At 63.8% G+C, this 56730-nt stretch carries 53 protein-coding genes and 1 other RNA gene (2 of these 54 running past the window's edge); 31 read left to right on the top strand and 23 right to left on the bottom strand.

Annotation, left to right across the window (positions count from 1 at the left end; translation table 11 throughout):
• The 7 genes from AC1D1F_RS10095 to AC1D1F_RS10065 form a co-directional block, all read left to right on the top strand.
• Window positions 1-1496: the 3' end of a UvrD-helicase domain-containing protein gene (locus AC1D1F_RS10095; protein ID WP_477678956.1), read on the top strand. 1807 nt of this gene lie to the left of the window's left edge; 1496 of the gene's 3303 nt are visible here — the last part of the coding sequence; its start codon lies beyond the left edge, outside the window; the stop codon is at window positions 1494-1496.
• Window positions 1497-1539: 43 nt separating this feature from the next.
• Complete coding sequence (locus AC1D1F_RS10090) at window positions 1540-2172, top strand: hypothetical protein (RefSeq protein WP_477675015.1); 633 nt, start codon at window positions 1540-1542, stop codon at window positions 2170-2172.
• 229 nt (window positions 2173-2401) lie between these two features.
• On the top strand, window positions 2402-3793 hold the full coding sequence (locus tag AC1D1F_RS10085) for a TIGR03862 family flavoprotein (RefSeq protein ID WP_477675016.1): 1392 nt from the start codon (window positions 2402-2404) through the stop codon (window positions 3791-3793).
• A 27-nt stretch (window positions 3794-3820) separates the two neighbouring features.
• Window positions 3821-4102, top strand: a complete 282-nt coding sequence (locus AC1D1F_RS10080) for a hypothetical protein (RefSeq protein WP_477675017.1) — start codon at window positions 3821-3823, stop codon at window positions 4100-4102.
• Window positions 4103-4118: 16 nt separating this feature from the next.
• On the top strand, window positions 4119-4595 hold the full coding sequence (locus AC1D1F_RS10075; RefSeq protein ID WP_477675018.1) for a low molecular weight protein-tyrosine-phosphatase: 477 nt from the start codon (window positions 4119-4121) through the stop codon (window positions 4593-4595).
• A gap of 117 nt (window positions 4596-4712) precedes the next feature.
• Entirely contained in the window at window positions 4713-5006 is a 294-nt protein-coding gene (locus AC1D1F_RS10070) for a hypothetical protein (RefSeq protein ID WP_477675019.1), read from the top strand.
• 440 nt (window positions 5007-5446) lie between these two features.
• Window positions 5447-5800, top strand: a complete 354-nt coding sequence (locus tag AC1D1F_RS10065) for a GNAT family N-acetyltransferase (protein WP_477675020.1) — start codon at window positions 5447-5449, stop codon at window positions 5798-5800.
• 117 nt (window positions 5801-5917) lie between these two features.
• Here AC1D1F_RS10065 and ffs read toward each other — a convergent pair.
• An RNA gene (ffs, locus tag AC1D1F_RS10060) (signal recognition particle sRNA small type) lies at window positions 5918-6014 on the bottom strand.
• A 212-nt stretch (window positions 6015-6226) separates the two neighbouring features.
• On the opposite strand from ffs, the gene dnaX reads away from it, so the two are divergent.
• The 8 genes from dnaX to AC1D1F_RS10020 all read left to right on the top strand — a co-directional run bounded on the left by dnaX (window position 6227) and on the right by AC1D1F_RS10020 (window position 12956).
• Window positions 6227-8062, top strand: a complete 1836-nt coding sequence (dnaX, locus tag AC1D1F_RS10055; protein WP_477696158.1) for a DNA polymerase III subunit gamma/tau — start codon at window positions 6227-6229, stop codon at window positions 8060-8062.
• A gap of 72 nt (window positions 8063-8134) precedes the next feature.
• On the top strand, window positions 8135-8458 hold the full coding sequence (locus tag AC1D1F_RS10050) for a YbaB/EbfC family nucleoid-associated protein (protein ID WP_411882079.1): 324 nt from the start codon (window positions 8135-8137) through the stop codon (window positions 8456-8458).
• Window positions 8459-8598: 140 nt separating this feature from the next.
• The gene (gene recR / locus AC1D1F_RS10045) at window positions 8599-9225 is read left to right on the top strand and encodes a recombination mediator RecR (RefSeq protein ID WP_477675022.1); all 627 of its coding nucleotides are present in this window, start codon (window positions 8599-8601) and stop codon (window positions 9223-9225) included.
• An 83-nt stretch (window positions 9226-9308) separates the two neighbouring features.
• Window positions 9309-9722 (top strand): MAPEG family protein, encoded by a 414-nt coding sequence (locus AC1D1F_RS10040; RefSeq protein ID WP_477675023.1) that lies wholly within the window; start codon window positions 9309-9311, stop codon window positions 9720-9722.
• A 132-nt stretch (window positions 9723-9854) separates the two neighbouring features.
• The gene (locus AC1D1F_RS10035; protein WP_477675024.1) at window positions 9855-10904 is read left to right on the top strand and encodes an ABC transporter substrate-binding protein; all 1050 of its coding nucleotides are present in this window, start codon (window positions 9855-9857) and stop codon (window positions 10902-10904) included.
• A 64-nt stretch (window positions 10905-10968) separates the two neighbouring features.
• Window positions 10969-11796 (top strand): ABC transporter ATP-binding protein, encoded by an 828-nt coding sequence (locus AC1D1F_RS10030; RefSeq protein WP_477675025.1) that lies wholly within the window; start codon window positions 10969-10971, stop codon window positions 11794-11796.
• 2 nt (window positions 11797-11798) lie between these two features.
• Window positions 11799-12638, top strand: coding sequence for an ABC transporter permease (locus tag AC1D1F_RS10025; protein ID WP_477675026.1), 840 nt, complete (start codon window positions 11799-11801; stop codon window positions 12636-12638).
• Between the two features lie 165 nt (window positions 12639-12803).
• Complete coding sequence (locus tag AC1D1F_RS10020) at window positions 12804-12956, top strand: DUF3096 domain-containing protein (protein ID WP_477651576.1); 153 nt, start codon at window positions 12804-12806, stop codon at window positions 12954-12956.
• 18 nt (window positions 12957-12974) lie between these two features.
• Here AC1D1F_RS10020 and AC1D1F_RS10015 read toward each other — a convergent pair whose 3' ends face one another.
• Window positions 12975-14531 carry a transglycosylase SLT domain-containing protein gene (locus AC1D1F_RS10015; RefSeq protein ID WP_477696157.1) on the bottom strand — a complete coding sequence of 519 codons (1557 nt, stop codon included), beginning with the start codon at window positions 14529-14531 and terminating at the stop codon, window positions 12975-12977.
• Complete coding sequence (gene gloB, locus AC1D1F_RS10010) at window positions 14528-15298, bottom strand: hydroxyacylglutathione hydrolase (RefSeq protein WP_477675028.1); 771 nt, start codon at window positions 15296-15298, stop codon at window positions 14528-14530. Before gloB ends, AC1D1F_RS10015 begins: the two co-directional genes overlap by 4 nt.
• Window positions 15299-15309: 11 nt before the next feature.
• Here gloB and AC1D1F_RS10005 point away from each other — a divergent pair, with 11 nt between their 5' ends.
• The 5 genes from AC1D1F_RS10005 to AC1D1F_RS09985 all read left to right on the top strand — a co-directional run bounded on the left by AC1D1F_RS10005 (window position 15310) and on the right by AC1D1F_RS09985 (window position 22848).
• Complete coding sequence (locus AC1D1F_RS10005) at window positions 15310-16134, top strand: class I SAM-dependent methyltransferase (protein WP_477675029.1); 825 nt, start codon at window positions 15310-15312, stop codon at window positions 16132-16134.
• A 68-nt stretch (window positions 16135-16202) separates the two neighbouring features.
• Window positions 16203-16685, top strand: coding sequence for a ribonuclease HI (gene rnhA / locus AC1D1F_RS10000; RefSeq protein WP_477651584.1), 483 nt, complete (start codon window positions 16203-16205; stop codon window positions 16683-16685).
• 268 nt (window positions 16686-16953) lie between these two features.
• On the top strand, window positions 16954-18354 hold the full coding sequence (locus tag AC1D1F_RS09995; RefSeq protein WP_477675030.1) for an efflux RND transporter periplasmic adaptor subunit: 1401 nt from the start codon (window positions 16954-16956) through the stop codon (window positions 18352-18354).
• A 33-nt stretch (window positions 18355-18387) separates the two neighbouring features.
• Window positions 18388-21552 carry an efflux RND transporter permease subunit gene (locus AC1D1F_RS09990; protein WP_477675031.1) on the top strand — a complete coding sequence of 1055 codons (3165 nt, stop codon included), beginning with the start codon at window positions 18388-18390 and terminating at the stop codon, window positions 21550-21552.
• A 57-nt stretch (window positions 21553-21609) separates the two neighbouring features.
• Window positions 21610-22848: a hypothetical protein gene (locus AC1D1F_RS09985; protein ID WP_477696156.1), complete on the top strand. Its 1239-nt coding sequence runs from the start codon at window positions 21610-21612 to the stop codon at window positions 22846-22848.
• Between the two features lie 30 nt (window positions 22849-22878).
• Here AC1D1F_RS09985 and moeA read toward each other — a convergent pair whose 3' ends face one another.
• The 6 genes from moeA to AC1D1F_RS09955 form a co-directional block, all read right to left on the bottom strand.
• A complete protein-coding gene (moeA, locus tag AC1D1F_RS09980; protein WP_477696155.1) occupies window positions 22879-24189 on the bottom strand; it encodes a molybdopterin molybdotransferase MoeA in 1311 nt (436 codons plus the stop codon).
• Entirely contained in the window at window positions 24186-24833 is a 648-nt protein-coding gene (gene mobA, locus AC1D1F_RS09975; RefSeq protein WP_477696154.1) for a molybdenum cofactor guanylyltransferase MobA, read from the bottom strand. Before mobA ends, moeA begins: the two co-directional genes overlap by 4 nt.
• 1 nt (window position 24834) lies before the next feature.
• Window positions 24835-25962 (bottom strand): GTP 3',8-cyclase MoaA, encoded by a 1128-nt coding sequence (gene moaA, locus AC1D1F_RS09970; RefSeq protein ID WP_477675035.1) that lies wholly within the window; start codon window positions 25960-25962, stop codon window positions 24835-24837.
• Between the two features lie 101 nt (window positions 25963-26063).
• On the bottom strand, window positions 26064-26825 hold the full coding sequence (locus AC1D1F_RS09965) for an SDR family oxidoreductase (RefSeq protein WP_477675036.1): 762 nt from the start codon (window positions 26823-26825) through the stop codon (window positions 26064-26066).
• A gap of 104 nt (window positions 26826-26929) precedes the next feature.
• Window positions 26930-27976 (bottom strand): DUF4424 family protein, encoded by a 1047-nt coding sequence (locus tag AC1D1F_RS09960; RefSeq protein WP_477675037.1) that lies wholly within the window; start codon window positions 27974-27976, stop codon window positions 26930-26932.
• Window positions 27969-29402, bottom strand: coding sequence for an aldehyde dehydrogenase family protein (locus tag AC1D1F_RS09955; protein ID WP_477675038.1), 1434 nt, complete (start codon window positions 29400-29402; stop codon window positions 27969-27971). The genes AC1D1F_RS09960 and AC1D1F_RS09955 overlap by 8 nt, the downstream gene beginning before the upstream one ends.
• Before the next feature lie 285 nt (window positions 29403-29687).
• Here AC1D1F_RS09955 and AC1D1F_RS09950 point away from each other — a divergent pair, with 285 nt between their 5' ends.
• Entirely contained in the window at window positions 29688-31835 is a 2148-nt protein-coding gene (locus AC1D1F_RS09950; RefSeq protein ID WP_477696153.1) for an AAA family ATPase, read from the top strand.
• Window positions 31836-31935: 100 nt separating this feature from the next.
• On the opposite strand, the gene AC1D1F_RS09945 is transcribed toward AC1D1F_RS09950, so the two are convergent.
• Window positions 31936-34158 carry a sodium-translocating pyrophosphatase gene (locus tag AC1D1F_RS09945; protein ID WP_477696175.1) on the bottom strand — a complete coding sequence of 741 codons (2223 nt, stop codon included), beginning with the start codon at window positions 34156-34158 and terminating at the stop codon, window positions 31936-31938.
• A 308-nt stretch (window positions 34159-34466) separates the two neighbouring features.
• On the opposite strand from AC1D1F_RS09945, the gene ppa reads away from it, so the two are divergent.
• Window positions 34467-34997, top strand: a complete 531-nt coding sequence (gene ppa / locus AC1D1F_RS09940; protein ID WP_477696152.1) for an inorganic diphosphatase — start codon at window positions 34467-34469, stop codon at window positions 34995-34997.
• Between the two features lie 74 nt (window positions 34998-35071).
• Here the strand turns inward: ppa and AC1D1F_RS09935 are convergent, their stop codons facing one another.
• The 5 genes from AC1D1F_RS09935 to AC1D1F_RS09915 all read right to left on the bottom strand — a co-directional run bounded on the left by AC1D1F_RS09935 (window position 35072) and on the right by AC1D1F_RS09915 (window position 40193).
• Window positions 35072-35905 (bottom strand): alpha/beta hydrolase, encoded by an 834-nt coding sequence (locus tag AC1D1F_RS09935; protein ID WP_477675041.1) that lies wholly within the window; start codon window positions 35903-35905, stop codon window positions 35072-35074.
• A gap of 35 nt (window positions 35906-35940) precedes the next feature.
• Entirely contained in the window at window positions 35941-37593 is a 1653-nt protein-coding gene (locus AC1D1F_RS09930) for a wax ester/triacylglycerol synthase family O-acyltransferase (RefSeq protein ID WP_477696151.1), read from the bottom strand.
• 109 nt (window positions 37594-37702) lie between these two features.
• Complete coding sequence (locus AC1D1F_RS09925) at window positions 37703-38509, bottom strand: hypothetical protein (protein WP_477696150.1); 807 nt, start codon at window positions 38507-38509, stop codon at window positions 37703-37705.
• A 26-nt stretch (window positions 38510-38535) separates the two neighbouring features.
• Window positions 38536-38868, bottom strand: coding sequence for a hypothetical protein (locus AC1D1F_RS09920; RefSeq protein WP_477679164.1), 333 nt, complete (start codon window positions 38866-38868; stop codon window positions 38536-38538).
• A 95-nt stretch (window positions 38869-38963) separates the two neighbouring features.
• Window positions 38964-40193, bottom strand: a complete 1230-nt coding sequence (locus tag AC1D1F_RS09915; RefSeq protein ID WP_477679163.1) for a GNAT family N-acetyltransferase — start codon at window positions 40191-40193, stop codon at window positions 38964-38966.
• Window positions 40194-40218: 25 nt separating this feature from the next.
• Here AC1D1F_RS09915 and AC1D1F_RS09910 point away from each other — a divergent pair, with 25 nt between their 5' ends.
• Entirely contained in the window at window positions 40219-41907 is a 1689-nt protein-coding gene (locus AC1D1F_RS09910; protein WP_477696149.1) for an NAD+ synthase, read from the top strand.
• 157 nt (window positions 41908-42064) lie between these two features.
• Window positions 42065-42403 (top strand): P-II family nitrogen regulator, encoded by a 339-nt coding sequence (locus AC1D1F_RS09905; protein ID WP_007869659.1) that lies wholly within the window; start codon window positions 42065-42067, stop codon window positions 42401-42403.
• A 15-nt stretch (window positions 42404-42418) separates the two neighbouring features.
• Here the strand turns inward: AC1D1F_RS09905 and AC1D1F_RS09900 are convergent, their stop codons facing one another.
• The 6 genes from AC1D1F_RS09900 to AC1D1F_RS09875 all read right to left on the bottom strand — a co-directional run bounded on the left by AC1D1F_RS09900 (window position 42419) and on the right by AC1D1F_RS09875 (window position 45898).
• The gene (locus AC1D1F_RS09900) at window positions 42419-43039 is read right to left on the bottom strand and encodes an LOG family protein (RefSeq protein WP_477696148.1); all 621 of its coding nucleotides are present in this window, start codon (window positions 43037-43039) and stop codon (window positions 42419-42421) included.
• A complete protein-coding gene (locus AC1D1F_RS09895; RefSeq protein ID WP_477678960.1) occupies window positions 43036-43488 on the bottom strand; it encodes a diacylglycerol kinase in 453 nt (150 codons plus the stop codon). The genes AC1D1F_RS09900 and AC1D1F_RS09895 overlap by 4 nt, the downstream gene beginning before the upstream one ends.
• 36 nt (window positions 43489-43524) lie before the next feature.
• On the bottom strand, window positions 43525-44082 hold the full coding sequence (locus AC1D1F_RS09890) for an RDD family protein (RefSeq protein ID WP_477678959.1): 558 nt from the start codon (window positions 44080-44082) through the stop codon (window positions 43525-43527).
• A gap of 81 nt (window positions 44083-44163) precedes the next feature.
• A complete protein-coding gene (locus AC1D1F_RS09885; RefSeq protein WP_477678958.1) occupies window positions 44164-44805 on the bottom strand; it encodes a DUF3106 domain-containing protein in 642 nt (213 codons plus the stop codon).
• 83 nt (window positions 44806-44888) lie between these two features.
• A complete protein-coding gene (locus tag AC1D1F_RS09880) occupies window positions 44889-45335 on the bottom strand; it encodes a DUF3619 family protein (RefSeq protein ID WP_477678957.1) in 447 nt (148 codons plus the stop codon).
• Window positions 45332-45898: an RNA polymerase sigma factor gene (locus AC1D1F_RS09875; RefSeq protein WP_477652237.1), complete on the bottom strand. Its 567-nt coding sequence runs from the start codon at window positions 45896-45898 to the stop codon at window positions 45332-45334. The genes AC1D1F_RS09880 and AC1D1F_RS09875 overlap by 4 nt, the downstream gene beginning before the upstream one ends.
• Window positions 45899-46218: 320 nt before the next feature.
• Between AC1D1F_RS09875 and AC1D1F_RS09870 the strand changes: the two genes are divergently transcribed.
• From AC1D1F_RS09870 to pbpG, 7 genes are all read left to right on the top strand, one after another.
• On the top strand, window positions 46219-47997 hold the full coding sequence (locus AC1D1F_RS09870; protein WP_477678697.1) for an acetolactate synthase 3 catalytic subunit: 1779 nt from the start codon (window positions 46219-46221) through the stop codon (window positions 47995-47997).
• Window positions 47998-48108: 111 nt separating this feature from the next.
• Window positions 48109-48600, top strand: coding sequence for an acetolactate synthase small subunit (gene ilvN, locus AC1D1F_RS09865; protein ID WP_007869681.1), 492 nt, complete (start codon window positions 48109-48111; stop codon window positions 48598-48600).
• Between the two features lie 127 nt (window positions 48601-48727).
• The gene (gene ilvC, locus AC1D1F_RS09860; RefSeq protein WP_477651608.1) at window positions 48728-49744 is read left to right on the top strand and encodes a ketol-acid reductoisomerase; all 1017 of its coding nucleotides are present in this window, start codon (window positions 48728-48730) and stop codon (window positions 49742-49744) included.
• 254 nt (window positions 49745-49998) lie between these two features.
• The gene (gene pssA / locus AC1D1F_RS09855; protein WP_477683970.1) at window positions 49999-50811 is read left to right on the top strand and encodes a CDP-diacylglycerol--serine O-phosphatidyltransferase; all 813 of its coding nucleotides are present in this window, start codon (window positions 49999-50001) and stop codon (window positions 50809-50811) included.
• Between the two features lie 163 nt (window positions 50812-50974).
• Window positions 50975-52675, top strand: coding sequence for a 2-isopropylmalate synthase (gene leuA / locus AC1D1F_RS09850; RefSeq protein WP_477696147.1), 1701 nt, complete (start codon window positions 50975-50977; stop codon window positions 52673-52675).
• Window positions 52676-52695: 20 nt separating this feature from the next.
• Window positions 52696-54234 carry a 2-isopropylmalate synthase gene (locus AC1D1F_RS09845; RefSeq protein ID WP_477696146.1) on the top strand — a complete coding sequence of 513 codons (1539 nt, stop codon included), beginning with the start codon at window positions 52696-52698 and terminating at the stop codon, window positions 54232-54234.
• Between the two features lie 205 nt (window positions 54235-54439).
• Window positions 54440-55507, top strand: coding sequence for a D-alanyl-D-alanine endopeptidase (gene pbpG / locus AC1D1F_RS09840; RefSeq protein WP_477678949.1), 1068 nt, complete (start codon window positions 54440-54442; stop codon window positions 55505-55507).
• Window positions 55508-55548: 41 nt separating this feature from the next.
• Here pbpG and AC1D1F_RS09835 read toward each other — a convergent pair whose 3' ends face one another.
• Together AC1D1F_RS09835 and AC1D1F_RS09830 are read right to left on the bottom strand one after the other, a co-directional pair.
• A complete protein-coding gene (locus tag AC1D1F_RS09835; protein WP_477678948.1) occupies window positions 55549-56328 on the bottom strand; it encodes an IclR family transcriptional regulator in 780 nt (259 codons plus the stop codon).
• 67 nt (window positions 56329-56395) lie between these two features.
• Window positions 56396-56730: the end of an arginyltransferase gene (locus AC1D1F_RS09830; RefSeq protein WP_477696145.1), read on the bottom strand. The gene runs 451 nt beyond the window's last position; 335 of the gene's 786 nt are visible here — the last part of the coding sequence; its start codon lies beyond the right edge, outside the window; its stop codon occupies window positions 56396-56398.

Here is a 56730-nt window from a genome sequence, read left to right as displayed (position 1 = left end):
GCGCAGGCCTCTTGCCGCTGCAGGACGAACTGCGGGCCCTGCACATTCCCGCCCAGGTCGGCGAAAAAACAGAACTCATTGACTGCTGCGAAGTGCTCGACATGGTGGCGCTGCTCGACGTGCTGGTTTCGACGCAACATGATTTGTCCCTGGCGCGCGCGCTGCGCTCGCCGCTCTTCGGCCTGGCCGACAACGAGCTGGTGCAACTCGCGCTGCTGCAGCGCGAACACGGCGCGCCCTGGTACGCGCTGCTGCAGAAGGAAGAACTGCTGACGCCCGAACTGCAGGGCCTGGGCGAGATACTCGCGCGCTGGAAGAGCTGGCTCGACAGCCTGCCGCCGCACGACGCATTGCAAGGCATTTATGACGACGGCGACGTGTTGGCCCGCTTTGGCGCCGCCGCGCCTGCCGCGCAGCGCGGCGCGGTGCTGGCCAATTTGCGCGCGCTGCTCGGTGTGTCGCTCGAATTGGACGGCGGCCGCTACGCCACGCCCTATGGTTTTGTGCGCGCCCTCAAGGCCGGCGGCACGCAGGCGCCGGCCACCGTCAGCAGCGAGGCGGTGCGCCTCTTGACCATCCACGGCGCCAAGGGCCTGGAGGCCGATGCAGTGCTGCTGCTGGACACCGACACCGTCGAGCGCAATGCCGACAGCATGGGCGTGCTGGTCGACTGGCCCGGCGAGGCCACCGAGCCACGCAAGTTTGTGTTCCTGGTCAGCGAAAGCCGGCCGCCGGCCTGTGCCGCCGAGGCCTTGGCCGCCGAGCAGGCCGCGCGCAAGCGCGAAGAGCTCAATGCGTTGTACGTGGCCCTCACGCGTGCCCGCCACACCCTGGTCATCTCGTCCATAGAACCCTACCGCGCCACCACCGAAAGCTGGTGGCAGCGCCTGCAGGGCTTGCTGGGCGAACTGCCCGCGCCCGTGGCCGACGAAAGCGCCGGCCTGCGCCCTGAGGCGGCGGATGCCGGCGTGTTCTACCTGCCCGAACTGCGGGAGCTGCCCGAAAGCCTGATGCCCGAGCCGCCTGCTTCCGGGCATGTGGATGAGGATTCCCTGAAAGCACGCATAGGCAAGGGCATGCACCGATTGCTCGAATGGGGCGGCGCGCTGTCGCCCGAGCAGGTGGCGGCCGTGGCCCGCGAATTCAGGTTGAGCCCGGCCCAGGCCGCGCAGTCGGCCGCGCTGGCCGGCCGCATCCTGGCAGGTGAGGGCGCCTGGGCCTGGCGGCCCGAGGTGCTGGCCTGGCAGGGCAACGAGGTCGACCTGGTCTACGCCGGCCAGGCGCTGCGGCTGGACCGCCTGGTGCAGCGCAAGGACGCCGGCCATGAAGGCCACTGGTGGGTGCTCGACTACAAATCGGCCGTCGCGCCACAGCGGCAGCCCGCCCTGGTCGCACAGCTGCAGGCTTACCGCGCGGCGGTCCAGCGCATTTACCCGGGCGCGGCGGTCAAGGCGGCTTTTCTCACGGGGCAGGGAACTGTGGTCGTGGTGGAGTGATCTCACCGGCTTGCCCGGCACCCCCGCCGATTGAAAGGCACCCATGTTCAAGTTCAAGCATCTGACGGTTTCACTGGCCTTGCTGGCCGCCATTCCCCTCGCGATGGCGCAGGCGCCCGCCAACCCCACACTGCGCCTGCGCGCCACGATTGAAAAAGTCGACGCCACCAGCCTCACCGTCAGGGAACGCAGCGGCGAAGTCATCACCCTGGTGAGGCCCGCCACGATGGACGTCTCCGAGGTCTACCCGCTGGCGCTGGCCGACATCAAGCCCGGCAGCTACATAGGCACGGCCGCCATGCCGCAGGCCGACGGCAGCCAGCTGGCGCTTGAAGTGGTGGTGTTTCCCGAGGCCGCGCGTGGCACCGGCGAAGGCCACCGGCCCTGGGACTTGCGGCCCGAAAGCACCATGACCAATGCCACCGTGGCCGACCTCGCTGCCGCGCCCTCCACGGTACCCGGCGGGCAAAAACTCACGCTGCGCTACAAGGACGGTGAAAAAACCGTCATCGTTCCGCCCAACGCGCCCGTGGTCTCCTTCAAGCCTGGCAAGGCCGATGAGAACGTGTTGCTGGTGCCCGGCGCCAAAGTCATGATCACCGCGCAGGAGCAAGCCGGCAAGCCGACTGCGCTGCGCGTGATCGTCGGGCGCAACGGTTTTGCGCCGCCTATGTAACTAAAGAGGGCTTCAGGAAGCGCTTGCCAGGCGTTTTTGGGGCCGCTCGGCTGCGCGAAATTTGTGGGCGCCATGCCGCCCCCTGGCAAGCCTTCGCCGCACCCCTGTAATAATCGGCTCATCCTGTTCGCCGAAGCGCGTCTGCCCTTGACGCTTTGCCCTTCGCCACCGCGAACGTTTCGGCTTTTTCTTCTCTGCTTAACCTGTGACCGCTGCACGCGGAATCCCCTTGACACCTGGCGCATCTCCTCTTGAATCAACATCCGCCGCCGTACTGCGCGTGGCCGTCATCGGCGGCGGCCCCGCCGGCCTGATGGCCGCCGAAGCGCTGGCCGGCGCGGGGGCTGCCGTGTCCGTGCAGGTGTACGACGCCATGCCCTCGGTGGGCCGCAAGTTTTTGCTGGCCGGCATAGGCGGGCTCAACCTCACGCATTCCGAGCCGCCGCAGATATTCCTCAGCCGCTACGGCGAGCGCGCCGCGCAACTGCAGCCCCTGCTGGCCGCCTTCGGCGCGGCCGAACTGCGCGCCTGGGCCGAGGCCCTGGGCGTGGAAACCTTTATCGGCAGCTCCGGCCGCGTGTTTCCCAAGGACATGAAGGCCGCGCCGCTGCTGCGTGCCTGGCTGCAGCGCCTGCGCAGTGCCGGCGTGAAGTTTTCCATGCGGCACCGCTGGCTGGGCTGGGCCGACGACGGCGCGCTGAAGTTTTCAACGCCCACCGGCGAAGTGCTGGCGCAGGCCGATGCCGTGGTGCTGGCCCTGGGTGGTGGCAGCTGGGCGCGGCTGGGCTCCGACGGCGCCTGGGTGCCGCTGCTGGCCGCGCGCGGCGTGGCGGTTGCGCCGCTGCTGCCTGCGAACTGCGGCTTTGATGTCGCGGCACGCCCCGACAGCCCCGCGCAATTGCAAGAGGCGATCGCCGACGCCGGCGAAACCCGCCGCGAATTTTTGCAGGAGCTCATAGGCAAAAGCCCGCAGCCGCACACCGGCTGGACCGAACACTTCGCCAGCCGCTTCGCCGGCCAGCCCTTCAAGTCCGTCGCCATCCATTTCACCGACTCGCGCGGCCGCAGCTTCAGCCGCAAAGGCGAGTTCATCGCCACCACCACCGGCGTCGAAGGCAGCCTGGTCTATGCCGCGTCCCATTTGCTGCGCGACGAGATCGCCGCCCACGGCAGCGCCACCTTCATGCTGGATCTGCTGCCCGACAAATCCGCCGAACAGGTGCTGGTCGAAGTGCGCCACCCGCGCGGCTCACGTTCGCTGTCCAGCCACCTCAAGAGCCGTTTGAACCTGGACGGCATCAAGGCCGCCATGCTGTATGAACTGCTGGGCAAGGACGCGATCGCCGACCCGGCGCGCCTGGCCGCCGGCATCAAGGCCTTGCCGGTGCGCGTTACGGCTGTTCGCCCCCTAGACGAAGCCATCAGCACGGCGGGCGGCGTGATGTTCGAAGCCATGGATGCGACATTGCAATTGCAAAAGCTCCAGGGCCCGGGCCAGCCCGTGTTCTGCGCCGGCGAGATGCTGGACTGGGAAGCGCCTACGGGCGGCTACCTGCTGACCGCCTGCTTCGCCAGCGGCCGCGCCGCGGGGCAGGGCGTCATCGCGCACTTTGGCCTGTAATCCAATATTCCGGAGAAGGGGAAAGCCATGATTGTCCGTTTCAACATCGAACCCATGATGCAGGAAGAGTTCGAATACCGCGTGAGCTACGAAGGCGAAGAGCTCTTTGGTGATGCCGGCCTGGACAGCGTCGAGGCCTGCATCATCGCTGCCACCGAAGGACTGGGCCAGGATGCCATTGCGGCTGAAGTGGCCTACAAAGGCATCATCAGCGGCACGTACGCGCTCGCCTCGCTGGCACTGGCCTCGGCGCAGATCGCGCAGCATGCGCTGCAGACGACCGAGGCGATTGAAGAGGCGGCCCAATAGCTGCGCCGTTCATCTGGTGAAGCCGTACTCCATCCTCTTTGTCTGCATGGGCAATATCTGCCGCAGCCCCACGGCGCATGGCGTGTTTCAGCAGAAAGTTTTGGACCGCGGCCTCGGCGGCCAGGTGCAGGTCGATTCAGCCGGCACCCACAACTACCATCCCGGCAACCCGCCCGACGAGCGCTCACAGGCGCATGCCTCCAAACGGGGCTATGACCTCTCAGGCCTGAGGGCCCGGCAGATTTCGGACGCGGACTTCGAGCGCCACGATTTGATCCTTGCGATGGACTGGGACAACCTGGCTTTGGTGCAGGAGGAATGTCCGGCTGAGCATCTTCACAAAGTGCGCAGGCTCACGGAGTTTTGTTTAAAGCATGACAGCCCGATGGTGCCTGATCCCTACTATGGCGGCAAGGATGGCTTTGAGCATGTGCTGGACCTGGTGGAGGATGCTTGCGAGGGGTTGATGCGCCATGTTGAGTCGAGGCTGTAGTCGCATAAGGTCCTCTTCCAAGCCTCCCTTTCCCCGCCATCTACTCTATGTAGATGATGCCGTTTTTGGATCTAAAGCGCAGACTCAAGGCGCCCGTTCCGGGCCACGGGGATGCACATGAAAACAATATTGATTCTTTTGGTGCTCTGCACCATTTCGATGGGGACTTACGCAAGAGGTGGCGGCGGAGGTGGGCACCGCAGCTCGGGAAGCCACTCCAGCGGCACATCTCACCACAGCTCCTCCGGGCATGTGAACAGCCAGAACCACTCGGTACACGGCTACACCAAAAAGGACGGCACCCATGTCGCCCCAAGCCACGCAACCAATCCCAACTCGACCAGGCGCGACAACTACACGCACAAGGGAAACACCAATCCCTATACCGGCAAAGAAGGGACAAAGAAATGAAGCGGCGATTGTTTGCCGCGTGGATCGTGGCCGCGTTGGTGGGTAACGATGCGGCGGCGCGGGGCAGAAGCGGCGGGAAGCGTAGCAGTTCTGGGGGCCATAGCGGCGGTGTCAGCAGAAGCCGTGGTTGCGGGTCCAGAGGGGGGCCGGGATATCGCAAGTCGAATGGGCAATGTGCTAGCTGGAAAGATTAGGGGGAGGTCGATACGGTACTTGAGTGAACCTCAGGGCGCGCACAGACAGATATTTTGCTTCGCTGGCGTGCATGTGCGTTGTCGCTGCCACCCGCTGGAGATGCTCGCATGTTGAAGTATGTTCGGATAATTTGAATCACTTATCTCCAACATAAAATTCCACTGCTTTACTCGAGGAACAACGTAGTGATATCAAGCCTTCCGACATACGCCATTGAAGCAACGGTTTCCGTTGAAGAGTTTCGCTTGCTGCTGACAGAATCGGGTCTGGGAGTGCGCAGGCCCGTGGATGAGCCCGAGCGACTTCAGGCGATGCTCAGGAACGCCAACCTGGTGGTGACGGCCAGAACAGACGGCGTTTTGGTGGGCATTGCCAGGTCGGTCACCGACTTTGCGTTTTGTTGTTACCTCTCTGATTTGGCTGTAAGCCGCCAGGCGCAGGGTAAGGGTGTAGGTGCCGGGTTGATTCAGGCAACACGCAAGCATATCGGGCCGAATGTCAGCCTTATCCTGAGTTCTGTTCCGGAGTCGGTTGGATTTTATGAAAGCATTGGCATGGCGCCTTTGCCCAACGGTTTCTGGCAACGGCGCGAGCGGTAGATAGACGCCAATATCGAGGAGCCTGCGAGGTCACGATTCGGATGTATCAACGGGAGCTCCGAAGGAGCGCCGCTATGGATCGGAAGCCCGCAAGAGCTGCGGATTTGAAATGAATAAGGTGACGAGCCTTGACCCCGGCACTGGCTCCACAGTTAGGGCTGCTTGGTTCCCCACCTGACCCGGTTGGCCGCTTTACCATGCGGGAAGGCCCGTCACCTCCGATTGTAAGGGACTTGGGAATGACCCTTGCTTCGTGAGCATCATTTAAAGAAAGCGCACTCCGCGGGGCGATTTGCGCCAGCGGGGCCGCGGAACCGGCTTTGCCGGGCCGCAGGCGCAGCGCCCCCTCGGGGGGCAGCGCATTACACGGAGCCGAAGGCGAAGTGAAAAGCGTGGGGGCCATCTCCAGCAAATTAGAATGCCTGGATGTCCTATCTCGTCCTAGCCCGCAAATACCGCCCCAAAAATTTCTCGGAAATGGTGGGGCAGTCGCATGTGGTGCAGGCCCTGGGCAATGCGCTGGCTACCAAGCGTTTGCACCATGCTTACCTGTTCACCGGCACGCGGGGTGTGGGCAAGACGACGATTTCGCGGATCCTGGCCAAGTCGCTGAACTGCCTGGGCCCGGACGGACAGGGCGGTATCACGGCCACGCCTTGCGGCGTGTGCCAGGCCTGTACCGACATCGACAGCGGGCGTTTTGTGGATTACACGGAACTGGATGCCGCGTCCAACCGTGGTGTCGATGAAATTGCCCAGTTGCTGGAGCAAGCCGTTTACAAACCCGTCGTGGGCCGCTTCAAGGTCTTCATGATCGACGAAGTTCACATGCTCACGAACACGGCTTTCAACGCCATGCTCAAGACGCTGGAAGAGCCCCCCGAATACCTGAAGTTCGTGCTGGCCACGACGGACCCGCAAAAGGTGCCGGCCACGGTGCTGTCGCGCTGCCTGCAGTTCAACCTGCGGCCCATGGCGCCCGAGACGGTGCTGGAGCATTTGACGCAGGTGCTAGGCGTCGAGAATGTTCCGGCCGAGCCGCAGGCGCTGCGCCTCTTGGCGCGCGCGGCGCGCGGCTCCATGCGCGATGCGCTGTCTTTGACCGACCAGGCGATCGCTTTTGGCTCGGGCTCGCTCGATGAAACCAGCGTGCGCACCATGCTGGGCAGCGTGGACCGCAGCTATGTGTACCGCCTGCTCGATGCGCTGGCGCGCGGCGACGGCAAGACCGTGGTGGAAACCTCGGAGGCCTTGCGGCTCAACGGCCTGAGCGCGGCCTCCACGCTCGAAGAAATGACCACGGTGCTGCAGCGCATGGCGGTGCTGCAGGCGGTGCCGGAGATGGGCGAGGGCGGGGACGATGCCGACCCGGACATCGCCGAGACGGCGCGGCTGGCGCGCGCGCTGCCGGCCGACGAGACCCAGCTGCTGTACAGCCTGTGCCTGCACGGCCGTGGCGAGCTAGGCCTGGCGCCTGATGAATACGCTGGCCTGACCATGGTGCTGCTGCGCCTGCTGGCCTTCAAGCCCTCGGCTTCTTCGGCCAGCACCCACGCAGGGGGTGCCGCCGAGCCCGGAAAAAAGCCCCAGCCTGAGGTTGCGCGGGCTGCTGCGCTCGCGCCGGTCGCCGCACCTGCGACGGCAGCGCCGGCCCCGGCTCCTGCATTTGAAAGAAGGCCGCCTGTGGCGCCGCCGGCAGCCCAGCCGCCGGTTGCCCAGGCCGAGCGCGCGCAGGCCGCCCCCCATGTCACCACCAGCGCCCCGGCCATGCCGGAGCCGCCGCCTGTGCAGGCAGCGCCCCTGCAACAGCGCCCGCCGGCCAGCACGCCGTCCACCACACCCCCGCCGCTGGTGCCCGTGCCCCTGGGCGAAGCCTGGGGCCAGACGGTCAACCAGCTGGTCGCGGCCGAGGCCGTGGCGGCGCTGACGCGCGAGCTGGGCCTGCAGTCGGAGCTGCGCAGCCAGGACGGCGCGCTGTGGACGCTGCGGGTTGAGCGCGAGTCGCTGAACCAGGCGGCCGCGCGCGAAAAGCTGCAGACCGCTTTGCAAACCCATGTGGGCGACCCGGCCCTCAAGCTGGTGGTGGAGGTCGGCCCGGTCACCGACACCCCGGCGCGCCGCAACGGCGCCGCCGCGGCCGAGCGCCAGCGCGCGGCCGAGGAACTGATACAAAACGACCCACTCGTACAAGACATGATGCGCGACTGGGGGGCGAAAATTGTCCCCGGCAGCATACGGCCGCTGGCCGCCAAATCGATATGATCAAAGACAGTTTCCGGACACGGTTTTAACACCCCAACACTCCCCGATTTCACGATTCAAAAGGAACACGCCATGTTTAACAAAGGACAACTCGCCGGCCTCATGAAGCAGGCCCAGGCCATGCAGGACAACCTCAAGAAAGCCCAGGACGAACTGGCTTTTGTCGAAGTGACGGCCGAGGCCGGCGCCGGCCTGGTGAAGGTCACCATGACCTGCAAGCACGACGTCAAGCGCATCGAGATCGACCCCAGCCTGCTGGCCGACGACAAGGACATGCTCGAAGACCTGGTGGCCGCGGCCTTTAACGCCGCCGTGCGCAAGGCCGAGGAAGTCAGCCAGGAAAAGATGGGCAAGCTCACCGCAGGCCTCCCACCCGGCATGAAGCTCCCCTTCTAAAACTGTGGGCCCTCACGTTCGCTCGCTGCGCGTAGCTCTCTGCCCCCCGAGGGGGCGCTGCGCCTGCGGCCCGGCAAAGCCGGTTCCGCGGCCCCGGCTGATCTCGGCAGGCACACGCTTGCGCCGCATTAACTTCCACCATGGCTGATTCCAATGCTTTAGAAGGCCTGACCCAGGCGCTGCGCAAGCTGCCGGGCGTGGGCGCCAAGTCGGCGGCGCGCATGGCCTTTCATTTGCTGCAGCATGACAAACCCGGCGCCTTGCAGATCGCGCGCGCGCTTGAGCATGCGGTCAGCAGCGTGCGGCACTGCAGCCTGTGCAACACCCTGACCGAGCAGGAGCTCTGCACCACCTGCGCGAACCTGCAGCGCGACCGCAGCAAGCTGTGCGTGGTCGAGACGCCGGCCGACCAGGCGGCGCTGGAGCGCACGCTGGCCTACAAGGGCCTGTACTTCGTGCTGATGGGCAAGCTCAGCCCGCTGGACGGCATAGGCCCCAACGACATCGGACTGCAAAAGCTGTTCGACCGTGTGGTGCCCAAGGACGAGCGCGGCGAGGCCTTGCCGCCAGCCTCGCGCGAGGTGCAGGAAGTGATCCTCGCGACCAACTTCACCGCCGAAGGCGAGGCCACGGCGCATGTGATCGCCCAGGCGCTCAAGAGCCGCGGCGTGCAGGTGACGCGCCTGGCGCGCGGCGTGCCTGTGGGCAGCGAACTTGAATATGTGGACCTGGGCACGATTGCCCATGCGCTGGTGGACCGCCGCTGAGGGGCGGCGCTATTTTTTGATTGCGGCCGGGCCATGATCGCAGCGGCCGCAACGACACAACAACAAACGAAAGGAACCCACCCATGACATTCGCACGCTTCACCATTGCCTATTGGTGTGTCCTGATCGCGGCCCTGTTGCCGATCGCCTGCGCGGCGCTGGCCAAATACGGCATGATGGGCACGCCCCGGCGCGACGGCGGCTTTGACAACCACAACCCGCGCGGCTGGCTGGCGCGGCAAACCGACTGGCGCGGCCGCGCCAATGCGGCCCAGCACAACACCTTTGAAGCCCTGCCGTTCTTCTTTGCGGCGGTGATCATCGCGCACCTGCTGCAAGCCGGGCAGACGCGGCTGGACATCCTGGCCCTGCTGTTTGTGTTCCTGCGCATCGCCTACATCATGATGTACGTGGCCGACCTGGCCAAAGCGCGTTCGACCATCTGGGCGGTCGCGCTGTTCATCAACATCTGCATTCTTTTTTCCGGCTATCGCTGACGAGTGGCGCGGGCGGTAACCTTTAGTAACCGCAGCGCATGATTTTTGGTAAAAACCCGCACGGGATGACCCCGATGCGGGTTTTTTTACGTCTCGATAAGCTTGTGCCATCCACAAGAAGAGAGGCTTTGAATGAACCGCCATCCCCTGATTTCCCGCCGCGGCTTTGCCGGCGGCACTGCGCTGGCTGTGGCGACGCTGGCATTCCCATCGCTGCGCGCCCAGCCCAAACCCGAGAAGAGCAAGATCGCGATTGCGGTCGGCGGCAAGGCTGCGTTTTATTACCTGCCGCTCACGATCTCCGAGCAGCTGGGCTACTTCAAGGCCGAAGGCCTCGACATCGAGATCAGCGATTTTGCCGGCGGCGCGCGCGCGCTGCAGGCCGTGGTGGGCGGCTCGGCCGACGTGTGCTCGGGCGCGTTTGAGCACACCATCAACCTGCAAGCCAAGAACCAGATGTTCCAGGCCTTTGTGCTGCAGGGCAGGGCGCCGCAGATCGCCTTCGGCATCTCGACGAAGAACATGCCCAACTACAAGACCCTGGCCGACCTGAAGGGCAAGAAGATCGGCGTGTCGGCGCCGGGCTCGTCGACCAACATGATGGCCAACCTGGTGTTGTCGCGCGCGGGCCTCAAGCCCGGCGACGTGAGTTTTATCGGCGTGGGCACGGCGGCCGGCGCGTTGACCGCGCTGCGCTCGGGCCAGATCGACGCGATGAGCAACACCGACCCGGTGATGACCATGCTCGAGCAAAAGGGCGAGGTCAAGATCATCAGCGACACGCGCACGCTCAAGGGCACGGTGGAGGTGTTCGGCGGCTCCATGCCGGCGGGCTGCCTGTATGCGCCCCTGGAGTTTGTTCAAAAGAATCCCAACACCTGCCAGGCACTGGCCAATGCCATCGTGCACGGCCTCAAGTGGCTGCAGACCGCCGGCCCGGGCGACATCATCAAGACCGTGCCCGAGAGCTATCTGCTGGGCGACCGCGCGCTCTATCTTGCGTCCTTCAACAAGGTGCGCGAGTCGATTTCACTCGATGGCATCATTCCCGACGACGGCGCGCGCACGGCGCTCAAGGCATTGGCCAGCTTTGACCCCAGCATCAAGGCCGACAAGATAGACATCGCCAAGACCTATACCAACGAGTTCTCGCGCAAGGCCAAGGACCGATTCAAAGCCTGAACGCGCCCGCACGACCACCCCAAGCTGCCTGCCTCGCGCAGGCAGCTTGCTGTAAGCTCCCGCCATGCCGGAACCCGACAACGCCTACGCCCTGGAGCTGATCGACATCAGCTGCACCTTTCGTTCGCGCGACGATGCGGGCCAGCGCTACACGGCGGTCAGCGACACCACCTTGCGCATACGGGCTGGTGAATTCGTGTCGGTCGTCGGGCCGACGGGTTGCGGCAAATCGACACTGCTCAACATAGGCGCCGGCCTGCTCGAGGCCTCGTCGGGTGAGGTCAAGGTATTCGGCCAGCCGCTGGCCGGCATCAACACGCGCGCCGGCTACATGTTCCAGACCGAGGCGCTGATGCCCTGGCGCAGCGCGCTGGCCAACGTCATGATGGGCCTGCAGTACCGCGGCATTCCCGACGCCGAGGCGCGCCGCCAGGCGCAGGCCTGGCTGGAGCGCGTGGGCCTGGGCGGCTTCGGCGACCGCTACCCGCACCAGCTTTCGGGCGGCATGCGCAAGCGCACCGCGCTGGCCCAGGTGCTGGCCCTGGACCCGGACATCATCCTGATGGACGAACCCTTCAGCGCGCTGGACATCCAGACCCGTCAGCTCATGGAAAACGAGGTGCTGGAACTCTGGGCCGCCAAAAAGAAGGCCGTGCTCTTCATCACCCACGACCTCGACGAGGCCATCGCCATGAGCGACCGCGTGGTCGTGCTGTCGGCCGGCCCGGGCACGCACCCCATGGGCGAATTCGCGATCGACCTGCCGCGCCCGCGCGACGTGGCCGAGGTGCGCCACCAGCCGCGTTTTGTCGAGCTGCATACGCAGATCTGGAACGTGCTGCGCGATGAGGTGCTCAAGGGTTACGCCCAACAGCTCAAGAAAGCCGCCTGAGCATGTTGCACCATCTCAAGCCTTCCGAAAAAAACCTGCGCGCCTGGCAGTTGGGTTTGCTGGTCGTCATCCTGCTGGCCTGGCACGCGGCTTCGCGTGACCAGAAGATCGCGTTTTTCCTGGGTGAGCCGATCAAGGTGGCGGGCCGGGTCTGGAGCTGGTTCATGCCCTTCGGCTTCGGGCCCAGCGCATTGTTTCCCGACGGGTTGCCCGGCAATGCCGACATCTATTTGCACCTGGGCACGACCTTGCTGGAGACCGTGCTGGCGTTCGGCATAGGCACGGTGCTGGGCCTGGCCTGCGGCCTGTGGCTGGCGCTCGCGCCCACGGCCAGCGCCATCCTGGATCCCTACATCAAGGCCGCCAACTCCATGCCGCGTGTGATCCTCGCGCCGATCTTCTCGCTGTGGCTGGGCCTGGGCATCTGGAGCAAGGTGGCGCTGGCCGTCACGCTGGTGTTTTTCATCGTGTTCTTCAACGTCTACCAGGGCGTCAAGGAAGTCAGCCCGGTGGTGCTGGCCAATGCCCGCATGCTGGGCGCCAACCAGCGGCAGCTGCTGCGCACCGTGTATTTGCCGAGCGCCACGAGCTGGGTGTTCTCCAGCCTGCACACCTCGGTGGGCCTGGCGTTTGTGGGCGCGGTGGTGGGTGAATATCTGGGCTCGGCGCGCGGGGTGGGCTATCTGATCCTGCAGGCCGAAGGCACCTTCGACGTCAACACCGTGTTCGCCGGCATCGTGGTGCTGACGGCCTTCGCGCTGGTGCTGGACGGCATTGTGGGGCGGCTCGAGAAACGCCTCATGAAGTGGCAGCCGCGCAGCGGCGAGACGGAAAAGCTCTGACGCTTTCCGCATCCCCTTTCCCTGTAGCGCAAGTTCCTGTCGTCCTACAGTCTCTGGCTGCTTGCCTGCTTACAGTCAAGGCCGGACTTGCGCCATTCCGGGCCTCCTTGCCGCCGCGCAAGGGAAGGTGGGCAAGCCGGCATCCAAAACTCCAAGGAAAACGCCATGAACCTTTCTCTCAGCATAGGCCCGCTTGTTTCCCTGATCGCGGGCGTCCTGATCCTGATCATTCCGCGCCTGCTCAACTACATCGTGGCGATCTACCTGATCGTCATCGGCCTGATAGGCCTGTTCGGCGTCGGCACCCTCAAGCTTTAGCGGCGGGGGCCGCGGGCTTCAGCGTTTTTTGGATTTCACGACGGGCTTGGCCGAACCGCGCTTGACGGCCTTCACGCTGCTTTTGCCTTTGCCGCGGGCGGCCGAAGCGGCATGGCTTTTGACCGGCAGGAACACCACCACCTGGTGGCCCACCTTGAAAGCGCTGGAGGCGCTGACGTTGTTCCATTCGGCCACGCTGGCGGCGCTCAGGCCGTAGCGCTTGGCGATGGTGGCCACCGATTCGCCCTTGCGGGCCTTGACGGTGGTGCGCCGCGTGACGATTTCGGGCGCGAAGGACACCTGGGCGGTGTCGGCGATGTGGGAGGTGACGTCGTTTTCAACCTTGGCCGAACGCGGCACCAGCAGGGTGGAGCCAGCCTTGATCAGCATGCGCGGCGGGATGTTGTTGACGCCGCGCAGGTCGGCTTCGCTCATGCCGGTGCGGCGCGCCGCCTCGGCCGGGTTCATGGTGCTGGGCGCGGTCCAGGCGGTCCAGCTGGCGTACTGGCCCTGGGTGTAGGCCTCGAAGTTGCGCTGGAACACCGTGGCGTTGTCCCAGGGCAGCAGAATCTGCGGCGTGCCGGCGGCGATGATGACGGGGCGGTGCGCCGAAGGGTTCAGCGCCTTGAAGTCCTCGATCTTGACGTCGGCCAGGCGCGCGGCCAGGGCCACGTCGATGTCGCGCGTGATCAGCACCTGCTGGAAGTAGGGATGGTTTTCGATCAGCGGCAGCTCGGTGCGGAAAGCCTGCGGATTGGCGACGATGTTTTTGACGGCCTGCAGCTTGGGCACGTAGAGCCGGGTTTCCGCGGGCATGTTCAGGTCGGCATAGGTGGTGCCCAGGCCGGCGCGCTGGTTCTTGGCGATGGCGCGGCCCACGCTGCCTTCGCCCCAGTTGTAGGCGGCCAGCGCCAGGTGCCAGTCGCCGAACATGCCGTAAAGCTTTTGCAGGTAGTCCAGTGCGGCGCGGGTGGAGGCCAGCACGTCGCGGCGGTCGTCGCGGAAGGCGTTTTGCTTCAGGTCGAAATACTTGCCGGTGGCCGGCATGAACTGCCACATGCCGGCGGCCTTGGCACTGGAGACGGCCTGCGGGTTGAAGGCGCTCTCGATGAAGGGCAGCAGGGCCAGCTCGGTGGGCATCTGGCGGCGCTCCAGCTCTTCAACAATGTGGAACAGGTATTTGCTGGAGCGCTCGGTCATGCGCTGGATGTAGTCGGGCCGGCTGGCATACCACTGCTCACGGTCGGTGACGAGTTCGTTTTGCAGGTCGGGCATGGCAAAGCCGCGGCGTATGCGGTCCCAGAGCTCCTTGGGCGGCTCGGTGGAGGCGACGTTCTGGTGCGAGCCTGCCTGGCCCGGCGTGATGGCCTGCAGCGGCCCGTTGGGCAGCAGTGGTTTGGTGGCAGGGCCGCCGGTGGTCAGCACCGGGTCGCTGGGCAGGCCGGGCGCCTGGGTGGCGCAACCCGCCAGCAGTGCCGTGACGAGGACGAAGGCCAGCGAAACAAGGCGGAAAAAAGAGAAGGGGGAAGAGGCTGAAGCGGCTGAAGCGGCAGTGGTGCGGGAGTGTGGCGTCATTTGAATTGGTTTTTCCACTGCCGGATGGCGGCAAATACGGTGGTCTCGTCACGGGCCGACGCATCAAAGTGCCGGGCAGCCGCCATGATAGTGGCTTGCCGCGTTCGCAAGAAGGGATTAATCCGCAATTCCTGCGCTATCGAACTCGGCAGGGTCGGCACACCCTGCTCGCGCAGGCGCACGCATCGGGCCTGGTAGGCCGCGAGCTCGGCATTGCCGGGTTCCACGGCCATCGCAAAACGCAGGTTGCTGAGCGTGTATTCATGGGTGCAGCAGACCACGGTGTTGCCGGGCAGGGCGGCGAGCTTGTCGAGCGAGGCCAGCATCTGCGCCGGCGTGCCTTCAAACAGGCGCCCGCAGCCGCCCGAGAACAGCGTATCGCCGCAGAACAGCAGGGGTTTGCCATCCACGTCCGGCGTGTAATAAGCGATGTGGCCCGCCGTGTGGCCGGGCACGTCAATCACCTGGAAATCGAGGCCGAGCGCGTGGGCTGTGCCGCCGCCCGTGAGGTGTGTGTAAGGCTGCGGAATGCGCTCGGTGGCCGGGCCCCAGACCTGGGCGCCCGTGGCTTCACGAAGGGCATCCACGCCGCCTGTGTGGTCCGCATGGTGGTGCGTGACTAGAATCGACTCCAGTTGCAATGCGTGCTCGTCCAGGGCGCGCAGCACCGGCCCGGCATCTCCCGGGTCCACAACCAGGGCGCGTTTGCCGTCATGCAACAACCAGAGGTAGTTGTCGTCAAAAGCGGGGATGGGAATCAAATACATGCGGTGTCTCGATGAGCTCTGAAATTATAGGTTTGACCGACTGGCTGAAGACGCCGCCCGGCGCTTATCTGCTGGGCTGGGAGCGCACGCATTTCGACGAAGCCGTGAGCGACGTGTTTGGTTACCACGCCCTGCAGCTGGGCCTGCCGGAACTCGATGCCCTGCAAGCAAACCGCATGCCGCACAAATGGCTCGCGCTCGAGTCCCTTCCTCATGCCGCCGCGCCTTCACCGGCCCCTGATGCGACCACGGCCCCCGCGGCAAGTTCCCGGCGCGCGGCCCTGCTGACCGACTCGGGCGCCTTGCCGTTCCCGGAAAGCAGCCTGGACCTGGTGGTGCTGCCGCACACGCTGGAACTCAGCCGCGACCCGCACGCCACGCTGCGCGAAGTCAGCCGCGTGCTGGTGCCCGAGGGCCGCGTGGTCATCAGCGGGCTGAACCCCACCAGCCTCTGGGGCCTGCGCCAGCGCCGCGGCCACCTGTACCAGCGCTGGGGTTACGACAAGCTGTTTTTGCCCAGCACGGGCGACTTCATCGGTTACTGGCGGCTGCGCGACTGGCTGAGGCTGCTGGACTTTGAGGTAGAGTCGGGGCGCTTCGGCTGCTACCGACCGGCGCTGACCAGCCAGGCCTGGCTGGACCGCTTCGAGTGGATGGACGCGGCGGGCGAGCGCTGGTGGCCGATTTTCGGCGCGGTGTACTTTCTCGCGGCGGTCAAACGCGTGCGGGGCGTCCGGCTGCTGGAGCCCGCCTGGAAGACGCGCAAGGCCCCGGCGGCGGCACCGGCCGCGGTGGCCAACAAGGAGCCGGCCGTCCGCTTGCGGCCGCCGGCCTGAGCTGATTTCTTTTTTTTCACCGCCGGGCATGGGCCCGGCGTTTTCGTTTTACAAAGCAAACCCAACGCATGACCGATTTATCCACCAGCCCAGCAGCCACTCCCCAGCCCGTCGTGATCTACACCGACGGCGCATGCAAGGGTAATCCCGGACCCGGCGGCTGGGGTGTCCTGCTGTCCCAGGGCGGCACCGAAAAGGAGCTGTTCGGCGGTGAACTGGGCACCACCAACAACCGCATGGAAATGATGGCCGTCATCGAGGCGCTGACGGCGCTCAAGCGGCCCTGCAGCGTGACCCTGTACCTGGACAGCGAGTACGTGCGTAAAGGCATCACCGAGTGGATACACGGCTGGAAGGCTAGAGGCTGGCGCACGGCGGCCAAGGCGCCCGTGAAGAACGTGGACCTGTGGCAGCGCCTGGACGCGCTGGTGAGCGGCAGCGGCCACAAGATCGACTGGCGCTGGGTCAAGGGCCATGCCGGTGATCCCGGCAACGAGCGCGCCGACGCGCTGGCCAACAAGGGCGTGGAACGCGCACTGGGCCGCTTGTAACAGCGGCTTTGGACAGCCTAGTACCGCTGTGGGAACACGCGCGCAAAAACAGGCACCAAGCAAGTATTGGCCGGCGCACATCCCCGTGCGGGGCACGCACCATAAGCGTACGTAGCGTCCGGGGTCGCGGAGGTGAGCCGGCAGCATGGTAAAGCCGTTGTAAAGCTACCGCGCTTGCCCCTGTCAGGGGGCGGAAAAGGCTGCGCGCGCCAGGGTGTCCTGCTACATTGGAACTTTGTATCTCTTTGTATAACAAGTTTTCCTCCCCATGGCATCAAAAGTAATCTACACAGTGGTCGCCGTCGCGGGCATTGCGGTCGCGTCGGGCGCCGCCTGGTGGCTCCAGAAACCCAAGGCGCCGGATGCCGCCGGGCCTTCGGCTGCCGGCAATGGGACCAATGCGAATGCGGGAAAACCGGTCACGGTGGAAGCCGCCAGGGTGGAAATCGCCAGACTGTCGGACGACACCCCGGCCGTGGGCAGCTTGCGTTCGCGCCGCGGCGTGGTCTTGCGGCCCGAGGTCAGCGGGCGCATCACCCAGCTCAATTTCACCGACGGCCAGCGTGTGCGCAAGGGCCAGGTGCTGGTGCAGTTCGACGACCAGCTGCCGCTGGCCCAGGTGCAGCAAAGCCAGGCCGAACTCTCGATCGCCCGGGCCAACCAGAAGCGCAACCAGGAGCTGGTGGCGCAAAACTTCATCAGCCAGCGCTCCCTCGATGAAAGCGCGGCCAACCTGCAGGTGGCCGAAGCCAAGCTGTCGCTGGCCAAGGCCACGGCGGCACGCCTGAAAATCATTGCCCCTTTTGACGGCATCGCCGGCATACGCCTCGTCAACGTCGGCGACTACCTCAAGGACGGCGCGGACATCGTCAACATCGAGGACATTGAAGCGATTTTTGTCGATTTCCGCTTGCCCGAGCGCTTCCAGAACAAGGTCAGGCGCGGACAGACGGCGACGCTCGACATCGACGCCTTGCCTGGCCGCAAGTACAACGCGCAGATCCAGGCCATCGATCCTTTGATCGACGCCAACGGCCGCTCCATCGGCATTCGCGGCTGCATCGACAACCGCCAGCTGCAGCTGCGCCCCGGCATGTTCGCCCGCGTCAACGCGGTGTTCGGCGTGCGTGAGAACGCCCGGGTGATACCGGAGGAAGCGATTGTTCCGCAGGGCGGCCGGCAGTTTGTCATCAAGCTGCTGGAGGGCCCGAACGGGCAGACGCGCATCACCAAGCGCGTGGAAGTCAAGGTCGGCCTGCGCAGCCCGGGCAAGGTCGAAATCCTCGAAGGCCTGGAACCCGGTGACATCGTAGTCGCAACCGGCCAGCAGCGCGTGCAGCGCGACGGTACGGTGGTGAGCGTGGTGGACCTGGCCGCGAATGCCGCCAGCCGCGCGGGCAATGGAAAACCAGCCGCCAGCGCTTCTTCAGCCGCATCGGCGGTGTCCCCCGCTTCACCGGCAACAGCCGCCCCCACAGCTCCCGAGGTCGCCTCGCCGGTGAAGACTGCCGCGACCGCGACGGCCCCCGCAGCCCAGCAAGCCCCCCTGGCCGGCCCCAATCCCTGCGGCGTGGTGGTGTCGGAGGCTCCCGGCGCGCTGGTCCCGGTGCGCGGCGTGGCACCCGCCGAGCGCGGCCCGTCCGGCCCGCCGGCGCGCGACCCGGCCTGAGCGCCGACCGGCCAGAAGCTTTCACAGACACCTATGCAACTCGCTGAAGTCTCCATACGCCGTCCGGTCTTCGCCACCGTGCTGTCGCTGCTGATCGTGCTGATAGGGGCGGTCAGTTTCAACCGCCTCACGGTACGCGAATACCCCAAGATCGACGAGCCGGTCGTGACCGTGAGCGTGCGCTATGTGGGCGCTTCCGCGGAAGTGATCGAATCCCAGGTGACCAAGCCGCTGGAAGACTCCATCGCCGGCATTGACGGGGTGGATGTCATCACCTCGATCAGCCGCGCCGACCAGGGCCAGATCAGCGTGCGTTTCCGCCTCGAAAAAGACGCCGACTCCGCCGCCGCCGAGGTGCGCGACCGCACCTCGCGTGTCCGCAACCGCTTGCCGCAGGCCATCGAGGAGCCGGTGATCGCCAAGGTCGAGGCCGACGCCTTTCCGGTGATACAGATCGCGTTTTCCAGCGAGTCCATGACGCCGCTGCAGATCAACGACCTGGTCAACCGCATCGTCAAGCCGCGCCTGCAGACCGTCACCGGCGTGGCCGACGTGCGCATCTTCGGCGAGCGCAAGTACGCGATGCGCGTCTGGCTGGACACCGACAAGCTCGCCTCCTACCGCCTCACCACGCAGGATGTCGAGGACGCCATCCGCCGCAGCAACCTGGAGCTGCCGGCCGGCCGCATCGAGTCGCAGCAACGCGAATTCAGCGTGACCTCGCAGACCGACCTGGTCAGGCCCGGCCAGTTCAGCGACATCGTGGTCAAGAATGTCAACGGCTTTTCGGTCAAGGTGCGTGATGTGGCCCGGGTGGAAGAGGGCGCCGCCGACGAGCGCACGGCCGTCCGGCTCAATGGCCGCTCGGCAGTGGCGATCGGCGTGATCCGCCAGGCCACCGCCAATCCGCTGGACTTGTCCAAAGGCGTGCGCGAGGCCATTCCCAAGCTGAAGGCCGATTTGCCGCCCGACGTGCTGATCGACATCGCCAACGACAACTCGGTGTTCATCGACCGGTCCGTGAAGAACGTCTACCGCACCATCGCCGAGGCCATCATCCTGGTGGCGCTGGTGATTTTTGTGTTCCTGCGCACCATGCGCGCTTCCATCATTCCGATCATCACCATCCCGGTGAGCCTGATCGGCACCTTCGCGATGATGGCCCTGGCGGGTTTCACCGTGAACACGCTGACCCTTTTGGCGCTGGTGCTGGCCATCGGCCTGGTGGTGGACGACGCCATCGTGATGCTGGAGAACATCTTCCGCCACATCGAGGAGGGCATGGACCCGTTCTCGGCCGGCATCAAGGGCGCGCGCGAGATCGGCTTCGCGGTGGTCACCATGACGGCCACGCTGGTCGCCGTGTACGCGCCGCTGGCGTTCACGCCGGGCCGCACCGGGCGGCTGTTCGTGGAGTTCGCGCTGGCGCTGGCCGGCGCGGTGGTGGTGTCGGGCTTTGTGGCGCTCACGCTCACGCCCATGATGTGCACCCAGTTGCTCAAGCACAACCCCAAGCCGAATCGTTTTGACCGCTTCATGGAGCGGCTGTTGACGTCAATCTCCGACCGGTACGGCTCGGTGCTGCGGTGGGTGGTCACCAAGCGCTGGGAGCCTTCGGGCGACACCCCGGGCTGGGGCCAGAAGCTCAGGGCCTTCGCCTTCCAGGCACGCTGGATCGTCATCTGCGTCATGGCGCTCAGCGCGCTGGCCATTGCGCTGGTGTTTCCCGGCATGAAGCGGGAGCTCTCTCCCATGGAGGACCGCGGGGTCATCCTGGCCAACGTCACCGCACCGGACGGCGCCACGCTGGACTACACCAACCGCTATGCCCAGGCCCTTGAAAAAATGGGCCAGCCGTTTCCCGAGTTCGACCGTATTTTCGGCAACGTCGGCAACCCCACGGTAGCTCAGGCCAGTGTGGTCTACCGCACTGTGGACTGGGACGAACGCAAGCGCTCGACCATGGACATGGCGCGCGAACTGCAGCCCAAATTCAACGCCTTGCCGGGCGTCAACGTCTTCACCATCACGCCGCCGTCCTTGGGCCAGGGCTTTCGCGACCGCCCGGTCAACTTCGTGATCCAGACCTCTGACAGCTACCAGAACCTCAATGCCGTCACGCGCCAGATGCAGGAGGAAATTGCCAAGAACCCGGGCATCGTCTCGGTCGACGTCGACTTGCGCCTGAACAAGCCCGAGCTTCGCATTGACGTCGAGCGTGACAAGGCCGCCGACCTGGGCGTGAGCGTCGAGGTGGTGGCCAAGGCCATCGAAACCCTGCTGGGCGGGCGCAACGTGACGCGCTACAAACGCGACGGCGAACAATACGACGTGATCGTGCAGACCCAGGCCAGCGGCCGCACCACGCCCGACGACATCGACCGCATTTATGTGCGCGGCCGTAACGACGCCATGATCCCGCTGTCGGCGCTGGTCAAGGTACGCGAAAGCGTCTCGCCGCGCGAACTCAACCACTTCGGCCAGCGGCGCTCGGTTTCGTTTACCGCCAGCCTCTCGGGCGATTACTCGCTGGGCGAAGCGCTCAAGTTCATGGACCAGACCGCCGCCAAGGTGCTCAAGACCGGCTACAGCACCGACCTCAACGGCACCTCGCGCGAATTCCGCAACTCGCAAGGCGCGCTGGCCATCGTGTTTGTGCTGGCGCTGCTGTTTATTTTCCTGGTGCTGGCCGCGCAGTTTGAGAGCTTTATCGACCCGCTGGTGATCATGCTGTCGGTGCCGCTGTCCATGCTGGGCGCCTTGCTGGCTTTGAAATGGTCCGGCGGCTCGCTCAATGTGTATTCCCAGATCGGGCTGATCACGCTGGTCGGCCTGATCACCAAGCACGGCATTCTGATCGTCGAGTTCACCAACCAGCTGCGCGGGCAGGGCATGGAGATGATCGACGCCGTCGTCAAGGCCTCGTCCCAGCGCCTGCGCCCCATCCTGATGACCACCGGCGCCATGGTACTGGGGGCACTGCCGCTGGCCATGTCACACGGCGCAGGCGCCGAAAGCCGCACGCAGATCGGCTGGGTGATCGTGGGCGGCATGTCGCTGGGCAGTTTGCTGGCCGTCTTCGTGGTGCCCACCATGTACACCCTGTTTGCCCGCAAGGCCATTCCGGGCGCGAACAAGACCATTGCCAAAGAGCAGCCCGATGAACACCTTGAGCACCCGGAGTACGTGGCGAAATGACCCCAAGATGCCGCACACGCCACACCGGGCTCCTGGCATGGTGATGAGAAAGCCGGTTTGACCGCACACCCTGCGGGCCGAATCCGTAACCTTGCTTCCTTCCTGATTCCATTCCTGCTGGCGGCCGGCCTGGCGGTTTCCGCACGGGCGCAGGAGACGGCCGTCGCGGGGGCCTATGGCGTGCAGTTTTTCTGTTCGCCCTCCCAGCTGGCGCAACTCAGCCCCGACATGTTCCGGTACCTCCAGCGGCTCGGCATTCCGGCCCGGCTGGTTCAGGAGACCTTCGACAAGCCTCGAGGGACCATGACGTATTCCCTGCTGGGCTCAGGCGCGGCCGTGAGCACCCTGTGGCTGGCGCAACGTCCGGAATTGGCCATCAAGGACGAGACGGTGCTGGTGCCTGTGAAAAACAACAAGACTCGCAAGCTCAAGACAGTCTCGAAGAAAGAAATCCTGCTGGCCTTGCTGCACCCCGGCAGGTTGACCGAGTTCAGGGGAAAGGCCTGCGATGTGCAGGCTCTGGTCGACCACGTCGGCATCCGCCAGAACACGGTGATCTGGGCCGAGGTGCTGGAATGGGGCTGGCCCGAGGGCGGTCCTGCCAAGTGGAATTCCCGCTATTGGGTCAATGGAACGCCCAAGCTCCGCACCCCTCTGCATCAAGCGCTCAATGACATGTTTTTTGAGCAGGGGAAGTACGAGATAGGCTGCTACGCCGCGACCAAGGTGGTGTTTGCCCAAGGCGCGCTGGATTACTTTCGCCGTGTCAAGGGGGATGCAGGCAGGGCGCGCACCGTGGAGCGGCGATTGCTGGCCGACGGTGAGCCGCTGGTCGACCTGGAACCCGGCCGGATGTGGAGTTTTGAAGCTGATTTTGATCCGCTGGAGCTTGAGCGCCCGGGCAAGGTCCTGCGCATGGTGGGCGGTGTTGCGGCCGGCAACTTTGTCCCGGGCGATTGGGCATACTTCCTGAACACCGACCCGGGCACCAGCCAGAAGACAGGCTATGAAGGCTCCAACGCGATCTATCTGGGCGGCAACCGGTTTGACGACTATTACAACGACAACCAGCATCACTACACCTACCAGGAAAAACTCGGTGAGGTTTACCAGTGGCGCCACGGTGTTTTCAGCCGGCAACGCGATGCCGAGAAAATACAGCCCCTGGCCGCGCAGGACTATGAACGCCTGAGCACCACACCGGAAAACGGCGGCCTGCTGATGAGCTTTCGGGTGGTGCCCTATTTTTTCGGCTACGAAGACTTGCCGCCGCTATCGGAGCCCCGGAACGACTAGGGCCGCCGGCGCCGCGGCATTCGACTGGATCTACAGGACGCCGTCAAACATCAGCACATCAAGCTCGTCGCCGACTGCGACATTGCCCTGCGCGTGATGCAGCACGATCAAGCCATTGGCCTCAGCCATGGAGCGCAGCACGCCGGAGCCCTGGCTGCCGGTGGTCTTGACCTGTAAAGAGCCGTCGGGCGCTGTTGAAACCCAGCCGCGCTGGTATTCGGTGCGGCCGGCTTTTTTGCGTATCGCTTCCGCGCTGCGGGCCTTGAGCAGCGGTGGTGGTGCGCCGCTGGCGCCCATCATCTGCAGCAAGGCCGGGCGCACAAAGGCCAGAAAGGTCACCATCACGGCAACCGGGTTGCCGGGCAGTCCGAACAGGATGGCGCCGTTGGGCTTGCCGCCTTGGCCTTCTGCGGGCGGGATGCGCCCCACGGCCATAGGGCGGCCGGGCCGCATGGCGATGCGCCAGAAAGCCACGTCGCCGAGTTTTTTCATCATGGCCTTGGTGAAGTCGGCTTCGCCGACGCTGACGCCGCCCGAGGTGATGATGGCATCGGCCCGCGCGGCGGCCTTGGTGAAAGCGGCTTCGAGCAGGGCCGGGTCGTCGCGCACCACGCCCATGTCGATGACCTGGCAGCCCAGCCGGCTCAGCATGCCGAAGACGGTGTAGCGATTGCTGTCGTAGACAGCACCTTCGCGCGGCGCTTCGCCGAGCGAGAGGATTTCATCGCCGGTGGAAAAGTAAGCCACCTGCAGCGGCCGCCAGACGGGCAGGGTGGGCAGGCCCAGCGACGCTGCCAGTCCCAGCCGCGCCGGCGTGAGGATCTCGCCCTTGCGCAACGCCGGCAGCCCTTGCGCGAGGTCTTCGCCGCGCAGGCGGCGGTTGTCGCCAGTACGCAGCAGGCCGGGCGGAATGCTGATGCGTGTGCCTTCGCTGTCTTGAAGCTGCTTGACGAACTCCTGCGGCACCACGGTGTCCAGGCCGGGCGGCATGATGGCGCCCGTCATGATCTTCACGCATTCGCCGGGCTGCACGCTGCCTTGCCAGGCCTTGCCGGCCAGCGACGTGCCTTCGGCCACCCGCAGTTCCAGCGCCGCGCCCGGGGCCAGCCGGCTGCCGTCAAAGGCAAAGCCGTCCATGGCAGAGTTGTCGTGGGGCGGGACGTCAAAAGGCGAGACCACGTCCTCGGCCAGCACCCGGCCCAGGGCCTCGAACAGCGGCAGGCTGACGGCATCCTGGACAGGCGCCACCAGCCGGGAGAGGAAGTCCAGCACCTGGCCGGCCGACAGGGCTTGCGGGTCGTAGCCCTGGAGCTCCGCGGCGATCTGGTCCAGCGTCTTCACGGCAGGCGCGATTCGAGCTGGTGCAGCTCGGCCAGGGTGTTGGCGTTGAAGAAACCGTGCGCATCGTCGCCGGGCCGGTCGAAGGGCACGGCCACGGTCTTGTGCTGCGCCGTCCACGCATCTATCTTGCGGCCGCCCGCGTGCGTAAAGCGCACCAGGCTTTCCAGCATGTGGGTGCCCATCAGGCAAAACACCGGCTGCGGCCTGAGCTGGCCGTCTTCCTCGGGTGCGGCGGCCACGGCGAAGTCGGCGCCATCGCGCACATAAGCCTCAGCCAGGCGTGCGACCAGGTCATCCGGAAAGAGCGGCGTGTCGCAGGGCACGGTTAGCAGGTAAGGCGTTTCGCAGCGCTCCAGGCCGGTGAGAAAGCCCGCCAGCGGCCCGGCGAACTCGCCCAGGCCGGTGCTGTCGGGCCAGACCGGCACACCGAAGGCCTCATAGGCGGCCAGGTTGCGGTTGGCGTTGACCATCACCTCTCCGACCTGCGGGGAGAGGCGCATCAGCGTGTGCAGGGCCAGCGGCACGCCGTTGAAGTTCTGCAGGCCCTTGTCGACGCCGCCCATGCGCGAGCCGCGCCCGCCGGCCAGGATCAGGCCGGTGATGGCTTCGGCGTGCAGTGAGGCGTTGTGGCTGTTGCTGGTCATGCTAGCCACCGATGTAACTCATTTCGACGCGCTTGCCGCTGCTGTCGGGCATGCTGGTATCCGCGGGCAGGGCGGCGCGCAGTTCAGAATAACGGTCGTCGCGCCCCTGCCAGATGTGGGCCACGGCGGCGGCGATCTGCTCGTCGGCATAGCCGCCGCGCAACAGGGCGCGCAAATCCTGGCCCTGGCTGGCGAACAGGCACAAAAACAGCTTGCCTTCGGTGGACAGCCGCGCCCGGTTGCAGTCGCCGCAAAAAGCCTGGGTCACGCTGCTGATCACGCCGATCTCGCCCGCGCCGTCGGCATAACGCCAGCGCTCGGCGGTTTCGCCGGTGTAGTTCGGGTTGACGGCGGTGAGCGGGAACTCGGCGTTCAGCCGCTCCACCACCTTGGCCGAGGGCAGGACTTCATCCATGCGCCAGCCGTTGGTGGCGCCCACGTCCATGTATTCGATAAAGCGCAGCACCGTACCGGTGTGGCGGAAGTGCCGAGCCATGGGCAGGATTTCCGCGTCGTTGGTGCCGCGCTTGACGACCATGTTGACCTTGAGCGGCGCGAGGCCGACCTTTTGCGCGATCTCAATGCCTTTGAGCACGTCGGCCACCGGGAAGTCCACGTCGTTCATGCGGCGGAAAGTGGCGTCGTCCAACGCGTCCAGGCTCACCGTGACGCGCTGCAGGCCGGCGTCCTTGAGCGACTGGGCCTTCTTGGCGAGCAGCGAGGCGTTGGTGGTCAGGGTGATGTCCAGCGGCTTGCCCTGCGGAGTCTGCAGTTTCGCCAGCATTTCGACCAGCACCTCGAGGTGCTTGCGCAGCAGCGGCTCGCCGCCGGTGAGGCGGATTTTTTCGACCCCGTGCGCCACGAACACCTTGGCCAGGCGGGTGATTTCCTCAAAACTCAGCAGCGAGGTCTGCGGCAGGAAGGCGTAATCCTTGTCGAACACCTCGCGCGGCATGCAGTAGCTGCAGCGAAAATTGCAGCGGTCGGTTACGCTGATGCGCAAATCCCGCAGCGGCCGGCCTCGCGTGTCGCTCAACAGGCCGGTGGGCGCTACCAGTCGGGCAGGGATGTGCGGCACGCGGCTTGCGTAGCGGATATCTGCCAGCGGAATGATTTTTTCGGTCGTCATCGTGAGGGGCCCAAGGGGAGAATTTACTCCATTGGCCCGCCCGAAGCGCTAAAAAGAGGCCTTATCCCCAAAGGATGGGCGGTATCGCGGAGCGATCCACGTCAGACGCAGCGGGCTCCATCTACCTCTATGCATACTCCGCTGATGAAATCGGCCTCATCGCTGGCCAGGTAAAGCGCCGCATTGGCGACGTCCAGCGCGGTCGAAAAGCGCCCCAGCGGGATGCTGGCGCGAAAGCGCGCCTTGCGTTCCTCGTCCAGCGGGCCACCGGCGAAATCGGCGGAGAGGCCGGTGTCGGGGTTGAACACCGGGTTGATGCAGTTGACCCGGATGTTGTCGGGGCCCAGCTCGGCCGCCAGCGATTTGGAGGTGGTGATGACGGCGCCCTTGGAGCCGTTGTACCAGGTCAGGCCTGGGCGCGGGCGCACGCCGGCCGTGGAGGCGATGTTGATGAAGCTGCCGCCGCCCAGGCTGCGGAACACCGGCGTGGCATGGATGGTGGCCAGGTAAATGCTTTTGACGTTGATGGCGTAGCACTTGTCGAAGTCGTCTTCGCTGACGTCGAGCGCGGGCTGGTTGCGGTGTGTCCAGCCGGCGTTGCTGACCATCACGTCGAGCCGGCCGTAGCGGTCCACGGCGGCCTGGACCAGCGCTTTCACTTCAGCGGATTTCGTCACGTCGGCGGCAAAAAAAGAAGCCGTGCCGCCGGCTTTGACGATGGCGCTCACCACTTTTTCGCCCAGGGCGACGTTGATGTCGTTGACGATGACCTTGGCGCCTTCGGCCGCCAGCCGCCGGGCGATGCCTTCACCGATGCCGCCACCGGAGCCGGTCACGATGATGGATTTGTCTTTGACCCGCATGGGCTTGTCTCCAGGTGTTTTGATTTATTGAACTGATACGTGAGCTTATTACATCCCGCCACCGGGACACACCGGGACACACCGGGACAGCCAGATCATTTTTTTTATGGCTCCCGATTTATTTGACCGGCGGTTTTGACCGTGTAGAAGTAAACGACCAGGTCATCCGGCGGTACAAACCGCGTAGCTTTGAATTCCAGCGTGCGTTTATCCACTTGTCGCGATTTCCCCGGGAAGCAAAGCGAGACGATCTGGTCTGGTGACGCCTTTTCGATCCGGAGTGTGAAACTGTCTATTGGCCCTTTCCAGTTACGGCCGGTACCCAGCACATACTCGAGGTCATTCAGGGTCACCCAGACCTCGCCGTCATTTAATTTTTGAAGCCGGTTGGCTTTGGAGATGACGGCGTCGTCGCCGCCTTCATGGGTGCATGCCCTGCGGCCGTCTTCCGTGCCTGAGTTGCCACCCGGCACCCAGGGCCTGAGCAAAGCGCTGTCATCCGGCTTACCGTTGTAGTTGTGGATTTGGTAGACCTGGCCCACTTTGGGTTGGTAGCTGTGTTCAATTTCCACCATTTTTCCTGCGGGGAATTTTTGTTCCCACCAGGCGGTCTCCTGGACGCTGAAACGGGGGGAGCCACCCTCTGCAATGCCCGGAATCCGCTTGACGACGGAGTCCGCGATGCACTGCTGCCCGCTGACTGCGCCAAGGTTGCAACTCATCGCGTTGACCATGTCTTTTTCCGTGTAACCCTGGGCCCGAAGCAATGCGCTGATGTCTTTTCCCTTGAGGAACGCCTTGGTATCAACACGTGTGTTGACTTTTTGGCCATCGACGCGAGTCTCGAACGAACTCATGGGGCCCACGTTGGCGTCCAGCTGCGCCTCTCCCGGGTTCCACCCAAAGCGCGGCATGGGAAAGGCCACGATGGTTTTCACATCGTTTTGGCTGTCGTTCAAAAACTTGTAGCGAACCCGTATGCGTGTGGGAGAAATTTCGAGAATTTCTTCCGCCATACGAATGGCGTCCGACCTGACCAGCTCGAGGCCGCCGGCGCCGACCCTGGCGGTGGAGTCGTTTGCATGTGCAGGCTGTGCCAGAAGTGATGCAAGCATCGCACCGGCCATCGCCCAAAGTTTTAATTTATCCATGCCGCACCGCCACGGTCTTCAAGGTCGTGAAGCCGTATAGCGCTTCGAAGCCCTTTTCGCGTCCGTAGCCCGAGGACTTCACGCCGCCGAAGGGCAGCTCCACGCCGCCGCCGGCGCCGTAGTTGTTGATGAAGACCTGGCCGCTCCTGACACGTTTGGCCATGCGGAACTGGCGCGCGCCGTCGCGTGTCCAGATGCCGGCGACCAGGCCGAACTGGGTGGCGTTGGCGAGTTCCACGGCGTGGTTTTCGTCCTTGAAGCTCATGGCGCACAGCACCGGGCCGAAGACTTCTTCCTGCGCCAGCCGGTGGGTGGCCGGCACGTCGCGCAGCAGGGTGGGCGCCTGGTAAAAACCGGTCTCAGGCGCTTCGTCGACGATCTGGCCCTGGGCCACCATGGCGATGTTGGCGACGTGCGCGTCGCTCAGAAAATCCCAGACGCGCTGCTGCTGGCTTTGGCGGATCAGCGGGCCCACGTCCAGGTCCATGGCGGCGGGGCCGACGCGCAGGTTTTCAAAGGCATGGCCCAGGCGCTGCAGCAGTGGCTCGTAAATCGCCTGCTCCACCAGCAGGCGGGAACCCGCCGAGCAGGTCTGCCCTGCGTTTTGCACGATGGCATTGATGATGGCGGGAATCGCGGCGTCGAGGTCTGCGTCGGCAAAAACGATTTGCGGGCTTTTGCCGCCCAGCTCCAGCGTGACCGGGCAGTGGCGCTCGGCCGCCACCTGCTGGATCAGCGTGCCCACGGAGGGGCTGCCGGTGAAGCTGATGTGGTCTATGCCCTTGTGGCGCGCGAGTGCGTCGCCCACCTCGTGGCCGTAGCCGGTCACGATGTTGATGGCGCCGGCCGGAAAGCCGACCTCGGCGGCGAGCTGCGCCACGCGGATCAGCGAGAGGCAGGCATCCTCGGCCGGCTTGACCACGCAGACGTTGCCCGCGGCCAGCGCGCCGCCCACGCTGCGGCCGAAGATCTGCATCGGGTAGTTCCAGGGGATCACATGGCCGGTGACGCCGTGCGGCTCGCGCCAGGTCATCACGCTGTAGCCGTCCAGGTAGGGAATGGTGTCGCCGTGCAGCTTGTCGCAGGCGCCGGCATAAAACTCGAAGTAACGCGCCAGGGCCGCCGCGTCGGCGCGCGCCTGTTTGGTCGGCTTGCCGCAATCGCGCTGCTCCAGTTGGGCCAGTTCCTCGGCGTGTTCGGCCACCTTGGCCGACAGGCGCATCAGCAGGCGCCCGCGCTCGGCGGCATTGAAGCGGCTCCACACCAGCTCCAGGCATTCACGCGCGCTGCGCACGGCGGTGTCGATGTCGTGGGCGTTGCTGCGCTGGATTTCGTCAAATACCTGGCCGTCGGACGGGTCGATGACGGGAATGGTCTTGCCGGAGACGGAGGGGAGGGAGGCGTTGGCGATGTAATTGAGCTGCATCGCCTGATTTTGCTTGAAACCGGCCGTGGGGGCGCCGGTCAAGCGCTTCGCGGCCGGCCGAAAGTAACGGTTAAAAAAAGCGTGTGTTTTTCACGTCTGGATGTGGTGCGGCGGCGCCCCGTTTACAACATTTTTGCTGTGGGGAAATGGGCTTTTCTGTAGGATTGAACCTACACACGCACCTCGCCAATTCCTACATACGGAACGGTGCCTACATTGCGCCCCGCGGGCGCAGACCGCGGCCGCAGCCGGCAACTGCGGGCCGCAATCTGGACACATATTGCGATGACAGACCCCACCTCATGCGCGACCGATGCCGCTCCCGCCGGCGATGCACCCACCGCCGGCTCCGGCATGCGGGCCTGGCTTAAAACCACGGCGACCCGCCTGCGCGACTGGCTGACCATACAAAGCCTGGCCATGAAGCTCACGGTATTGGGCGTGGCGCTGATGATTCCGGCAAGCGCGTATTACGCCTGGTCCACCTTGGAACGGCAGGAAAAGCTGAGCCTGGAGGTCAAAGCGATGGCGGCCACGGGCCAAGGCGCCGAGGCGGCCTGGGCTTACAACACCACGTTGCCGGTGGTCTTTGGGAGCGGCTCGGTGCTGAGCTTTCTCGAGACCCACCCGGTCGCGCGCATCACCATCATTTACCGCCCGATTCTCTGGACCGTTTCCGAACGCTTTGTGCTGGTCGAGTCGGAGGGCCGGCAGTACGCCTATTACCCCTCGGACATGGAGACCAAGATCCTGGCCGACAAGGCCGTGACGGCGCCCTGGGGCGGCAAGCTGGCTTTTGTGCCGCAGGCCGCGCTTGACGGCGCCAGCAAGGACATGCTGGCGCGCCTTGAGCAGCGTTTCGGCGAGGCGCGTCCGCAATCCGAGCAGGACGCCTGGAAAGGCGGCGCCAGCGCGCTGGTGTCCGCCGCGCTGACCGTGGGCCTGCTGGCCTTTCTGTGGTTCCAGGTCGGCGGGCAACGGAAGGCCCTCAAGTTCATTTCCCCGCAGCAAATCAGCGGAGACCTGGAAGACCTGGTCGGCATGGACGACATCAAGGCCGAGGTCGCGCAAATCCGCGACCAGTACGAACGCCGCCTTGAATATGCGGCGTATGGCGTGAACAAGCCCTTCAATGTGATGTTCAGCGGCCCGGCGGGCACCGGCAAGACCAAGCTGGCCAGCTACCTGGCCAAGGAGCTGAACCTGCCGATTCTTTTCCATTCGGCCGCCAACCTGGAAACCGGTTATGTCGCCGGCGGCTCCAACACCTTGTCGCGCATCCTGGCGCTGGCCACGCGGCGCAAGCGCTGCATCGTCTTCCTCGACGAGGCGCAAGATCTTTTCATGCGGCGCGGCGGCAACCGGAAATACGACGACGACACGCAGAACATGCTGCTGGCCATCCTGGACGGCGTGCGGACCAAGTCGGATGCCGAAATCATCTGGATCGTGGCGTCCAATTTCAATTCGGCCAACCTGCAGATGGACGAGGCCATGCTCCGCCGCTTCCAGATGAAGGTCGACTTCCGCATGCCCAACCAGCAGGAGCGCCTGGCCATCACCGGCCACTACCTGCGTCAGCGCGCGGAAAAGGTGCTGCCGGATATGGACCTGCGGCATTTTGTGGAATTGACGGAGGGTTGCAGCCCGGCGGACCTCGAGACCATGGTCAACCAGGCCGGCATCATCGCCGTGCAGTCGGGCCAGATGATAGGCGCGCACACCCTGATGCAGGCCGCCGAGCGTGTGCTGGTGGGCAACGTCAACGACAACACCACCAAGGAGCGCGAGCGGGACCGGCGCATCATCGCCGTGCATGAGTGGGGCCACTTCCTGATGGACTTTCACCACCAGCGCAAGTTGGCAGGCGGCAACTGGGATGCCCTGCAAGCCGACATGAACACCATCAAGATTTCACTCAAAGCCAATCCGCGCAACAACGCGCTGGGCTTTGTACTGCACAAGCAGGACAGCAATCTCCTCAAGACCAAAGGCGACATGGAGCATGAAGTGCGCGTGCTGCTGGGCGGCATGGCCAATGAAGAGCTTTTCTTCGGAGAGGACGGCACCACGGGCGGCGCCCACAACGACATCACGCGCGTGACGCGGCTACTGCACCATGCGGTGGCTGAAATGGGCATGTACCGCAAGACCCGGCTGAACTATGCCGCGCTCGTCAAGGACGGCGGCACGGCCCCGCCGGACGAGGAAACACGCAGCATCATGGAAGCCCAGAGCGAACGGCTTTTCAGCGAAACCAAGGCTGTCCTGGCGCAATACACCGGACTGACGGAGCACCTGACCGGCTGCCTGATGCGATCCGGCGAGATGACGCTCAGCGAAGCGCTGAGCGAGATTCGCCGCTTTGAATTCCTCGCGGCGCCGGCGTTGCTGCAGGCTGGGCAAGGGGCGGGCCAGCTGATGCCGGCTTGACCGGCTGGCGGCGACGCCGCGGCAGCCTTGCTGTGTGCGTACAAAGAATAAGCCCTGCAGTGCAGGGCTTTTTGCTTGGGGCCGTAGCCGCTTTATCCGGCTAGCGGGAAGCGGGTGCAGCCGGCGTTGGCGTGGCAGCTGCGGCGGGCGCTTGCGTGGGCGCCGGGGCCGGCATGGCCGGCGCCGTGGGAGTGGCGGCCGGTGCGCTCACGGCGGCGGGTTCGGCCATGGGAGCGCTGGGCGCGGCTTGCGCGGCGCCGCCGTGGAACTTCATCACCAGCGGCACGATCAGCAGCGCCACGATGTTGATGATCTTGATCAGCGGGTTCACGGCCGGGCCGGCAGTGTCCTTGTAGGGGTCACCCACGGTGTCGCCGGTCACGGCGGCCTTGTGCGCCTCCGAGCCCTTGCCGCCGTGGTTGCCGTCTTCGATGTACTTCTTGGCATTGTCCCAGGCGCCGCCGCCGGTGCACATGGAGATTGCGACAAAGAGGCCGGTCACGATGGTACCCATCAGCAGGCCGCCCAGGGCTTGCGGGCCGAGCGCCAGGCCGACCACGATGGGCACGACCACGGGCAGCAGCGAGGGGATCATCATTTCCTTGATGGCGGCCGTGGTCAGCATGTCGACGGCGGTGTCGTACTCGGGCTTGCCGGTGCCGTCCATGATGCCCTTGATGTCGCGGAACTGGCGGCGCACTTCAACCACCACGGCGCCAGCGGCGCGGCCGACGGCTTCCATGGCCATGGCGCCGAACAGGTAGGGAATCAGGCCGCCGATAAAGAGGCCGACGATGACCTTGGGGTTGCTCAGGTCGAAGGTGATCACGCTGCCATAGGCTTCGAGCTTGTGCGTGTAGTCGGCGAACAGCACCAGCGCGGCCAGGCCGGCGGAGCCGATGGCATAACCTTTGGTCACGGCCTTGGTGGTGTTGCCCACGGCGTCCAGCGGGTCGGTGATGTCGCGCACGCTGCTGGGCAGCTCGGCCATCTCGGCGATGCCGCCGGCGTTGTCGGTGATAGGGCCGTAGGCGTCCAGCGCGACCACGATGCCGGCCATGCTCAGCATGGAGGTGGCGGCAATCGCGATGCCGTAGAGGCCCGCGAGCCCGTAAGCCGTCAGGATGGCGATACACACAAAGATCACGGGCCATGCGGTGGAGCGCATGGACACGCCCAGGCCGGCAATGATGTTGGTGCCGTGGCCGGTGGTGGAGGCTTGCGCGATGTGCTGCACGGGTTTGTATTGCGTGCCGGTGTAGTACTCGGTCACCCAGCAGAGCGCGCCGGTCAGGACCAGGCCGACCGCGCAGGCGCCGAACAGGCGCATCTGGGTGCCGGTGGCCGTCACGGCGTCGTCGGGCATCAGCCACTTGGTGACGAAGAAAAAGGCGATGAGCGACAGCACGCCGGCGATCGCCAGGCCCTTGTAGAGGGCCGGCATCACGTTCTTCATGCCGGGCGAGGCCTTGACGAAGAAGCAGCCGATGATGGAGGCGATGATGGACACGCCGCCCAGCGCCAGCGGATACACCGCGGCGGTGGCGCCCGCGCTGGACAGCAACAGGGCGCCCAGCACCATGGTGGCGATCAGCGTGACCGCGTAGGTTTCAAACAGGTCGGCGGCCATGCCGGCGCAGTCGCCCACGTTGTCGCCGACATTGTCGGCAATCACCGCCGGGTTGCGCGGGTCGTCTTCGGGGATGCCGGCCTCGACCTTGCCCACCAGGTCGGCGCCGACGTCGGCGCCCTTGGTGAAGATGCCGCCACCGAGCCGGGCGAAGATGGAGATCAGCGAGGAGCCGAAGGCAAAGCCGATCAGCGGATTCAGCAGGTTGGCCAGCTTCAGGTCAGGCGTGTAGTTGCCGTTGCCCACCAGAAACCAGTAAAAACCGGTCACGCCCAGCAGTCCCAGGCCCACCACCAGCATGCCGGTGATGGCGCCGCCGCGGAAGGCGACGTCCAGGGCGGGGCCTATGCCCTTGGTGGCGGCTTGCGCGGTGCGCACGTTGGCGCGCACCGAGACGTTCATGCCGATAAAGCCGCAGGCGCCCGAGAGCACCGCGCCGACGACGAAGCCGATGGCGGTCTTGCCGTCAAGAAAGAAGCCGATGAGCACCGTGAGGACGACGCCGACGATGGCGATGGTTTTGTATTGCCGCGCAAGGTAAGCGGCGGCGCCGGTCTGGATGGCGGCTGCAATCTCCTGCATGCGCGCATTGCCTGCGTCCTGGGAAAGAATCCAGCTGCGTGCCCAGATGCCGTACCCGACGGCGATCAGTCCGCAGACCAGCGCAAGAATGAGCGCCGAGTTGCCTGTCATAGCTGACATTGAAATTCTCCTACGTTGTTTTTCGCTTGGAGGGGGTGCCACGCGAGCGGTGCCCCCGCTGCGTTGCTTCCTCGTTGCTTGTGTCACGCTTGGAGACAAGGTCGATTGGCCAACTCGCGAAATTTAACGCGAAAACATGACAAGTTCGCGATGCGTAAGCCCTGAATCAGTAAAATGAGGGTAAATACCGAGCTGCAGGTAGCCGCTAGTTATTACTCCTGGCGCGGCCAAGCGCTTATTCACGTGGTGTGAAGCCTTTCATTTCATTTCTTTCTCTTCAACACAAACCTCAAGCGACCATGTCCCTCGATAAAGTTTCTCCCGGTAAAAACGTTCCCGAATCCTTTAACGTGATCATCGAAATCCCGATGAACGCCGACCCGGTGAAGTACGAGGTGGACAAGGAGTCCGGTGCGATTTTTGTGGACCGCTTCATGAGCACGTCCATGCACTACCCGACCAACTACGGCTATGTGCCCAAGACCATCAGCGGCGACGGCGACCCGGTCGACGTGCTGGTGATTACACCGGTGCCGCTGATCCCCGGCGTGGTGGTGACCTGCCGCGCCATCGGCATCCTGAAGATGGAAGACGAAGCCGGCGAAGACGGCAAGGTGCTGGCCGTGCCCATCGACAAGAAATGCTCGCTCTACACCCAGTGGCAAAAGCCCGAAGACATGAACCCGCTGCGCCTGAAGACCATCTCCCACTTCTTTGAGCACTACAAGGACCTGGAAGAAGGCAAGTGGGTCAAGGTGTTGGGTTGGGAAGGCCCGGACGCGGCCAAGAAGGAAATCACCGACGGCATCGCCAACTACGCCAAGGGCTGAAGCTTTCGGGGCTCCAACAAAAAAGCGCCTGCAGGTTTTCCTGCAGGCGCTTTTTTCATTCCGTCGCCGCGGTGTTAAGTCGCCTGGGCCGGTTCCGGATAAACCAGGCCGTGGAGCCGTCCCTTGTCCTCGCGCGCGAAGGGCTTCCATTGGCCTTCGGGCTGGGCCAGCCGGTCGGCCACGGCCCACCAGGCGCTGGGGTTCACGCCCATGCCGATATGGCTGGCCAGCACCTCGATGTTCTCGGTTTGCGGATTGGCGGCGCTGGGCGCCTGGATGCTGGCCTGCCAGGCCACCACGCCGTCGCTGCGCGAATAAATGCTGGTGGTCGGTACGGGCGGGGCGGCGGGCAGGTCGTAGTTGTCGGATTCACGCTCCACGCTGCGGCCGCTGGTGAGCTCATAAATGCGCCAGGCATTGGTGGCCTTGTGCGAGCCCGCGAAGGGCGTGCCCAGCGTGATCACGCAGCGCACCTTGTCCGGCATTTCCTTGGCCAGCTCGCGCGCATAGACGCCGCCCAGGCTCCAGCCGATCAGGCTGACTTTGCGGCCCGTGGCCTCAAAAGTGCGGCTGAGGCTGTCGCGGGCCTCTTCGAGCACGCCGGCGCGCGGGCCGAAGTTAAAACCTTGTTCCCAGCCCCAGGGTTTGTAGTTGAGCGATTGCAGGTAGTGGCGCAACGGCACGGTGGTGGCGTCGTTGGCCGAGAGGCCGGGGAACACCATGACGGCATGGCCGTCGCCGCGCGGCGCGCGGGCCAGCAGCGGCCAGGCGGGCAGCAGGGCGCCGAATTCCCAGAATGCGCGCAACTCGAGTGCAAGCAGCCAGGCGCTGGGCGGAACATCGTGCGGGGCTGGTTTTTGGGAGTCTTGAAAGGCGGAAGAATTTCGCTTGGATGACGGGCTTGCCATGGCGTGGGGCATTGATTGTCTTTTGGAGTTCTGACTCAAACAGTATGGAGGCGCTTACGCTTGTTTACAGAGGGAGGCGCCTCTAACTTTGGCGGCCGCGCGCGGGATTTCGTCACGTTCGTGACAGCGGCCTTGCGGGTTTTTACCGGGAGCGCCTTGCGGGGGGCCTTTTTCGCCGCGGGCTTGGCTGGTTTTTGAGGCGCAACAGCGACAGGCGCCGCGCTGGCCATCAAGGACTGCGCCTCGGTGAAGGCCTCTTCGATCGCCCTGGCCAGGTCTTTGGCATGCGGCAGCGCCTTCTTGTCGGCAATGATGCCGAAATCCACATGGCCGGCGTAGGTCTGGATGGTGATGTTGAGCGCCAGGCCGTGCAGGATGATGGACAGCGGGTGGAAGGTCAGGAACCTGGCGCCGGCCAGGTACAACGGAACCGGAGGGCCCGGCACGTTGGAAATCGCCAGGTTGGCGACCATGGGCAGCCGGCTGGCCATGCCGCTTTTGCCATAGGCATTGAGCGCCATTTTGGCGGCCCCCCCTACCAGCCAGGGCGCCAGCAGCGAAGGGTAGTCGGTCGGTAGCAGGCCCTTGAGGTTTTGCATGGAGGTCTTGACCTTGGCGGTGGAGGCCATGATGGCGTTCATGCGCTTGAGCGGATGTGCCAGGTGCGTGCCGAGTTCAACCAGGCTCATGCTGACCTGGTTGCCCAGGTTGCTGGCATCGGTGGCGCCGGCTTCGCGCAGCGACACCGGCATGGCGGCCACCAGCGATTTTTTCGGCAGGCTGTGGTGCTGCGTGAGGTAGTTGCGCAGCGCGGTCGAGCAGATCCACAGCACCATGTCGTTGAACGAGCCGCCCACCGCCTTGCCCATGGCCTTGGTCTCGCCCAGCGGGATGGTGGCGGTGACGAACACGCGGCCGGTGCCTATGCCCGCGTTGAAGGGCGTGGGCGGCGCCAGTTTCATGGGCATCTTGGGCTTGACGCCTGTGGCCGAGCTGCCCATGGACTGTTTGGCCAGCGTGCTGCCGAAGGTGCTGGCCGCGGCGGGCAGCGACTTGGCGACCTTGGCCAGCTGGCCCAGCGAGCTGGAAAACACCGAGCCGATCATCTTGCCCAGCTTGAGGTCGGACTCCAGCTTGCGGCGCCGTTCAGGGTCGGGGGGCGCCACCTCGCGCGGCGTCGGGCTCAGGTCCAGCATGGCATTGGCCAGCATGACGCCGCCCTTGCCGTCGAGCGCGGCATGGTGGATCTTGGAGAAAAAGCCCGCCACGATGCCGCCGCCCTGGGATTCGGGCAACTGGATGCGGTCGAAGATATAGAACTCCCAAAGCGGGTAGTCTCGGTCTATGACCTCGCCATGCAACTGGGCGCAGAGCTTGTGCACCTCGGCCAGCGTCATGGGGGCCGCGCCTTTTTTGGTGGAGTCGGCCCGGCGGATGTGGAAATCGATGTCGACCGAATCGGCCTCCACCCAGAGCGGGTGGCCCAGGTCCAGTGGCATGAACACCAGCTTGCGGCTGAACACCGGCGCCAGGTGCATGCGTTTGCCGATGTGGGTTTTGACGGCCTTGTGGAAGCTGCCTTTGAAGCCCGCCGGCAATTCGCACAGATTGAGCGAGCCCACATGCATGGGCATTTCAGGGGTTTCGAGGTAGAGAAAGGTCGCGTCCAGGCCGGTCAGGGATTTCATGGTTATTGTCTCCGTGGGGAGACCTTAACCGAGCGGGCGTGGGCGCGGCACTAGGGTTTGCCGTAGCTGAGCGTGTCGCGCCGGGCTCAGCGTACGACTGTGATTGCGTTCAAGCTTCGCAGTCGCCCAGCATGCCTTGCTCATCGTCATTGAGCCCGGCGACAGGCGTTGCCTTGGCCAGCGCCATCCAGACACCCAGCGGCAAGGACTGCCGCGCACGCCGCGGCGCCGCGCGAACGACGGCCAGGCGATGGTTTTCCATCAGCATCACGCCGCATTCGAGCGGGATTTCATCCGCTGCGCCTATGGGCCGGCCTTTGGCATCGCAGCCCAGCACGTACCAGCATTCGCCGCCCAGGTCCAGGTAGGCGGCGCGTTTTTCGGGGCGGCGCAAGTCACCCAGCAGGTCGGAGCGATGCACCTTGATCTCATGGACGATGGGATCCACGTACTCCTGCACCGTGGTGTTGCGGATGGAAAACACGTCGGGCCTGACGATGCCCCAGCGCGCCTTGCCGCCTTCGGTGTCCGGCGGCAGTTGCGCTCGCAAGCCCAGGCCGCGCCAGGCGATGCGGCCGGCGCGCACCATTTCACACGCCACCTGCTCGACCAGTGCTTCATGCTTGGACAGGGCCGAGCGGTTGCGCAGCAGCGTGGCCGCCAGGTAGGCAATGCCCGCATCGGTGACGCGCAAGGTCTCATGGCCCGCGGGGCCGGCCACGCGCTGCAGCATGCCGGTGGCGAGCAGTTCGATTTCCAGCAGGTCCTGGCAGGGCCAGCCTGCGGAGCGATAGACCTCGCGCAGGCGGCGAGCGTGGGGGCGGCCCAGCGGCGGCGGGTTTTCGAGGGCGCTGTCGTTGGCGGCGGGCGCCGTGCCTGCCGGGGCGCTGGAAAGCGGGATGGCGGCGCTGCTCATGGTACGGAGGGCGGCATGGTGGGATTTCAGAGCGGAAGAATCTCGAAGCGCGCGTTGTCCAGGTTGTCACCCAGCGGCCTCATGGCGGCCAGGATCGCGTCGGTCTCGGCGTTCTGCCACAGCGCGATGACCTGCTCTTCCGCCTCGGAGGCTCCTTCCAGCGGCAGGCCTTCACTCAGGGTCTGCGCCAGCATGTAGGCCTGCAGCGAAGGCAGCACGTATTCCGGCCCGCCCACGGCGAATTCAAGCGCCATGCGAAAGCGCAGTTCGGCGGCGGCACGCTGTTCGGCGCTGAGGGTGGGGCACTCGACCAGGTTGACCTTGTACTGGCTCTGGAATGTGGGATTTGTGTTGCTCATGCGAAGCTCCTTTTGGGAGGATTTATAGCACCGCTTGCCCGAAGGACGTCCACACGGGAAAAAGACCCTGCGGCGCTGGCAACCGGAGTATCTTTTCATGCTGGAGCGGCCGGTGCTGCGCGCCTGAAGGGGTTGCGCCGTTCCAGGTCGTCCATATAACTTTCAATGCCGGCGCCCTCGCGCTCCAGGAAGCGCTCGACCGCGTCGGCGAACGAGGGATGGGCCAGCCAGTGGGCGCTGGTGGTCTTGACGGGCAACAGGGCGCGGGCCATTTTGTGCTCGCCCTGCGCACCGCCTTCAAAGCGCTGGTAGCCATGCGTGATGCACCATTCCAGCGGCTGGTAATAGCAGGCTTCGAAGTGCAGGCAGTCGACGCGGGCCAGGGCGCCCCAGTAGCGGCCGTAGGCGGTCAGCGGAGGATTGGCTGTGTCCGATGCGCCAGCCGGTGATGCGCTGACGGCGATCAGGCTGGCCGCGATGGGCCGGGGTTTGCCGCCGTCGGCCATGTGTTCGGCGATGAACAGCAGCCAGTTCTCAGGCATGGTGTCCTGCATGCGCTGGAAGAAATCACGGCTGAGGTAGGGCGCGTTGCCGTGCTCGTAATAGGTGCGTTCGTAGCAGCGGTAGAAAAAATCCCAGTCGGCCTGACTGATGTCCTTGCCCAGCGACCAGCGGAAGGTGATGCCGGCATCGTGAACCTTGCGGCGTTCCTGGCGGATTTTCTTGCGCTTTTCCTGGTTGAGTGAGGTCAGGAAATCGTCGAAATCGCGATAGTCGCTGTTTTTCCAGTGGAATTGCACTGTGTGGCGCAGCATCAGGCCGGCGTCCTGGCAAGCGGCCACGTCCTCATCGGCGGTAAAGAGCAGGTGCAGCGACGACAGGTTTTCGTCTCCGCACCAGGCGACCAGTGCCTTGACCAGCAGCGCGCGTTCAGCGGCGTTGCGCGCCAGCAGTCGGGCGCCGGGGACGGGCGTGAAGGGTACGGCGGCCACGGCCTTGGGGTAGTAGTCCAGGCCGTGCTGCTGGTAGGCATTGGCCCAGGCCCAGTCGAACACGTATTCACCGTAGGAGTGGGCCTTGAGGTAAAGCGGGCAGGCGCCGGCCAGCGAGTTGCCCTGCCAGAGGGTGACGAAGCAGGGCGTCCAGCCGGTGTCGGGGCTGGCGCTGCCGCTTTCGTGCAGTGCCGCCAGGTATTCGTGGCGCATGAAGGGGTTGGCGGCCTCGCCCGGGCTTTGCGCCGCCAGCAGGGCGTTCCACTCGGATGCATTGACCTTCAGCGGCGAATCCAGCACGCGGATGACATAATCGTTTGAGTCGTTTTTCACGTGTTTTTCGGGGTTTTACTTCTACATGCCACTCAAAATCTGCGTTGCCCAGCTGAACTATTGCGTGGGAGACATGCCGGGCAATGCGCAAAAGATCATCGAGGCGGCTCGCGCCGCCTACCAGGACGGTGTGCGGCTGGTGCTAACGCCCGAGCTGGCGATTTGCGGCTACGCGGCCGAAGACCTGTTTTTGCGCCCCTCTTTCATCCAGGCCTGTGATGATGCCGTGAATCAAGTGGCCCGCGAGCTGGCCGGGTTAAAAGGCCTGACGGTGGTGGTGGGCACACCCACCCACGGCGATAACGGCAAGGGCCTGCGCACCAAAAGCGTGGAAGTGCAGCAGCGCCACAACGCGGCACGGGTGCTGCGCGAGGGCCGTGTCATCGAAAGCTACGCCAAGCGCGAGCTGCCCAATTACCAGGTGTTCGACGAGCGCCGCTACTTCACGCCCGGCCAGGGCACCTGCGTGTTCCAGGCCGGGGAGGGCGATGAGGCCGTCAGTATAGGGCTGCTGATCTGTGAAGACGCCTGGTTCGAAGAGCCGGCACGCCTGGCCAAAGAGGCCGGCGCCGAGCTGCTGGTGGTCATCAATGCCTCGCCTTTCCATGTGGGCAAGGGCGGCGAGCGCGAGCAGATGATGCAAAACCGCTGCCTGGCCACCGGGTTGCCGCTGGTCTATGCCCACCTGGTGGGCGGGCAGGACGAAATCGTGTTTGAAGGACGTTCTTTTGCGTTGCAGGCCGACGGCGCGTTGGCCGGGCGGGCCGAAAGTTTCAGGGAAAAGCTGTTTGCCATTCGCGCCGAGCGCACGGGGGACGCTGTCACTTTGACGGCGGAAACGGCGCCCGAGCGCAGTCACGAGGCGGACCTGTGGGATGCGCTGGTGCTGGGGGTGCGCGATTACCTGGGGAAAAACGGCTTTCCGGGCGCCATCCTGGGCCTGTCGGGCGGTATCGATTCGGCCCTGGTGCTGGCGATCGCGGTGGATGCGCTGGGCGCGGACAAGGTGCGCGCGGTGATGATGCCTTCACCCTATACAGCCGACATCTCCTGGAAAGATGCGCGCGAGATGGCCGAACGCGTGAAGGTGCGCTACGACGAGATTTCCATCGTGCCCGAGTTCGAGGCCTTCAAGGCGTCCCTGGCCGGCGAGTTCAAGGGCCTGAAGGAAGACACGACCGAGGAAAACATCCAGGCGCGTATACGCGGGGTGTTTTTGATGGCGCTGTCCAACAAGTTCGGCTCCATCGTGCTGACCACCGGCAACAAGAGCGAGATGGCCACCGGCTATTGCACGCTCTACGGCGACATGGCCGGCGGCTTCGCGGTCATCAAGGATGTGCTCAAGACTTCCGTGTTCCGGCTGGCGCGCTGGCGCAATGCCAATGACCCGTATGGCACGGGCAGCAACCCGATTCCCGAACGCATCATCACGCGCCCGCCCAGCGCCGAGCTGCGTCCCGACCAGACCGACCAGGACAGCCTGCCGCCCTACGAGGTGTTGGACGCCATCCTGTCGCGCTATATGGAAAACGACGAGAGCGCCGAGGGCATCATCGCCGCCGGTTTTGACCGTGCGGTGGTGGAGCGAGTGGCGCGGCTGATCCGCATCAACGAATACAAGCGGCGGCAGGCGCCGGTGGGCATCAGGGTCACCCACAGGAGCTTTGGCAAGGATTGGCGCTATCCTATTACCAGCAAATTCCGGCAGTGATGGCCCCCACGCTCCCCCACTGCGTGTGGGTCGCTGCCCCCCGAGGGGGCCGCCCGCCTGCGGTCTGGCAAAGCCAGTCCCGCGGCTCATGCTGGTGAAGAGCCTCTTGCGACCTTCAAGTGACTTTGATGATTTTTAGAACTACCGGAGATACTCAGTGAAACAAATTACCGCCGTCCTCAAGCCTTTCAAGCTCGAAGAAGTCCGCGAGGCGCTGGCCGAATGCGGCGTGACCGGGCTGACCGTCACTGAAGTCAAGGGCTTCGGCCGCCAGAAGGGCCATACCGAGCTCTACCGCGGCGCGGAGTACGTGGTTGACTTCCTGCCCAAGGTCAAGGTCGAAGTCGTCGTGAAAACCGAGGATGTGGAGCGCTGCGTGGACGCCATCGTGCGCGCGGCGCGCACCGGCAAGATCGGCGACGGCAAGATTTTCATCACCAGCGTGGAGCGCGTGGTACGCATCCGTACGGGTGAGGAAGATGAAGCGGCAGTCTGAGAGCCGCTAAACCGTTTAAATCTGGTCGAGGCGGGTGGCGGTGGGTGTCGTGCCGGCTGCCTGCACCAGGGTTTCGAGCAGCGGCTCCGCCTCGCTGCCGGTGCGTATCAGGTCCATCAGCCAGTCGTTCATGAAGCCGGCCTTGACCGATGAGGCCAGGAAGGCCAGCAGGCTGTCGTAATAGCCACCCATGTTGAGCAGCCCGACCGGCTTGTCGTGGTAACCGAGCTGGCGCCAGGTCCAGACCTCAAAGAACTCTTCCAGCGTGCCTATGCCGCCCGGCAGGGCCAGGAATGCGTCGGCATGCTCGGCCATCAGGCGTTTGCGCTCGTGCATGTTTTCCACGATGTGCAGCTCGGTGCAGCCGGTATGGGCCCATTCCTTTTCCACCAGCGCCTTGGGAATCACGCCCACGACCCGCGCGCCCGCGGCGAGTGCCGCATCGGCCAGGATGCCCATGAGGCCGTTGCGGCCACCGCCGTAGACCAGCTGCCCGCCGTGGGTGCCTATCCATGTGCCGACGAGGGCGGCGATCGCGGCAAATTCGGGATTGGCGCCCGGGCGGGAGCCGCAATAAACGCAAAGGGAGAAGGTGGGCTTGGAGTTTTCTGTCACTGCGGTGCTGTCGTTGTTCATGCTGAAAATCGTTGAAAGAGCGCCAAGGCCCAGGTGCCTGCGCAGAGCAGCAGGCTGAGCAGGACGGCGGCGCTGCCCATGTCCTTGGCGCGCTTGGAAAGGTCGTGCCACTCGGGGCCTATGCGGTCTATGGCGGTTTCGATCCCGGTGTTGAGCAGTTCCACGATCATGATGAGGATGACCGTCCCGGCCAGCAGCACGGTTTCCACCCAGTTCCGGCCCAGCCAGAAGGCGGCCGGAATCAGCACGATGGAGGCGATGGCTTCCTGGCGAAACGCGGTTTCATGCCAGCCGGCGCGCAGGCCGGCGATGGAATAGCCCGTGGCGTGCCAGACGCGGCTCAGGCCCCTGCGGTGCTTTTGGGGGTTGACCGGCTCATCGAGGGATATCGGGGAGGCCGTAGGGGTGGATGCTGGCAGGGAGGCGGAAAGCGGGACTTGTTCGGGCATGGGGCGATTGTCGCGCAGCTTTATGGCATGTTGATGTTAGGGCTGCTCGGCCACATCATTACCGGCTGTGACCTTCGACTTTTCCTTGCGGCGGGGCTTTTCAGGCGCCACCCAGGTGATCAGCCGGGTTCCTGCCCAGGCATCGTGCCAGAACTGCTTTTGCGGATGAAAACGCGCCAGGATCGCCCAGATGGCGACCCAACCCAGCGCCAGCACGGCGCCTTCGCGGCCCGGCAGCGCCAGCATCCAGCTGACGGCCAGCGGCGGCAGGAACCATAACCAGCTCAGCACATAGCGCAGCAGGGCGCGCTTCTGGGAGATGGGGGCACCGTGGACGTCAACCACGCGGATGTTCCAGGTTTTCATCGCCAAGGTTTGGCCTTTTGCCCAGAACCAGACGAAGTAGATGCCGAAGATCACAAACACAAAAGCCTGCAGCGCGTGGCGGTTGTCCAGGGCGTTGCGGGTCTGGATCAAGGTGCTGAAGAGGTAGCCGGCCAGGAAAACCACGCCGAACATCAGCATGCCTTCGTACATCCAGCAAGCCATGCGCCTGGGGATGGACGGTATTGAGGGGGTATCGGTGGCTGTCAAATGTGTTGCTCTTCAATGCTCGCTGGCAGGGGACTGCCGGAGCGGCCAATAAATCCGGCCGGCTTGCCCGCCGGCGGTATGTCAACGCTGGGGCGTTGCGCCTGGGCCGCTGGCAGGCAGTGCCGCTGGGGCGGCTGCCACCGGGGTGGAAGCATTGATTTTAGGCGCAGCCTTGCTGCTGGCCTTGACCGGGTGCGGTGGAACCGGCGCCAGCTTCTGAGGGGCCACCGGCTTGACGGCGGTCGCGGCCCCGGCGGGCTTGGGACTGGCCTTGGCCGCCAGCTTTTGTTTTTCTTCAGGGCTGAGGGCTTGGTAGGTTTCCCATTTGGCCTTTTTCTCTTCAGGCGTGAGCTGCTTGGAGAGCTCTTTGGTCTTGCCGAAGTTCAGCCGTGCCTGGGCGCGTTGCTGGGGGCTCAGCGTGACCCATTCGTTCATGCGGCTGTGCAGGTTGGCCTGTCCTTCAGGGGGCAACGAAGGGTAATTTTTTGAGATTTCCAGCCATTTGCGTTTTTGCTGCTCGCTGGTGGTGTTCCAGCTTGAGGCCAGGGGCGCCAGCGCCTTTTGCTGCATGGGGCTGAGTTCAGCCCAAGTGGGTTTGGATGCGGTGGTTTTGGCCGGCGCGCTGGCGGCCGATTTGGCGGCGCCGGGGGCGCTGGCAGTGGCTGCGGGCTTGGTTGCTTGGGCAAAACTGAAAACCGGTAATGCCAGCAGGGCGACTGTCACGAGCCCAAGCGACAGCCATTGCAACTTCAACCGGGTTGAAGGGTCAAGAGGCAGGGGGAGGTGTCGGGCGGCTGCTGGGCGGCTCATTGGACCGTAGGGGCTTGGCGAGTCACTTTGAGGTACTGGACAAAACCGGGGTCGGCAAAGGCCGCGGGTGGGAGCTCGTCGGTGAGCAGCGCCACGTCGACTTCTGCCAACTCCTGGGCGCGGTTGTCGTTCTGAATCGAATTGATGACCAGCAGCCCCACGACCAGCGCAACAAGCGGTAACACCGAACCAATGCGTGCCCACCAGCTCAGTCCGTCGTCGGAGCCCCAGGTGAGGGCTGCGCTGGCACCGTTGCCGACGACACCGCCGGCGGTTTCGGTTTTTGCGATCTTGCGGCTGGAGACAGCCTGGAAGCGCGCGGCGCGCAAGCGCTCGGAAATGTCGTAAGGCAGGTCTGCAGCACCCGCGGACAGGTAGGAGGCGGTTTTCAGGCCAAAGCGGTCCTGGAGGATGGCGGCTCTTTTTTGTAGTGAATTAGTCATAGTTTTATACCTTTGGCGCTCAGGGCTTTGCTGAGAGCGTGAACTGCGCGTGAACAGTGCGTTTTGACACTACCCTCTGAACAGCCCATGGCGGCTGCTGTTTCAGCGACGTCCATTTCCTCCCAGTAACGCATCAGAAAGGCTTCCCGTTGACGGCCCGGCAATTCCTTTACCTGCAGTTCGATCTCATGCAATATTTGCGCCCGCTCCGTGGCATCCTGGGCGCTCTCCGTACCCTCTGAGTTGGTCAGGGTCTCTAAAGTTTCCAGAAGATCGAAATCTCCGTCTTCGCCGGACGATTCGAAGTCGCTCATATTGGAGAAAAGCGCGTTGCGGGTCTTGCGGCGGCGAAACCAGTCCAGCGTGGTGTTGGCCAGGATGCGCTGGAACAGCATGGGCAACTCGGCGGCGGGCTTGTCGCCGTAGTGCTGCGCCAGCTTCATCATGCTGTCCTGAACGATATCGAGAGCAGCTTCTTCGTCCCGGACGTGGTAAATGCTGCGCTTGAAAGCCCGTTTTTCAACGTTTTTCAGGAAATCCGAGAGTTCTTGTTCAGTTGCCAACGGTGTGGGGTTCCGGTTCGTCCAGCGCTGCAGGATGGCCGCGGTCTTCGCGGGGCCTGTGCCGATCAGCATGCATCCTGGGATGCCGCTGGAAAATTATCGCATCATGGCCGGTGCTGGCTGGCCCTTTTTGAGGCCTTGCGGCCATTGCGCAACGCGAAATGTCATAATATGCCCTGCAATTCAAAAGGCAAACGGGTCATGACTCGGCGGTTTATGTTTCCGCTTATGGTTCTGGCCTCAAGTCTCGACGCTGCTTCACAAGAGTGGGCGAAGAGGCACCCAAGGTATTTCGTTAGAGAAATTCACAAAGGTTCATCATGGAAATCTCCAAGGCGGAAATCGCTTCCGCGGCAGCAGCGTCTGCACACACAAATTCCCAGGAACTCCGCGGCGCGGAAATCCTCATCAAGTCGCTTCAGGCTGAAGGTGTCAAGTACGTCTGGGGATACCCCGGCGGTGCGGTCCTTCACATTTACGACGCCTTCTACAAGCAGGACTCGATCCAGCACATCCTGGTGCGGCATGAGCAGGCGGCCGTGCACGCGGCGGACGGCTATGCCCGTGCCACCGGCGACGTGGGCGTGGCCCTCGTCACTTCCGGACCTGGCGTGACCAACGCGGTCACCGGGATCGCGACGGCCTACATGGACAGCATCCCGATGGTGATCATCACCGGGCAGGTCCCCACCCACGCCATTGGCCTCGATGCCTTCCAGGAATGCGACACCGTCGGGATCACCCGGCCCATCGTGAAACACAACTTTCTCGTCAAGGACGCGCGGCAGATGGCCGACACCTTGAAAAAGGCCTTTCACATCGCCCGTAGCGGGCGGCCCGGCCCCGTGGTCGTGGACATTCCGAAAGACGTATCCTTCAACAAGGTTCCCTACAGCGGCCACCCGCAAACCGTGGAGATGCGCTCATACAACCCGGTTCGCAAAGGCCACGGCGGGCAGATCCGCAAGGCCCTGCAACTGCTGCTGGCGGCCAAGCGTCCTTACATCTACACCGGCGGCGGCGTGCTGCTGAGCAATGCCTCGCAGGAGTTGCGCACGCTGGTCGACATGCTGGGTTATCCCTGCACCAACACGCTGATGGGCCTGGGCGCCTATCCGGCCAGCGACAAAAAATTCCTCGGCATGCTGGGTATGCACGGCACCATCGAAGCCAATAACGCGATGCAGAACTGCGACGTGCTGCTGGCCGTCGGCGCCCGCTTTGACGACCGTGTGATCGGCAACCCCAAGCATTTCGCGCAGAACGAGCGCAAGATCATCCACATCGATATCGACCCTTCCAGCATTTCCAAGCGCGTGCGGGTCGACATCCCCATCGTTGGCGACGTCAAGGACGTGCTGACCGAACTGATCAGCATGATCAAGGAGTCCGGCCTCAAGCCCGACGCCAACGCGCTGGGCGGCTGGTGGGACACGATCGAAGGCTGGCGCAAGCGCGACTGCATGAAATACAGCATGGGTAAGGGCGACGTCATCAAGCCCCAGCATGTGGTCGAAACCCTCTGGAACCTGACCAAAGACGCCGACACCTACATCACGTCGGACGTGGGCCAGCACCAGATGTGGGCCGCGCAGTACTACAAGTTCGACGAGCCGCGCCGCTGGATCAATTCGGGCGGCCTGGGCACCATGGGCGTCGGCATTCCCTACGCCATGGGCATCAAGCTGGCCAAGCCCGACTCGGAAGTGTTCTGCATCACGGGCGAAGGCTCGGTGCAGATGTGCATCCAGGAGCTTTCCACCTGCCTGCAGTACAACACGCCGATCAAGATCGTGTCGCTGAACAACCGTTACCTGGGCATGGTTCGCCAGTGGCAGGAAGTCGAATACGCAGGCCGCTACAGCAGCAGCTACATGGACGCGCTGCCCAATTTCGTGAAGCTGGCCGAGGCTTATGGGCACGTCGGCATGCTGATCGAAAAGCCGCAGGACGTGGAACCGGCGTTGCGCGAGGCGCGCAAGCTCAAGGACCGCACGGTGTTCATGGATTTCCGCACGGACCCGACCGAAAACGTGTTCCCGATGGTGCAAGCCGGCAAGGGCATTACCGAGATGCTGCTGGGGTCGGAAGATCTCTAGGCCTCAGGCCGCCGCACACCCATTCATTCACCGTCACCTGACGAATCTATTGCCCGCCGAGCCTGCGCATTACCGTGCGCAGGGGAGGGCGGCGAAAAGAGGAATCTTCTTATGAAACACATCATTGCAGTTTTGCTGGAAAACGAGCCGGGCGCTCTTTCCCGCGTGGTCGGCCTGTTTTCGGCGCGCGGCTACAACATCGAAAGCCTGACCGTCGCACCGACCGAGGACCCGAGCCTGTCGCGCATGACGATACAGACCACGGGCTCCGACGACGTCATCGAGCAGATCACCAAGCACCTGAACCGCTTGATCGAAGTGGTCAAGGTAGTGGACCTGACCGAGGGCGCCTACACCGAGCGCGAGCTCATGATGGTCAAGGTGCGCGCGGTCGGCAAGGAGCGCGAAGAGATGAAGCGCATGGCTGATATATTCCGCGGGCGCATTATCGACGTTACCGAGAAAAGCTACACCATAGAGCTGACCGGCGACCAGTCCAAGAACGATGCTTTCCTGGAGGCCATAGACCGCAGCGCGATCCTGGAGACGGTGCGAACCGGCTCCAGCGGCATCGGCCGCGGCGAGCGGATTTTGCGGGTTTGATTTAAGTCGTCCGTGCGCGCGTTTCGACAGGCTCAACGCGAACGGATTTTGAGTGGCGATATGCGTTTACCGTTCGCCCTGAGCCTGTCGAAGGGCATTTTCGCCAATACCTATTCTGGAGAGAAAAATGAAAGTTTTTTACGACAAAGATTGTGATTTGAGCCTGATCAAGGGCAAGACAGTCGCCATCATCGGCTACGGCAGCCAGGGCCATGCCCATGCGCAAAACCTGAACGACAGCGGCGTGAAAGTGGTCGTCGGCCTGCGCAAGGGCGGCGCTTCCTGGCCCAAGGTCGAAAAGGCGGGCCTGAAGGTCGCCGAAGTCGCTGACGCGGTCAAAGCCGCCGACGTGGTCATGATCCTGCTGCCCGACGAGCAGATCGGCGCGGTCTACAAGAACGACGTGGCCCCCAACATCAAGCAGGGCGCTTCCCTGGTGTTCGCCCACGGTTTCAACGTGCACTACGGCGCCGTGATTCCCCGCGCCGACCTCGACGTCTGGATGGTCGCTCCCAAGGCTCCCGGCCACACGGTGCGCAACACCTATGCCCAGGGCGGCGGTGTGCCTCACCTGGTCGCCGTGCACCAGGACAAGTCCGGCAAGGCCCGCGACCTGGCCCTGAGCTACGCCATGGCCAATGGCGGCGGCAAAGCCGGCATCATTGAAACCAACTTCCGCGAAGAAACCGAAACCGACCTGTTCGGCGAGCAGGCCGTTCTGTGCGGCGGCACCGTCGAACTGATCAAGGCCGGCTTCGAAACGCTGGTGGAAGCCGGCTACGCGCCTGAAATGGCGTACTTTGAATGCCTGCACGAACTCAAGCTGATCGTCGACCTGATCTATGAAGGCGGCATCGCCAACATGAACTACTCGATCTCGAACAACGCCGAGTACGGCGAGTACGTGACGGGCCCCAACATCGTGACTTCGGCCACGAAGGACGCCATGCGCAAGTGCCTGAAAGACATCCAGACCGGTGAATACGCCAAGAGCTTCCTGGTGGAAAACCAGGCCGGTGCACCAACCCTGCTGAGCCGCCGCCGCTTGAATTCCGAGCACCAGATTGAAATCGTGGGCGAAAAACTCCGCGCCATGATGCCCTGGATCGCCAAAAACAAGCTGGTTGACCAGACCCGCAACTGATGTAGGCGCCCGTCAGGGCCTTGTCCTGCAAAAAGCCGCGCAAACTTCCTGCGCGGCTTTTTTACTGGCGGGAGCAAATTCGAGAGTGATTCGCGCCATGTGGGCATTTTTCGGTGCCGATCTTGGTATCCTTGGCGCCTTGAGCCGGCAATTGCCTGCCCCAGGCGGAGTGGACCGGCTCCTCGGTGGTGTCCTCGGATGCTATGAATTTAATAGCTGTTTGCGCGCACCAGTTGTGCTTCAGGAGTATTTTTATGCATGATGGCGAAGAGTCCGCGGGCAACAACCCGACGGTGATGGTACGCAAGCGCCGCAAGGGCATTTACATATTGCCCAACCTGTTTACGCTGGCCGCCCTGTTTGGCGGCTTCTACGCCATCGTCATGGCCATGAACGGGCGCTTCGACCAGGCCGCCATCGGCGTGTTTTGTGCCATGGTGCTCGACAGCCTTGACGGCCGCGTCGCCCGCATGACCAACACACAGAGCGCTTTCGGCGAGCAGATGGACTCGCTCTCGGACATGGTGTCCTTCGGCGCCGCGCCGGCCCTGATCGCCTACGTTTGGGCCCTGACCAGCCTGGGGCGCTGGGGCTGGATAGGCGCATTTGTGTACTGCGCCTGTGCCGCGCTGCGCCTGGCCCGTTTCAACGTGAACACGGCGGTGGTCGACAAGCGTTTCTTCCAGGGCCTGCCGTCCCCCGCGGCAGCGGCCCTGGTAGCCGGGTTTATCTGGTTGATGACCGACGCCGGTATCAGCGGAATGGAGGTACGCTGGGTCACCTTCGGCCTTACGCTTTATGCGGGCCTCACCATGGTCACCAACGTGCCGTTCTACAGTTTCAAGGACGTGCAGATGAAACGCAGCGTGCCTTTCGCGGCCATCGTGCTGATTGCGCTCGGGATCGCCGTCATCAACATCCATCCGCCGACCGTCATGTTCGGCCTGTTCGTTCTTTATGGCTTTTCGGGCTATGTGCTGTATGGCTGGCGCAAGGCCAAGGGCCAGCAGACCAGCGTGATCTCGACCTCCACCGACGAGCCGGACGAGCGCGGCCTCCACAAATAATTGTGGTACATTGACCGGATGAAACGAATTTCGCTAGCACTACTGCTATCTGCCAACGGGCGGAGACGGTAGCGCACGCGTACACCTGATTCAACGGCCCGTTTGCACCAGCAACGGGCCGTTTTTTCTTGGGGTTGCTGGTTTTTGATTCGAGAGGAAAACCATGTTGAAGCAACCCAGCAGCAAGTACCCCGCTTTCGCACCCATTGCCTTGCAAGGCCGCACCTGGCCCGACGCTGTTCTGACACAAGCGCCTGTCTGGCTCAGCACCGACCTGCGCGACGGCAACCAGGCGCTGATTGAGCCTATGGACATTGCGCGCAAGCTGCGGATGTACGGACAGTTGCTGCGGATCGGTTTCAAGGAGATCGAGGTTGGTTTTCCGGCTGCATCGCAGGTTGAGTTCGATTTCGTACGCCACCTGATCGACAACGACATGGTTCCCGACGATGTCACGCTCCAGGTGATGACGCCCGCCAAGGAGCCGTTGATACGGCGCACGATGGAAGCGGTGGTGGGCGCCAGGCGAGTGATCGTGCATTTGTACAACGCCACCTCGCCCTTGATGCGGGAGGTAGTCCTGGGAATGAATCCGGACCAGATCGTCGAGTTGGCCACCAGCCATGCTCGGCTGATTCAGGATCTGGCGCATGCTCAACCCGACACGCAGTGGACTTTCCAGTATTCGCCCGAACACTTTTCCGGCACGGAGTTGGCATTTTCCAGGCGAGTGGTCGATGCCGTCACCGAAGTGTGGCAGCCCACGGCCGACCATCCTTGCATCATCAACCTGCCAACCACCGTTGAGCATTCAACGCCCAACGTTTTTGCCGACATGATCGAGTGGATGCATCGGCACATCGCAAGGCGAGACTCGGTGGTGTTGTCGGTACATCCCCACAATGATCGCGGTACCGGTGTGGCGGCGGCTGAATTGGCGTTGATGGCCGGCGCGCAGCGCGTAGAAGGCTGCCTGTTTGGCAACGGTGAACGCACCGGCAACCTCGACATCGTCAATGTGGCACTCAACCTGTACACCCAGGGTGTGGCGCCTAATCTTGACTTCTCCAATATCGACGAGATCCGCCGTACGGTGGAGCATTGCAACCAGTTGCCGGTGCACCCGCGCCATCCCTATGTCGGCGAGCTGGTCTACACCTCGTTTTCAGGTACGCATCAGGACGCCATCAAAAAAGCGTTCGCCGTTCAAAAGGAGGATGCCGCCTGGGCGGTCCCCTATCTGCCCATCGACCCCAAAGATCTGGGACGCAGCTATGAGGCGGTGATTCGCGTCAACAGCCAGTCGGGCAAAGGCGGCATCGCGTATTTGCTGGAAAGCGAATACGGCCTCGAATTACCGCGCCGCCTGCAGATCGAGTTCAGCCAGGCCGTCCAAGCCGTTATGGACAACGCGGGCAAGGAGTTGACGGCACAAGACCTGTGGCAGTTGTTCGAAGAGGAATACGGTTTGGCCAGCACCAAGGCACCTCAGGTGCAGCAAGCCGTATCGGCGGGTGGCGTGGCCTTGACGGCGCAGGTGCAAATGGCCGGTGCAACGCAACAGATTACGGGGCAGGGCGCTGGGCCCATTGAGGCCTTCGTGAACGGCTTGAACGAGGCGCTGGGCACGACGGTACGCGTGCTGGACTACCATGAGCACGCCCTGGGCTCGGGGGCCGATGCCCGCGCTGTGGCCTACCTTGAGCTGCGCATCGACGAACGGCATACGGTGTTTGGCGTCGGCATGGACGCGAACATCGTCTTGGCTTCCTTCAAGGGAATCCTGTCTGGATGGCAGCGTGCGCAAATGCGCGCTCCTTGCAGCGAAAATACGTCTTGTGCCGCTTTGGCCCCGTCCATCTAAAAATTCTTCAGGAGCCCACCATGACCGACAAACTCATTATTTTCGACACCACCCTGCGCGACGGCGAGCAGTCGCCCGGCGCGTCCATGACCCGGGATGAGAAGCTGCGGATTGCTCGCCAGCTGGAGCGCCTGAAAGTCGACGTGATCGAGGCCGGTTTTGCTGCCAGTTCCAACGGCGACTTCGAATGCGTGAAAGCCATTTCGGAAGTCATCAAGGACGCCACCGTCTGCTCGCTGGCCCGCGCCAACGACAGGGACATTTCCCGCGCCGCCGAGGCCTTGAAGCCGGCAGCCTCCGGGCGTCTGCACCTCTTTCTGGCGACCAGCGCGCTGCACATGGAAAAGAAGCTGCGCATGACGCCCGACCAGGTATTCGAGCAGGCCAAGCTCTCGGTGCGTTTTGCCAAAAACCTGATGGGCGACATCGAATTCAGCCCGGAAGACGGTTATCGCTCCGATCCGGACTTCCTGTGCCGTGTGCTGGAGGCCGTCATTAAGGAAGGCGCGACCACCATCAACGTGCCCGACACCGTGGGCTATGCCATTCCCGAGCTCTACGGCAACTTCATCAAGGACTTGCGTGAACGCATCCCCAACAGCGACAAGGCCGTCTGGTCTGTGCATTGCCACAACGATTTGGGCATGGCGGTTGCGAACTCCCTGGCCGGCGTGAAGATCGGTGGTGCGCGGCAGGTGGAATGCACCATCAACGGCCTGGGCGAGCGCGCCGGCAACTGCTCGCTGGAAGAAGTGGTGATGGCCGTCAAAACCCGCAAGGATTATTTCGGCCTTGACCTGGGTATAGACACGCAGCACATCCTGGCGGCCAGCCGCATGGTGAGCCAGACCACCGGTTTTGTGGTGCAGCCTAATAAAGCCGTGGTCGGCGCCAATGCGTTCGCGCATGCCTCGGGCATCCACCAGGACGGCGTGTTGAAGGCGCGCGATACCTATGAAATCATGCGCGCCGAGGACGTGGGCTGGAGCGCCAACAAGATCGTGCTGGGCAAGCTGAGTGGGCGTAACGCCTTCAAGCAGCGCTTGCTGGAGCTCGGTGTTTCGATGGAAAGCGAGGCGGATATCAACAACGCCTTCGCCAAGTTCAAGGAACTCGCGGACCGCAAAAGCGAGATCTTCGACGAAGACATCCTGGCGCTGGCCAGCGATGAAAGCGCTTCCCATGACAACGAGCAGTACGGCTTTGTGTCCCTGTCGCAACACAGCGAAACCGGCGAGCGCCCCCAGGCCAGCGTCGTGTTCACGGTGGCCGGCAAGGAAGTCAAAGGCGAGTCCGACGGCAACGGCCCCGTGGACGCCTCCCTCAAGGCCATCGAATCACATGTCAAAAGCGGTGCCGAGATGGTGCTTTACTCCGTGAACGCCATCAGCGGTTCTACGGAAAGCCAGGGGGAGGTGACGGTGCGCCTGCAGAACAGCGGGCGGGTGGTCAACGGCGTGGGGGCCGACCCGGACATCGTGGTGGCGTCCGCCAAAGCCTATTTGAGCGCCTTGAACAAACTCCAAAGTAAAGCCGACCGGGTTGCCGCGCAGGGATAATGTAACAAGTCGGAAAATAAAATCCTTTATATTCAATGACTTAGCGTTGGGTCTGAGTGCGGATAGGGCTTTGAGCGTTAAAAATCGCACAAGTGAGTGTGTTTTTAGGAAAGTCACGCAAGTTTTTGATATTGCGTGACTTTTTCTATTTGTATACACTCCAGCCATCCCACCCATTGCAATCCCCACGCAGGCAATATTCACCATGTCTCATCAGATTTTCAATCGCGCATTAAAAATCGTTGGATTCGTGGCTCTGATAGCCGCCTTTGCAGTGCCCGCCGCCAATGCGGCGACCGCCAAAAACACCATTGTCAAAAAGCAGCACGCTTCGTCCAAAGCGTCCGCCTCCAAAAAAATTGTCTCCACGCGCAAGAGCGTACGTTTTGTTGCAGGTACAAAACGCAGAAGCATCATTCGCGCGTCCATTCCCGCCAAACCTTCGTTTGGTCAGATTGCTGGTTTGCACGGCTCGCAGGATCCTCTTGAGCTCAAGTCCAGCGTCGCGCTGGTGATCGACCAGGACACACGTGAAGTGCTGTTCAGCAAAAACGACCATGCTGTATTGCCGATTGCATCCCTCACCAAACTGATGACCGGCGTCATTGTCAGCGGCGCCAAGCTGCCCATGGACGAACTGATCACCATCACGCAGGATGACGTGGACACCGAAAAGGGCAGCAGCTCGCGCCTCAAGGTCGGCACCACGCTGACCCGCGGTGAACTGCTTCACCTGGCCCTGATGTCCAGCGAAAACCGTGCGGCGCACGCCCTGGGCCGCACCTATCCCGGCGGCATGGGCACTTTCGTGAGCCTGATGAATGCCAAGGCCAAGATGCTGGGCATGACCGACACCAGCTATGTCGAGCCCACCGGCCTGTCCAGCCGCAACCAGTCGAGCGCGCAGGACCTCGCGACATTGGTCAATGCGGCCCATGGCGACCCCATGCTGCGAGAGCTATCGACCTCCACCGGTTATCAGGTGGCCGTCGGTAGCCGTACGCTGCAGTACAACAACACCAACCGCCTCGTAAAAAATCCCGAGTGGGACATCGGCCTGCAGAAAACCGGCTATATCTCCGAAGCCGGCCAATGCCTGGTCATGCAGACCAAGATCGCGGGCCGCAAGCTGATCATGGTGTTCCTGGATTCCGCCGGCAAGCTGAGCCGCCTGGGCGACGCAGAGCGTGTGCGCCGCTGGGTGGAGTCCAACCCCGTGAGCACCGAGCCCAAGCTCAACGTCAGCGCCTCCGCCAAGCAGGCAAACGGTTGAGTGTTGGCCCTTGCGGCCGCGCTCAAAAAAGCAGTCCGGTTTTATTTGGGCCTGTAGCCCAGCGCCGCTGAAATCTCATTGGCCGTTGCCTGCAATTTGGGCAGCCAGTGCTCATCAAGCCGGTCCGCCGGCGCCGAAATCGACAAGCCAGCCACCAGCTTGTTCTGGTCGTCGTAAATCCCTGCGGCCATGCAGCGCACCCCGAGTTCCAGCTCTTCGTTGTCGCGCGCGATGCCGTACTGGCGTGCCTTGGAAAGCTCGCGCTCGAGCACCGGTAATTGGGTGATGCTGTTGCGCGTCTGCCCCGAAAGCCCGGTTCGCGTCGCATAGGTGCGCAAGCGCTGGGGATCGTCAAAGGCCAGGAACAGCTTGCCCACGGACGTCAAATGCAGCGGTGCTCGGCCACCGATGGCGCGCACCACCTGCATGCCGGATCGCTCGCTGTAGGCGCGCTCCACATACACGATTTCGTCGCCCTGGCGCATGCTCAGGTTCACTGGTTGCTGGGTGATCTTGTGCAGCTCGCGCATGGGGATCAGCGCGGCGTCGCGTACGTCCAGGCGCGCCTTGACGAGGTTGCCCAGTTCCAGCAGGCGCATGCCCAGCCGGTAACTGCCGGCTGCAGGGCGGTCAACGAAACGGCCGGTAGCCAGGTCGTTCAGGATGCGGTGCGCTGTGGAAGGATGGAGGCCCGATTTTTCGCTGATTTCCTTGAGTGACAGCGCTTCCTCGCGATTCGCCAGGATTTCAAGCAGTGTGAACATTCGTTCAATGACCTGGACGGTCGGCGTGGCGGGGAGGGTGGAATCGGGCTTTTTCATGTGCAGGCTTTCTGCTACAAATTTTACCCTGTGAAATGCAAAAGCGTCTGGTGACGCTCGCGGAGGCTCAGGCTTGAGTGGGGTCGCTGTTGCCCTCTGACGTGGCGGCGGTAGGCGTTGAGGTCAGTACCCAGCGGCCGTCCATCAGCACTTCATTGGGTTTGAACCCCGCCTTGTAGTTCATCTTTGGGCTTTCGGCGATCCAGTAGCCCAAGTAGACGTAAGGCAACTCCAGGCGCCGCGCCTGCTCTATTTGCCAGAGCACGCTGTAGTTGCCGTAGCTCGCGCGGGCGTCCGGCTCATAAAAGGTGTAGACCGCCGAAATGCCGTCTTCCAGGACGTCCAGGATGGAGACCATCTTGAGTGCGCCCGGCTCGCCGTTGGGCAGGGTTTCGCGGAACT

Source organism: Polaromonas sp. P1_H6 (assembly GCF_056405195.1).
Note: the sequence above shows the minus strand (reverse complement) of the source record. Positions and strands in the feature narration are given on the sequence as shown.

Excerpts from the sequence above, each read along its gene's own strand:
- AC1D1F_RS10090 (WP_477675015.1), top strand. The coding sequence starts at position 1,540 with ATGTTCAAGTTCAAGCATCTGACGGTTTCACTGGCCTTGCTGGCCGCC.
- AC1D1F_RS10080 (WP_477675017.1), top strand. The coding sequence starts at position 3,821 with ATGATTGTCCGTTTCAACATCGAACCCATGATGCAGGAAGAGTTCGAA.
- AC1D1F_RS10070 (WP_477675019.1), top strand. The coding sequence starts at position 4,713 with ATGAAAACAATATTGATTCTTTTGGTGCTCTGCACCATTTCGATGGGG.
- dnaX (WP_477696158.1), top strand. The coding sequence starts at position 6,227 with ATGTCCTATCTCGTCCTAGCCCGCAAATACCGCCCCAAAAATTTCTCG.
- AC1D1F_RS10050 (WP_411882079.1), top strand. The coding sequence starts at position 8,135 with ATGTTTAACAAAGGACAACTCGCCGGCCTCATGAAGCAGGCCCAGGCC.
- recR (WP_477675022.1), top strand. The coding sequence starts at position 8,599 with ATGGCTGATTCCAATGCTTTAGAAGGCCTGACCCAGGCGCTGCGCAAG.
- AC1D1F_RS10040 (WP_477675023.1), top strand. The coding sequence starts at position 9,309 with ATGACATTCGCACGCTTCACCATTGCCTATTGGTGTGTCCTGATCGCG.
- AC1D1F_RS10035 (WP_477675024.1), top strand. The coding sequence starts at position 9,855 with ATGAACCGCCATCCCCTGATTTCCCGCCGCGGCTTTGCCGGCGGCACT.
- AC1D1F_RS10030 (WP_477675025.1), top strand. The coding sequence starts at position 10,969 with ATGCCGGAACCCGACAACGCCTACGCCCTGGAGCTGATCGACATCAGC.
- AC1D1F_RS10025 (WP_477675026.1), top strand. The coding sequence starts at position 11,799 with ATGTTGCACCATCTCAAGCCTTCCGAAAAAAACCTGCGCGCCTGGCAG.
- AC1D1F_RS10020 (WP_477651576.1), top strand. The coding sequence starts at position 12,804 with ATGAACCTTTCTCTCAGCATAGGCCCGCTTGTTTCCCTGATCGCGGGC.
- AC1D1F_RS10015 (WP_477696157.1), bottom strand. The coding sequence starts at position 14,531 with ATGACGCCACACTCCCGCACCACTGCCGCTTCAGCCGCTTCAGCCTCT.
- gloB (WP_477675028.1), bottom strand. The coding sequence starts at position 15,298 with ATGTATTTGATTCCCATCCCCGCTTTTGACGACAACTACCTCTGGTTG.
- AC1D1F_RS10005 (WP_477675029.1), top strand. The coding sequence starts at position 15,310 with ATGAGCTCTGAAATTATAGGTTTGACCGACTGGCTGAAGACGCCGCCC.
- rnhA (WP_477651584.1), top strand. The coding sequence starts at position 16,203 with ATGACCGATTTATCCACCAGCCCAGCAGCCACTCCCCAGCCCGTCGTG.
- AC1D1F_RS09995 (WP_477675030.1), top strand. The coding sequence starts at position 16,954 with ATGGCATCAAAAGTAATCTACACAGTGGTCGCCGTCGCGGGCATTGCG.
- AC1D1F_RS09990 (WP_477675031.1), top strand. The coding sequence starts at position 18,388 with ATGCAACTCGCTGAAGTCTCCATACGCCGTCCGGTCTTCGCCACCGTG.
- mobA (WP_477696154.1), bottom strand. The coding sequence starts at position 24,833 with ATGACCAGCAACAGCCACAACGCCTCACTGCACGCCGAAGCCATCACC.
- moaA (WP_477675035.1), bottom strand. The coding sequence starts at position 25,962 with ATGACGACCGAAAAAATCATTCCGCTGGCAGATATCCGCTACGCAAGC.
- AC1D1F_RS09965 (WP_477675036.1), bottom strand. The coding sequence starts at position 26,825 with ATGCGGGTCAAAGACAAATCCATCATCGTGACCGGCTCCGGTGGCGGC.
- AC1D1F_RS09960 (WP_477675037.1), bottom strand. The coding sequence starts at position 27,976 with ATGGATAAATTAAAACTTTGGGCGATGGCCGGTGCGATGCTTGCATCA.
- AC1D1F_RS09955 (WP_477675038.1), bottom strand. The coding sequence starts at position 29,402 with ATGCAGCTCAATTACATCGCCAACGCCTCCCTCCCCTCCGTCTCCGGC.
- AC1D1F_RS09950 (WP_477696153.1), top strand. The coding sequence starts at position 29,688 with ATGACAGACCCCACCTCATGCGCGACCGATGCCGCTCCCGCCGGCGAT.
- AC1D1F_RS09945 (WP_477696175.1), bottom strand. The coding sequence starts at position 34,158 with ATGACAGGCAACTCGGCGCTCATTCTTGCGCTGGTCTGCGGACTGATC.
- ppa (WP_477696152.1), top strand. The coding sequence starts at position 34,467 with ATGTCCCTCGATAAAGTTTCTCCCGGTAAAAACGTTCCCGAATCCTTT.
- AC1D1F_RS09935 (WP_477675041.1), bottom strand. The coding sequence starts at position 35,905 with ATGGCAAGCCCGTCATCCAAGCGAAATTCTTCCGCCTTTCAAGACTCC.
- AC1D1F_RS09930 (WP_477696151.1), bottom strand. The coding sequence starts at position 37,593 with ATGAAATCCCTGACCGGCCTGGACGCGACCTTTCTCTACCTCGAAACC.
- AC1D1F_RS09925 (WP_477696150.1), bottom strand. The coding sequence starts at position 38,509 with ATGAGCAGCGCCGCCATCCCGCTTTCCAGCGCCCCGGCAGGCACGGCG.
- AC1D1F_RS09920 (WP_477679164.1), bottom strand. The coding sequence starts at position 38,868 with ATGAGCAACACAAATCCCACATTCCAGAGCCAGTACAAGGTCAACCTG.
- AC1D1F_RS09910 (WP_477696149.1), top strand. The coding sequence starts at position 40,219 with ATGCCACTCAAAATCTGCGTTGCCCAGCTGAACTATTGCGTGGGAGAC.
- AC1D1F_RS09900 (WP_477696148.1), bottom strand. The coding sequence starts at position 43,039 with ATGAACAACGACAGCACCGCAGTGACAGAAAACTCCAAGCCCACCTTC.
- AC1D1F_RS09895 (WP_477678960.1), bottom strand. The coding sequence starts at position 43,488 with ATGCCCGAACAAGTCCCGCTTTCCGCCTCCCTGCCAGCATCCACCCCT.
- AC1D1F_RS09880 (WP_477678957.1), bottom strand. The coding sequence starts at position 45,335 with ATGACTAATTCACTACAAAAAAGAGCCGCCATCCTCCAGGACCGCTTT.
- AC1D1F_RS09870 (WP_477678697.1), top strand. The coding sequence starts at position 46,219 with ATGGAAATCTCCAAGGCGGAAATCGCTTCCGCGGCAGCAGCGTCTGCA.
- ilvN (WP_007869681.1), top strand. The coding sequence starts at position 48,109 with ATGAAACACATCATTGCAGTTTTGCTGGAAAACGAGCCGGGCGCTCTT.
- ilvC (WP_477651608.1), top strand. The coding sequence starts at position 48,728 with ATGAAAGTTTTTTACGACAAAGATTGTGATTTGAGCCTGATCAAGGGC.
- pssA (WP_477683970.1), top strand. The coding sequence starts at position 49,999 with ATGCATGATGGCGAAGAGTCCGCGGGCAACAACCCGACGGTGATGGTA.
- leuA (WP_477696147.1), top strand. The coding sequence starts at position 50,975 with ATGTTGAAGCAACCCAGCAGCAAGTACCCCGCTTTCGCACCCATTGCC.
- AC1D1F_RS09845 (WP_477696146.1), top strand. The coding sequence starts at position 52,696 with ATGACCGACAAACTCATTATTTTCGACACCACCCTGCGCGACGGCGAG.
- pbpG (WP_477678949.1), top strand. The coding sequence starts at position 54,440 with ATGTCTCATCAGATTTTCAATCGCGCATTAAAAATCGTTGGATTCGTG.
- AC1D1F_RS09835 (WP_477678948.1), bottom strand. The coding sequence starts at position 56,328 with ATGAAAAAGCCCGATTCCACCCTCCCCGCCACGCCGACCGTCCAGGTC.